The organism is Blautia sp. AM29-29 (genome assembly GCF_003480555.1).
Lineage (GTDB): Bacteria > Bacillota > Clostridia > Lachnospirales > Lachnospiraceae > Fusicatenibacter > Fusicatenibacter saccharivorans.
This window is the reverse complement of sequence record NZ_QUJD01000021.1, coordinates 1-57,671: the sequence shown is the minus strand read 5'-3', so window position 1 is coordinate 57,671 and position 57,671 is coordinate 1. Positions and strand designations below refer to the sequence as shown.

General features: G+C 46.5%; 52 protein-coding genes and 1 pseudogene (1 of these 53 running past the window's edge). 4 read left to right on the top strand and 49 right to left on the bottom strand.

The window, feature by feature from the left end; all coding sequences use genetic code 11:
- The 6 genes in view from DW769_RS14075 to DW769_RS14050 are tightly spaced (at most 15 nt apart) and all read right to left on the bottom strand, a layout consistent with a single transcriptional unit that may run on beyond the window.
- Nucleotides 1–775, bottom strand: partial view of a glycosyltransferase gene (locus tag DW769_RS14075; protein ID WP_118750526.1) — the 5' portion only. 197 nt of this gene lie to the left of the window's left edge; 775 of the gene's 972 nt are visible here — the first part of the coding sequence; the start codon lies at nucleotides 773–775; its stop codon lies off the left edge, out of view.
- The gene (locus DW769_RS14070) at nucleotides 769–1,857 is read right to left on the bottom strand and encodes a glycosyltransferase family 4 protein (protein ID WP_118750525.1); all 1,089 of its coding nucleotides are present in this window, start codon (nucleotides 1,855–1,857) and stop codon (nucleotides 769–771) included. The genes DW769_RS14075 and DW769_RS14070 overlap by 7 nt, the downstream gene beginning before the upstream one ends.
- Complete coding sequence (locus DW769_RS14065; protein ID WP_118750524.1) at nucleotides 1,854–2,975, bottom strand: glycosyltransferase; 1,122 nt, start codon at nucleotides 2,973–2,975, stop codon at nucleotides 1,854–1,856. The genes DW769_RS14070 and DW769_RS14065 overlap by 4 nt, the downstream gene beginning before the upstream one ends.
- Before the next feature lie 15 nt (nucleotides 2,976–2,990).
- Complete coding sequence (locus tag DW769_RS14060; RefSeq protein WP_118750523.1) at nucleotides 2,991–4,112, bottom strand: glycosyltransferase family 4 protein; 1,122 nt, start codon at nucleotides 4,110–4,112, stop codon at nucleotides 2,991–2,993.
- A 1-nt stretch (nucleotide 4,113) separates the two neighbouring features.
- A complete protein-coding gene (locus tag DW769_RS14055) occupies nucleotides 4,114–4,953 on the bottom strand; it encodes a glycosyltransferase family 2 protein (RefSeq protein WP_243105460.1) in 840 nt (279 codons plus the stop codon).
- A complete protein-coding gene (locus DW769_RS14050; RefSeq protein ID WP_199688485.1) occupies nucleotides 4,938–6,044 on the bottom strand; it encodes an EpsG family protein in 1,107 nt (368 codons plus the stop codon). The genes DW769_RS14055 and DW769_RS14050 overlap by 16 nt, the downstream gene beginning before the upstream one ends.
- 483 nt (nucleotides 6,045–6,527) lie before the next feature.
- Between DW769_RS14050 and DW769_RS14045 the strand changes: the two genes are divergently transcribed.
- On the top strand, nucleotides 6,528–7,736 hold the full coding sequence (locus DW769_RS14045) for an IS110 family transposase (protein ID WP_118750520.1): 1,209 nt from the start codon (nucleotides 6,528–6,530) through the stop codon (nucleotides 7,734–7,736).
- Between the two features lie 259 nt (nucleotides 7,737–7,995).
- Here the strand turns inward: DW769_RS14045 and DW769_RS14040 are convergent, their stop codons facing one another.
- From DW769_RS14040 to DW769_RS14010, 7 genes and pseudogenes are all read right to left on the bottom strand, one after another.
- On the bottom strand, nucleotides 7,996–8,646 hold the full coding sequence (locus DW769_RS14040; protein WP_243037989.1) for a sugar transferase: 651 nt from the start codon (nucleotides 8,644–8,646) through the stop codon (nucleotides 7,996–7,998).
- A gap of 12 nt (nucleotides 8,647–8,658) precedes the next feature.
- The gene (locus tag DW769_RS14035; RefSeq protein WP_117509390.1) at nucleotides 8,659–10,140 is read right to left on the bottom strand and encodes a polysaccharide biosynthesis tyrosine autokinase; all 1,482 of its coding nucleotides are present in this window, start codon (nucleotides 10,138–10,140) and stop codon (nucleotides 8,659–8,661) included.
- 15 nt (nucleotides 10,141–10,155) lie between these two features.
- Nucleotides 10,156–11,559 (bottom strand): polysaccharide biosynthesis tyrosine autokinase, encoded by a 1,404-nt coding sequence (locus DW769_RS14030; RefSeq protein WP_055266465.1) that lies wholly within the window; start codon nucleotides 11,557–11,559, stop codon nucleotides 10,156–10,158.
- Nucleotides 11,560–11,570: 11 nt separating this feature from the next.
- Nucleotides 11,571–12,446: a hypothetical protein gene (locus tag DW769_RS14025; protein ID WP_055266467.1), complete on the bottom strand. Its 876-nt coding sequence runs from the start codon at nucleotides 12,444–12,446 to the stop codon at nucleotides 11,571–11,573.
- 45 nt (nucleotides 12,447–12,491) lie between these two features.
- Entirely contained in the window at nucleotides 12,492–13,280 is a 789-nt protein-coding gene (locus DW769_RS14020; protein WP_118750519.1) for a tyrosine-protein phosphatase, read from the bottom strand.
- Nucleotides 13,277–14,356, bottom strand: a pseudogene (locus DW769_RS14015) (UDP-N-acetylglucosamine 4,6-dehydratase family protein); the annotation flags it as partial. The gene DW769_RS14020 and the pseudogene DW769_RS14015, both read right to left, overlap by 4 nt.
- Nucleotides 14,357–14,418: 62 nt before the next feature.
- Complete coding sequence (locus tag DW769_RS14010) at nucleotides 14,419–14,871, bottom strand: hypothetical protein (protein WP_022461015.1); 453 nt, start codon at nucleotides 14,869–14,871, stop codon at nucleotides 14,419–14,421.
- A 428-nt stretch (nucleotides 14,872–15,299) separates the two neighbouring features.
- Between DW769_RS14010 and DW769_RS14005 the strand changes: the two genes are divergently transcribed.
- Complete coding sequence (locus DW769_RS14005) at nucleotides 15,300–15,707, top strand: LytTR family DNA-binding domain-containing protein (RefSeq protein WP_158554971.1); 408 nt, start codon at nucleotides 15,300–15,302, stop codon at nucleotides 15,705–15,707.
- A 103-nt stretch (nucleotides 15,708–15,810) separates the two neighbouring features.
- Here DW769_RS14005 and DW769_RS14000 read toward each other — a convergent pair whose 3' ends face one another.
- The 4 genes from DW769_RS14000 to DW769_RS13985 all read right to left on the bottom strand — a co-directional run bounded on the left by DW769_RS14000 (nucleotide 15,811) and on the right by DW769_RS13985 (nucleotide 18,956).
- Entirely contained in the window at nucleotides 15,811–16,473 is a 663-nt protein-coding gene (locus DW769_RS14000) for a YkgJ family cysteine cluster protein (protein ID WP_117509393.1), read from the bottom strand.
- Between the two features lie 156 nt (nucleotides 16,474–16,629).
- Nucleotides 16,630–17,316, bottom strand: a complete 687-nt coding sequence (gene tsaA, locus DW769_RS13995) for a tRNA (N6-threonylcarbamoyladenosine(37)-N6)-methyltransferase TrmO (RefSeq protein ID WP_117509440.1) — start codon at nucleotides 17,314–17,316, stop codon at nucleotides 16,630–16,632.
- Between the two features lie 178 nt (nucleotides 17,317–17,494).
- Nucleotides 17,495–17,914, bottom strand: coding sequence for a hypothetical protein (locus DW769_RS13990; RefSeq protein ID WP_117509394.1), 420 nt, complete (start codon nucleotides 17,912–17,914; stop codon nucleotides 17,495–17,497).
- A gap of 307 nt (nucleotides 17,915–18,221) precedes the next feature.
- Complete coding sequence (locus DW769_RS13985) at nucleotides 18,222–18,956, bottom strand: DedA family protein (RefSeq protein WP_319638341.1); 735 nt, start codon at nucleotides 18,954–18,956, stop codon at nucleotides 18,222–18,224.
- A gap of 574 nt (nucleotides 18,957–19,530) precedes the next feature.
- Between DW769_RS13985 and DW769_RS13975 the strand changes: the two genes are divergently transcribed.
- Nucleotides 19,531–20,991: a DUF1846 domain-containing protein gene (locus DW769_RS13975; protein WP_118750538.1), complete on the top strand. Its 1,461-nt coding sequence runs from the start codon at nucleotides 19,531–19,533 to the stop codon at nucleotides 20,989–20,991.
- Between the two features lie 85 nt (nucleotides 20,992–21,076).
- On the opposite strand, the gene DW769_RS13970 is transcribed toward DW769_RS13975, so the two are convergent.
- A complete protein-coding gene (locus tag DW769_RS13970) occupies nucleotides 21,077–21,508 on the bottom strand; it encodes a cytidine deaminase (protein WP_118750518.1) in 432 nt (143 codons plus the stop codon).
- 41 nt (nucleotides 21,509–21,549) lie between these two features.
- Nucleotides 21,550–22,326, bottom strand: coding sequence for a uridine phosphorylase (udp, locus tag DW769_RS13965; RefSeq protein WP_055220432.1), 777 nt, complete (start codon nucleotides 22,324–22,326; stop codon nucleotides 21,550–21,552).
- Between the two features lie 206 nt (nucleotides 22,327–22,532).
- Here udp and DW769_RS13960 point away from each other — a divergent pair, with 206 nt between their 5' ends.
- Complete coding sequence (locus DW769_RS13960; protein WP_118697855.1) at nucleotides 22,533–23,420, top strand: DegV family protein; 888 nt, start codon at nucleotides 22,533–22,535, stop codon at nucleotides 23,418–23,420.
- Between the two features lie 233 nt (nucleotides 23,421–23,653).
- Here DW769_RS13960 and DW769_RS13955 read toward each other — a convergent pair whose 3' ends face one another.
- The 30 genes from DW769_RS13955 to DW769_RS13810 all read right to left on the bottom strand — a co-directional run bounded on the left by DW769_RS13955 (nucleotide 23,654) and on the right by DW769_RS13810 (nucleotide 57,358).
- Nucleotides 23,654–24,226: a VanZ family protein gene (locus tag DW769_RS13955; RefSeq protein ID WP_118600910.1), complete on the bottom strand. Its 573-nt coding sequence runs from the start codon at nucleotides 24,224–24,226 to the stop codon at nucleotides 23,654–23,656.
- 5 nt (nucleotides 24,227–24,231) lie between these two features.
- Nucleotides 24,232–24,486: a helix-turn-helix domain-containing protein gene (locus DW769_RS13950; RefSeq protein ID WP_242991123.1), complete on the bottom strand. Its 255-nt coding sequence runs from the start codon at nucleotides 24,484–24,486 to the stop codon at nucleotides 24,232–24,234.
- On the bottom strand, nucleotides 24,486–25,685 hold the full coding sequence (locus DW769_RS13945) for an ATP-binding protein (protein WP_117760621.1): 1,200 nt from the start codon (nucleotides 25,683–25,685) through the stop codon (nucleotides 24,486–24,488). The genes DW769_RS13950 and DW769_RS13945 overlap by 1 nt, the downstream gene beginning before the upstream one ends.
- 127 nt (nucleotides 25,686–25,812) lie before the next feature.
- Nucleotides 25,813–27,249 (bottom strand): lipopolysaccharide biosynthesis protein, encoded by a 1,437-nt coding sequence (locus tag DW769_RS13940; RefSeq protein ID WP_158554972.1) that lies wholly within the window; start codon nucleotides 27,247–27,249, stop codon nucleotides 25,813–25,815.
- Between the two features lie 128 nt (nucleotides 27,250–27,377).
- The gene (locus tag DW769_RS13935) at nucleotides 27,378–27,725 is read right to left on the bottom strand and encodes a hypothetical protein (RefSeq protein ID WP_055227906.1); all 348 of its coding nucleotides are present in this window, start codon (nucleotides 27,723–27,725) and stop codon (nucleotides 27,378–27,380) included.
- Nucleotides 27,697–29,265 carry a BCCT family transporter gene (locus tag DW769_RS13930; protein ID WP_055266487.1) on the bottom strand — a complete coding sequence of 523 codons (1,569 nt, stop codon included), beginning with the start codon at nucleotides 29,263–29,265 and terminating at the stop codon, nucleotides 27,697–27,699. Before DW769_RS13930 ends, DW769_RS13935 begins: the two co-directional genes overlap by 29 nt.
- The gene (locus tag DW769_RS13925) at nucleotides 29,255–29,986 is read right to left on the bottom strand and encodes an NTP transferase domain-containing protein (RefSeq protein WP_117760619.1); all 732 of its coding nucleotides are present in this window, start codon (nucleotides 29,984–29,986) and stop codon (nucleotides 29,255–29,257) included. Before DW769_RS13925 ends, DW769_RS13930 begins: the two co-directional genes overlap by 11 nt.
- On the bottom strand, nucleotides 29,974–31,752 hold the full coding sequence (locus tag DW769_RS13920) for a phosphotransferase (RefSeq protein ID WP_117760618.1): 1,779 nt from the start codon (nucleotides 31,750–31,752) through the stop codon (nucleotides 29,974–29,976). Before DW769_RS13920 ends, DW769_RS13925 begins: the two co-directional genes overlap by 13 nt.
- Nucleotides 31,753–32,161: 409 nt before the next feature.
- Entirely contained in the window at nucleotides 32,162–33,604 is a 1,443-nt protein-coding gene (locus DW769_RS13915) for a sugar transferase (RefSeq protein ID WP_117509402.1), read from the bottom strand.
- A gap of 264 nt (nucleotides 33,605–33,868) precedes the next feature.
- Entirely contained in the window at nucleotides 33,869–34,612 is a 744-nt protein-coding gene (gene recO / locus DW769_RS13910; protein WP_117509403.1) for a DNA repair protein RecO, read from the bottom strand.
- A gap of 25 nt (nucleotides 34,613–34,637) precedes the next feature.
- On the bottom strand, nucleotides 34,638–35,555 hold the full coding sequence (gene era, locus DW769_RS13905; RefSeq protein WP_117509404.1) for a GTPase Era: 918 nt from the start codon (nucleotides 35,553–35,555) through the stop codon (nucleotides 34,638–34,640).
- A 19-nt stretch (nucleotides 35,556–35,574) separates the two neighbouring features.
- A complete protein-coding gene (locus DW769_RS13900) occupies nucleotides 35,575–38,490 on the bottom strand; it encodes an insulinase family protein (RefSeq protein ID WP_118750517.1) in 2,916 nt (971 codons plus the stop codon).
- Nucleotides 38,491–38,598: 108 nt separating this feature from the next.
- The gene (locus DW769_RS13895) at nucleotides 38,599–39,564 is read right to left on the bottom strand and encodes an SseB family protein (protein WP_158554973.1); all 966 of its coding nucleotides are present in this window, start codon (nucleotides 39,562–39,564) and stop codon (nucleotides 38,599–38,601) included.
- A gap of 226 nt (nucleotides 39,565–39,790) precedes the next feature.
- Nucleotides 39,791–41,098 carry a putative ABC transporter permease gene (locus DW769_RS13890; RefSeq protein WP_118600914.1) on the bottom strand — a complete coding sequence of 436 codons (1,308 nt, stop codon included), beginning with the start codon at nucleotides 41,096–41,098 and terminating at the stop codon, nucleotides 39,791–39,793.
- Between the two features lie 30 nt (nucleotides 41,099–41,128).
- Nucleotides 41,129–42,106, bottom strand: coding sequence for a hypothetical protein (locus tag DW769_RS13885; RefSeq protein WP_055227896.1), 978 nt, complete (start codon nucleotides 42,104–42,106; stop codon nucleotides 41,129–41,131).
- An 8-nt stretch (nucleotides 42,107–42,114) separates the two neighbouring features.
- Entirely contained in the window at nucleotides 42,115–42,555 is a 441-nt protein-coding gene (locus tag DW769_RS13880; RefSeq protein ID WP_055227895.1) for a DUF4869 domain-containing protein, read from the bottom strand.
- Nucleotides 42,556–42,793: 238 nt separating this feature from the next.
- Nucleotides 42,794–46,345, bottom strand: a complete 3,552-nt coding sequence (nifJ, locus tag DW769_RS13875; RefSeq protein WP_118750516.1) for a pyruvate:ferredoxin (flavodoxin) oxidoreductase — start codon at nucleotides 46,343–46,345, stop codon at nucleotides 42,794–42,796.
- A 304-nt stretch (nucleotides 46,346–46,649) separates the two neighbouring features.
- Complete coding sequence (locus DW769_RS13870; RefSeq protein WP_055227893.1) at nucleotides 46,650–48,464, bottom strand: ABC-F family ATP-binding cassette domain-containing protein; 1,815 nt, start codon at nucleotides 48,462–48,464, stop codon at nucleotides 46,650–46,652.
- The gene (locus DW769_RS13865) at nucleotides 48,461–48,898 is read right to left on the bottom strand and encodes a GatB/YqeY domain-containing protein (RefSeq protein WP_022461739.1); all 438 of its coding nucleotides are present in this window, start codon (nucleotides 48,896–48,898) and stop codon (nucleotides 48,461–48,463) included. The genes DW769_RS13870 and DW769_RS13865 overlap by 4 nt, the downstream gene beginning before the upstream one ends.
- 89 nt (nucleotides 48,899–48,987) lie before the next feature.
- Nucleotides 48,988–50,139 (bottom strand): DUF362 domain-containing protein, encoded by a 1,152-nt coding sequence (locus tag DW769_RS13860; protein WP_022461740.1) that lies wholly within the window; start codon nucleotides 50,137–50,139, stop codon nucleotides 48,988–48,990.
- A gap of 95 nt (nucleotides 50,140–50,234) precedes the next feature.
- Nucleotides 50,235–50,591: a 50S ribosomal protein L20 gene (rplT, locus tag DW769_RS13855; RefSeq protein WP_022461741.1), complete on the bottom strand. Its 357-nt coding sequence runs from the start codon at nucleotides 50,589–50,591 to the stop codon at nucleotides 50,235–50,237.
- A 49-nt stretch (nucleotides 50,592–50,640) separates the two neighbouring features.
- Entirely contained in the window at nucleotides 50,641–50,838 is a 198-nt protein-coding gene (gene rpmI, locus DW769_RS13850; RefSeq protein ID WP_022461742.1) for a 50S ribosomal protein L35, read from the bottom strand.
- Between the two features lie 35 nt (nucleotides 50,839–50,873).
- Nucleotides 50,874–51,368 (bottom strand): translation initiation factor IF-3, encoded by a 495-nt coding sequence (gene infC, locus DW769_RS13845; RefSeq protein ID WP_022461743.1) that lies wholly within the window; start codon nucleotides 51,366–51,368, stop codon nucleotides 50,874–50,876.
- Nucleotides 51,369–51,676: 308 nt separating this feature from the next.
- On the bottom strand, nucleotides 51,677–52,000 hold the full coding sequence (locus tag DW769_RS13840; RefSeq protein WP_022461744.1) for a DUF1540 domain-containing protein: 324 nt from the start codon (nucleotides 51,998–52,000) through the stop codon (nucleotides 51,677–51,679).
- An 85-nt stretch (nucleotides 52,001–52,085) separates the two neighbouring features.
- Nucleotides 52,086–54,023, bottom strand: coding sequence for a threonine--tRNA ligase (gene thrS, locus DW769_RS13835; RefSeq protein ID WP_022461745.1), 1,938 nt, complete (start codon nucleotides 54,021–54,023; stop codon nucleotides 52,086–52,088).
- A gap of 396 nt (nucleotides 54,024–54,419) precedes the next feature.
- Nucleotides 54,420–54,833 carry a hypothetical protein gene (locus DW769_RS13830; RefSeq protein WP_242856702.1) on the bottom strand — a complete coding sequence of 138 codons (414 nt, stop codon included), beginning with the start codon at nucleotides 54,831–54,833 and terminating at the stop codon, nucleotides 54,420–54,422.
- A 48-nt stretch (nucleotides 54,834–54,881) separates the two neighbouring features.
- Nucleotides 54,882–55,217, bottom strand: a complete 336-nt coding sequence (locus DW769_RS13825) for a helix-turn-helix domain-containing protein (protein WP_070103224.1) — start codon at nucleotides 55,215–55,217, stop codon at nucleotides 54,882–54,884.
- A 1-nt stretch (nucleotide 55,218) separates the two neighbouring features.
- Nucleotides 55,219–55,836, bottom strand: a complete 618-nt coding sequence (locus DW769_RS13820; protein ID WP_055227890.1) for a GGDEF domain-containing protein — start codon at nucleotides 55,834–55,836, stop codon at nucleotides 55,219–55,221.
- A complete protein-coding gene (locus DW769_RS13815; RefSeq protein WP_055228005.1) occupies nucleotides 55,790–56,443 on the bottom strand; it encodes an HD domain-containing protein in 654 nt (217 codons plus the stop codon). Before DW769_RS13815 ends, DW769_RS13820 begins: the two co-directional genes overlap by 47 nt.
- Nucleotides 56,444–56,590: 147 nt before the next feature.
- Nucleotides 56,591–57,358 (bottom strand): nucleoside phosphorylase, encoded by a 768-nt coding sequence (locus tag DW769_RS13810; protein WP_055227889.1) that lies wholly within the window; start codon nucleotides 57,356–57,358, stop codon nucleotides 56,591–56,593.
- Between the last annotated feature and the right edge of the window lie 313 nt (nucleotides 57,359–57,671).

The window sequence follows — 57,671 nt, the reverse complement described above, 5'->3', positions numbered from 1 at the left end:
TACATCTGTATTCATTGGTTATTATCGAATAATATCGGCTAATAGCATTTTCATAATATGATTTTCCTCTGCTCACCACACACATTTTCTCGGCAACTACGCTACAATCATGTGCCTTCTTCATATCTGCTGTCGTAAAACATGCCGATCCTTCTCTTTCATAATAGGAATAAAAAGGGGCATCATAGAATAATATGTTTCTAGCTTTTTGAAATGCACAAAAAGTAAACAATATATCTTCATTAATTTTCAAATCTGTTTCAAAACTAATGCCTTCTAAACATGATTTAGAGAAAATTTTATTCCAAGTACCACCAGTAAAATATCGTCCTTCTATCAAGCATTTAATGGCTTCATCCGAAGATTGTTTCATTAATTTATATGTTCCAGAAATATTAGTCTCCGTACCATCAAGATGCTTTTTTTTATATCCACAATGAACAATATCAACATCTTGTTCTTTGAAATAGTTCATAAGGACCTCATACATATCTTCATGAATTTCATCATCACTATCAACAAAAGTAACATACTCCCCTGTTGCTAATTGAAGACCTCTATTTCGAGCTATTGATACTCCAGAATTATCTTGATGAAAAACTTTAATTCTCGAGTCATTACAGGATAAAGAATCCAATAATTCACCTGACCCATCTCGAGACCCATCATCAATACAAATAATTTCTAGATCCTGATAATTCTGTTTGCAAATACTCGTAATACACTTTTCTAAATACTTTATACTGTTATAAACTGGAACTATAACACTTAACATTTCGTATCACCTAAATTATATATTCTCATAATTTTATGAGCCCATGCATGAATTGTATAGTCTGAATTAATTATCGCTTTGGTTTGGTTGTAATCTTTTTCAACAAATTGCTTTCCATCTAAAAACGTCTTCATCAAATTATATAATTCTTCAACATTTTCATTTTCAAAAAAGGTCACCGTAGGCAACATATGAGCCCACTCAAGACCAGCTATATCACTACTTATTACTGGCATACCCATATATGAAGCTTCACAAACAGCATAAGAAAAAGTTTCTTTACGACTTGCTTGAATAAATATATTGGCAGATTTATACAATTCACCAATTTCCTTTGTTGGATAACCTTTGACTAAAAAAGGATATTCCTTATTATCGAGATATTGTTCCAAAATCGGCCAAGTGCTTTCATTACCATTAAGAAGAAGAGAAAACTCATACCCATCGGCATATAATCGTTTACAGGCTTCTATAATGATATCATCTCCCTTTCTATAGAAATCCCACCCAAGTGTCAAAAATTGATATCTGGGATTTGTTGAAAAAGAAGTTTTTTCTAATCTACTTGTATCTATACCATTTAGGACCACTTTTGATTGTTCTTCTGGAAATCCAATTTCTATTACTTCTTTTCTATAGAAATCTGATACTGAAAGTAATATTGCACGTTTTCCAACAACACCATATTGAACTTTCCACAATAACCCTCTCATTCCATCAAACACATTAATTGGGTCATGCAAGTGCCAATATATAGCAGTTTTTTTCTTTGCCATCACAGTAGCTGGAATATCATATAGCTCAAAATGTGTATGAACAATATCAACCTCATTCTCTTTATAAATCTGATTGAATAACAGATAGGTCCTTGGTAATATTCTTGCTTTAGCTTCTGGCAAATAGTACACTTTTGTACGTTCTTCGATTCTTTTGCACCAACCTTTATCCTTTGCTTTATCGCAGAAAGCATATATTGTTCTATACCCTTTTTTTTCAAGTTCTTCTTCCAAAATTTCTAATGAAGCAATAAAATTTCCTCCATATTCGGCTCCATAAGCACAAACCTGTAGAATTGTCCTCATTTTTTATCTCCTAAAACTAAAGATTCAAAGAAATCTTCCACTTCATGGACAGTATTATCTAAACTAAATACCTTTCCTCTTATCTGTGACATTGACTTGTAATGCTGAAGTAAATCTCTATTATCCATCAATTTGACAATGCCACGATATAAGTCATCTTCGGAATTTTCTGTAATTAATCCGTATTCACTATCTCCAAGCATTTCCTTCATTCCAGAGACGCGAACTGTACAAACTGGAGTTCCCACAATTAGGGCCTCAGTTGTAGATGTCGAAAAACCTTCCGAATAGCTTGAACAAACAAAGACATCCGCTCTAGCGACGTATTTATAAGGATTAGTATTATATCCCAACATGTATACATGTTCAGCTAAGTTTTCATTACTTATAAATGCTCTCATTTTCTCTTCTAACGGACCAATTCCTAATATTATAAGTTTGAAATTTCTTCCCTCATTTTTTAATCGTTTAGCTATGTTTAATAATCTGTCATAACCCTTTATTTCTTTTAGGCTTCCAACAGCAATCATAGTGAAATTTGAATTAATATCTATCTCAATTGCTTCATTTGCCTTTTCTTTAATTTGTTCTGTTTCATTAGTATTAAATAAAATCCTCGATTCATTGCTAACATCTATTAATTTGCAGAATGAATCCCTTAACTGTTCAGCAACAAAAATATGTTTATCAAAATTCAGATAACATTTTTTTGCTTCTCCAAAATTTCGAAACGAAGCTGCTAAAATACTAATAGATGACTGATCGCTATGGATCCAAGATACTAGTTTTGTATTATTGTCTTTGCATCCACTAATAATCCTTGCCGAAGGTCCTTCTAAATAAGATACTTCTATATCATATTTTTCTTTCACACAAATGTCATGTAACTGCCCCGGTGACAACAATTTCATAAAATGACTATTACCTGGTATAGCCTTTTTAAAAATCGAGCGATAACCAACATCTTCATTTAAAAATTGCTCATTTACTCCACCAGAAAACAAAGATACAACCGTCACAGAGAACTTAGTTTTATCAATATTGTTGACTAAGTTTACAAGTACCTTCTCGGCTCCGCCTTGGCCTAAATCGTGAATCAAAAAAAGTACTTTGATCATTATATTTAAAGCCCCCTATATGTTTCTCTGGTAAATAGACCATAATTCTTGCAAAACATTTTCTGTTTCATACTTATCAATTGTCTCCTGCGCATAGTGAACAATACGTTTCTTAGTTTCAGAGTCCTCATAAAGTTCAATAATTCTATCAGTGAACAAGTCTACATTCCCCTGGTTCACTAAAAATCCATTTTTCCCATTATCGATAAGCTCTCTATGTCCTCTATTGTCATAAGCTATAACAGGAAGTCCACACGCCATCGCCTCAATTAAATTCAGCCCCAATCCTTCTGATTTACTAGAGGCAACATATATATCAGCCATCGACAACAGTTCAGGAATATCATTACGCCATCCTAAAAATTTCACGTTATTACGTATACCTTTGTCGCATGCCAATTGTTGCAAAGCTCCATTTTGATGATCAGGTCCTACCAGCACTAACACTATATTAGGATATTTATCTTTTAAACGTGAAACCGATTCCAACAACACTTCTTGATTTTTATTCTCTATCAATTCCGCTACGTACATTAAAACAAATGCATCAGAATTAATACCAATAGCAGCCCTTTGTGATAAAGGACTATAATTTGAAGGAAGATTTCGAAATCTGTTTAAATCAACACCTATACCATGAATTTTTTCTACATTTCCGGCTACCTTTAATGTTTTTTTAACCATCCTATAATCATCATCATTAATTGTAATCAGACAGTCAGTTAATGGCGCAAGTATTTTCTCCATCGGATAACCAATTATCCACCGACTAATAGGGGCTCCATTAAAATAATGTAACCCATGATTTGTATAAAAAACTCTTGTGCCTTTTTTTCTAGCTTTAATAGAAGCCAGACGTGCTATTATACTTCCTGTAATAGTATTGCAATGAATTACATCATACTGATTACTATCAATTATCTTTTCAAGCTTTATTATGCTTTTCAGCACACCACCTGAAAATGGATTTCGATTGCAAGGAAGATCAAATTGATTGGATGCCTCAGGAACTGGAACATCTAGTCTACAAGCCACATCGACAACCCATCCTTTTTTTCTCATAAATGAAATAAAAGGAATATGAAATTTTCTTATATGTTCTTTTGAGACATTTGCGACGATCAGCACTTTATGCATTTTACTTATTCTCCATCTTTAAATTCCACTTATGTAAAAAATCATATAAATGATTTGGTAATAATCCCACAATAACCGGTCTTAACACATGTATATAAGAATATAATGGCAAGTGAAATTCTTTAACAATCAAGTATTTTACATAAGCTTCGTTAATGCGATATTTAAATTTCCTACGACTGTAAGCATTTCTATCATCTCGCATTTCATATAAAACTTCATGTATGTTCTTCCCCTTAAATTCTTTAAGATACATCTTAAACCACAAATGATAATCTTCTACTCTTAATAAATAAGGCGACTCCGAATAACCATTTACAGCATCAAATGCTTCTTTACGAACCAAACATGGTGCATGACAAAATGGAGATCCACTTACAAAATCCATCTTTGTAGGATAATCAGGGTGACATATTCGTCCCCATGTTCCAGTTTCATCAAAATATGCCATATCAGTACTAACGATTGAAATATCAGGCTCACTTTCTAGAACAGCCACTTCTTGTTCAAGACGTTTTGGTGAACAGCGATCATCCCCATCCATTCGCGCTATATATTTACAATTCGCTTCTTTTAAACATTTATTAAGAGTATAATTCAGACCTCTGTTATGTGCATTCTTCAATAACACTATTTGATCCGGATATTTGTCACGAAGCATAGAAGCAACTTCATAAGTTCTATCAGTTGATCCATCATCACACATTATTAATGTCCAATCTTTATACGACTGATTAATAAGTGACATAACAGCTTCTTGTAAGGTATCTTGACAATTATAGATTCCCATTATTATATTAATCGTTTTCTTAATATGTTGGTTTATCATAACAATCCCCATGTAAAGTGCATCTGATAGTAAAAGAATGCTGTGTAGCAAAGAACAACTATTACTTTTACCATATGTGCAGATTTTTCAGTAAAAAATGCATTGATTTCCCAAGGCAATAAAATACCATTTGAATATAAGCTACAATAAATAGGTAAACGTCCTATGAAAATTCCTGAGGTTCCCATTGATAAAAGAGCCAAAGCAGAACTTACAATACTAGCATTTACGCAGATGTTAACTACTTTATCGTTAGCAAATTTTATATATTTTCGTCCTAGTAGCGCAAGAATTGTAGGCATGGCATACACAAGAACACGTATTGGATTAGTACCATCATCTTGATCTAATGTCCAATCGGTTACAACATTGGTATATTGTGTATCTGAAAGCATTGTGTCCAACAAGTTTGTAAACTGATTAACAAAAGCTAATGCAACAATAACTGCAATAACACAAAGCAGTGTTTTTTTATTTCCAGCTTCACCTTGAATGATAAAAATAATTGGTATCATTAACAAAGCCGATCCGTGAATCGTCGACGCTAGCAAAATAACTAAAATTGCAGGAATATACTTTTTTTCAAAAATCCATTTTGATGCAGCAAATATCAACATTACTGCGGTAAACTGTCTTGCACCATTATGACACCATGACATATAATCTGTACTAGCAACAAAAATAAACATTGCCAACCAATAGTCTGATGAATACTCTCTATAAGTAAGTGCCAAACTAACCAATTGCACTATTGCAATTACCAAAAAGAAGAAGACTGATGTCTCTGAATAAATTGATTTTAGGAAAATAGCTAATGCCGAGAAGCCTCGGTCTTTAGTGTGAGTAACCAAATACCCTGGTATAGCACTTACTTTATCAGGAATTGAATAAAACATTTCTCGATAAGCTCCAGTATCTCCCCATGCACTAGTACGGTATGTTGCCCATACAATCAAAGGAACCACTGCTATAAGAGCCATAAATTTCCCCCATTGTGCATACCTAATCCCTTGCCGCTCTACTACATTCTTGGGCATAATAAAGCTTACAATTCCTATTAATAATATCCAAATATACATAAACCAATAATTTTGAATAGTCACAATTATCTCCTTATCATTACCTTTTTTATTACTTTTCATTTTAGATTATACCATTTCTTGAGTTTCATGCAATTATTTTTCTCATTATTTTCTATGCTTTTTCCTTTGACAAACACTGTTATATTCTTACCTTTTTTCCTCCATCACATTTTTCATTGACTAATTTCCTATCCTGTCCAAACTTCTAAAAAAGAACACTCCTGATCTACTACAATATATTTATGGTTAATATCCCTTACAGCCAGTAAGGAATTATCCATCTTGTTGCTTAAGCTGTATAATGATGGAACAATCGGTATGTCGTCTTCCTTTCTTGGACTTCGCGTCCGTATTATAGACTGATAACCAGCTCCTCATTCGCAGCGTTCGTTTTATGCAGGTTGAATCGCCATAGGTGCATTCGTGTCACACCACAGTAGATAGAATAGGCAATGAGTAAAACTGGTACTTATCCATTACAATAATTTTTAGGAGTGACAATTTATGAACGCAGTAGGTATCGATGTTTCAAAAGGGAAAAGCATGGTTGCTATTATGCGATCTTTCGGTGAAATAGTTTCTGCACCTTTTGAAATCAAACACACAGCCAGTGATATTCATTCACTTGTAGAACTCATCAACTCTGTTGAAGGTGAGTCTCGAATCGTGATGGAACACACAGGACGTTACTATGAAGTCCTCGCCCATCAGCTTTCAAAGGCAAATCTTTTCGTCAGTGCCATTAATCCAAAACTTATCAAGGACTTTGATAATGATTCTCTTCGTAAAGTGAAATCTGATAAAGCGGATGCTGTTAAAATTGCCCGATATGCTCTTGACAAATGGCAAAATCTTAAACAGTATAGTGTTATGGATGAACTACGCAATCAGCTTAAAACCATGAACCGTCAGTTTGGTTTTTACATGAAACATAAGACGGCTATGAAGAATAATCTTATCGGCATCCTTGATCAAACCTATCCTGGTGTTAATACCTACTTTGACAGTCCTGCACGCAGTGACGGCAGCCAGAAATGGATTGATTTTGCATCTACATACTGGCATGTGGACTGTGTCCGTAAAATGTCCCTAAATGCTTTTATTAGCCATTATCAAAGCTGGTGCAAACGTAAGAAGTACAACTTCAGCCAATCCAAAGCTGAAGAAATCTATGGAAAAGCCAAGGAACTTGTTCCTGTACTTCCTAAGGATGGTATTACAAAACTTATTATCAAGCAGGCTGTAGACCAGCTTAACAGTGCTTCTACAACCATTGAATCACTACGCACACTTATGAACGAAACTGCTTCCCAGCTTCCCGAATACCCTGTCGTTATGGCTATGAAAGGTGTAGGAACCTCACTTGGCCCTCAGTTGATGGCTGAGATTGGTGATGTTTCCCGTTTTACTCACAAAGGGGCTATTACTGCTTTTGCCGGTGTAGATCCCGGTGTTAATGAATCGGGAAGTTATGAACAAAAAAGTGTTCCAACTTCCAAACGAGGCTCATCTGATCTTAGAAAGACTTTATTTCAGGTAATGGATGTCTTAATAAAAACACACCCACAGGATGATCCTGTGTATCAGTTCATAGATAAGAAGCGGGCACAAGGCAAGCCTTACTATGTCTATATGACTGCAGGTGCCAACAAGTTTCTAAGAATCTATTACGGACGAGTGAAAGAATATCTTTCATCTCTTCCAGAATCCTAATCATCATTATAATTTTCAGACCAGCACTGGTGTGGTGGTCTGATTTTGATACCTAATTTTCAACCTGTATAAAATTTTCAATGTTCTTCAATTTAGCCTTGACTTTTTATTTGCAGGCTATAATTGCAATTCCCATACCTGTTATTTCCATATATCACAATAAGATGAATCAGACTGTTATCTTCCACACCTCACACTAAAACGGGGCAGCATGCTTTCATCCCCAAAAACATCCTGCCCCGTCTTTTCCTATTTTCTTCTATTTTCCAACCTTCACAGCCTCTTTTGCACCCTTCATCTGCTGTTTTTCCAGTCTTCCTTCGTGAATTCCATCCTGCCGCAGTACGGCTCCTGCTGTTCTCCAGAGACATTCCAGATCCATTTTGAGCTGGATATGGTGCACATAATATCCATCCAGTTCAGCTTTTTGCCGGATCGGCAGCTCATCGCGTCCATGGATCTGTGCCCATCCGGTAAGACCCGGACGGACGCTGTTTGCGCCGTACTGCTCACGCTCCGTAAGGAGGTCATACTGATTCCAGAGTGCCGGACGCGGGCCAACCAGCGCCATATCGCCCTTCAGGATATTAAAGAGCTGTGGCAGCTCATCGAGGGATGTTTTCCGGAGAAACCGTCCGACTCTTGTGATGAAAAGATCGGGATTATTCAGCATATGGGTCGGCATATCATGTGGGGTATCGATACGCATCGTGCGGAATTTATATATGTAAAAATACGTGCCGTTCTTTCCTGCCCGCTTCTGCCGGAAGAAAATCGGTCCCGGCGAATCGAGATGGATCGCTATGCCAAGCAAAATCAGCAACCACGACAGTGCTGCCGTTCCAACCAGTGCAAGCAGCCGGTCCAGCAGATTTTTCAGATACATTTGATAAATTCCAGATTCCCTCATGTTTTCTTCCCCCTATTCTTTCACCGACTGGTTACTTTTCCGGCCTTCTTTTTCTTTTCCATAGCCGTACTTTCCGTAACCATAACCATATTTTCCGTAGCCATAACCGCCATAGGTGCTGTATCCGTAGCCTGTCGCACCCTCCGGCACGCCGTTCAGTACATAGCCGCAGACCGGAATTTGCGAATCCTCGAAGAATTCCAGTGCCCGCTGTACTTCACGGTCCTTGGTAGTTCCCTGGTGTACGACAAGAACTGCAGAATCTGCGATTCCGCCCAAAAGGGATGCATCCGACAGTACTCCGCACGGCGGCGTATCAATAATCAGAAGATCCGCATCCTCTTTCAATTCTTCGATCAGCGTTTTCATCCGCGCGGAACGCAGCAGGCCGGCCGGATTTTGTGTACTTCCGACACCCGGCAGAATTTTCAGCGACAGATCCCGATAATCGGTAAGTGCCTCATCCAGGCTGATCTGTCCTTTCAGCACTCCTATGATTCCACGTCCCTTCCGCTCGGAAAGTCCGATACACTTCAATACCGACGGATTTCGCAGATCTCCGTCCAGCAGCACTACGCGGTACTTCTTCTTTGCGAATGCTTCTGCGAGATTCACGGCAACGGTTGTCTTTCCCTCTCCCGGCACAGAGCTTGTCACAAGCAAAACAGGACAGTCGGCTTTTCCAAGCCCGTCCTCTGTTCTTGTCCGGATGAGCTGCATTGCTTCTTTGAAGGAATCCGGCACTTTGGGGTTACAGATCGTGATGGTCTGTTCTTTTACGTTGCTTCGTTTCTTGATTTTCGCCTCCGGCAGATTTCCAAGGAACGCTGCGTTCGTCAGCTTTTTCACGTCATCTGCCTGGCGAATTGTTTTTCTTGTTCTCACATAGATGAAGACCAAAAGCAGTGCAACGGCAAGTCCCGCCGCTGCTCCGATCATTCCGGCATGTACCGCATCCTGGCTGTTGATCGGGGATACCGGTACGCCGCTGTCGTCTACCACCGTCAGCGTTGTCGCACCGATTATGTACTCTGCTACCTCCGGATAATTGGTAATGACGGACTGAAGTACGCGATATGCCGTATCCGGTGAAGAATCTTTTACGCGAATTGTGAACAGGTTGGTGTTTTCCATCACGCTCGCCTCAATTTGGGATGTCACTGCTCCCACCTGAAGATCCCGTGCTACAACATCCTTTAATACACCGCTTGTTACGATATAAGGAAAGGTTTTTCCAAGCTGCTGCGCCGTCACATTGTCATAATAGGAATAGCCGACCGCGCGGTTTGATCCGACCACAAATGAGGTGTATGCCTCATACATGGGCTGATACCGCAGCTTTGCCGTCAGAAAGGAGCCGCCTCCCATGAGGATCACAAGAATCAGCACGCCCAAAAAGAATTTTCGGAATGCCTGGAAATATTCTGCCAGAAAGGCGATCAGATCGATTTTCTCCGGTTCCGCCGAATAGGTTTCATACGTTTCTCTGCTCATGCTCTTTGCTCCCTCTTATCGTTCTGCCCTGCTGTAGGTGCCGTATCCATATCCATAACCGTAGCTGTTGCCGATCCGCTCACCGAATCCCGGGTAAACATTTCCAAATACACAGCCGATCACTTTTTCCTCTTTCTGGTTCAATGCATCAATCGCATCGTTGATATCCCTCGTCAGTACGCCGTCCTGCCGCACGGAAAGAACTGCCGCATCGGCATACTCTGCAAGCTCTTCTGCATCCGCCGTCATTCCCATCGGCGGCGTATCCAGAATAATGTAGTCCATATTGGTCCGGCATGTCTCCAGAATCCGGTGGAAAATCTCACCGCCGATTGCAAGCGACGGCTCTTCCAGACGATTACGGCAGATTCCGGTATATACGTTGGTATCCTTGTGTTTCTCAAAAACGCCGGATGCCGACTCTTTTCCGAGGACAACCTTTCCGAAATCCTTTCCGTCTTTTTCCGGAATCTCAAAGATTTTATGTAACGCCGGCTGTCGGAAATCGCAGTCCAAAAGCAGTACACGGTTCTGCTCTTCTGCAAGGGCAAGCGCCAGATTTGCCGCAAGGGTCGATTTTCCTTCATTTTCCGCCACACTGGTCACCAGCAGCACTTTTCCGCCTTTTCGGTCCAGACGCCCCCGCACACGCGATGCAATACGCTTTAAGGATTCCACATACAGAAAGCTCCGCGCCGGATTGGTAATCAGCATGGAGCTGTTTTTCTTCTTCTTTTCGTGATACACAACGCCCAGCAGGTCCGCATCGATTTTGCGGGTGAATTCTGCCTCATTTTTGACGGTATCCCGCAGAAAGGAAAAGAGTCCGATGAGTGCCGCCATAGCAAGGGCTGCCGCAAGAAATGCGGTCGCGGCATACTTTTTGGTCGGAATCTGGTTCGATGGCACACCGGAAACCTGCGGCTGCTGCAGTGTCTCCAACACTACATTCGGAATAATATAGTCGGAAATGCTCGTATAATTGTTCAGTACCGACTTTAAGATCCGAAATGCCATTTCCGGCGAATCTGCGGTCACAGACAGCTCCATCAGATTGGATTCCGGCACAATGGAAGCATTCATTTTTGCCGGAAACGAGGACAGGCTGAGCTCCTCCATCACTTTTTTCTTCAAAATCGTATTTTCCAGAATTGCTTCAAATTTCTGTGCCATCTCATATGTGGCCGACAGGCTCGATGCCGCATTGGCATCCACCCCGCGTCCCATAACGGCAAATGTGGTTTTTACCGTATACCGGTCTTTGTGTACGGTCGCCATCACAGTATAGGTTATCATTGCCGCCGAACAGGCAATCAGAAGGATGACCCACCAGTTTTTTGCAATGTCGCACAGGATACTTCGGAGATCCCAGTCTGTTTTGCTGCTCTGCCCGTTTCCTGTTCTGTCGTATTCTCCCATCTGGATCCCCCCTATTCGTTTACACAGACGATCAGGCGGACGGAGCTTGTCTGCCCATCCTCCGCTGTCGCAGTGTATGTCACTTCATAAACACCCGCACTGCCGGTATCGACCGGATTGTCAATGGAAAACTGATTTTCTCCCAGAAGCTCTTCTTCATACGAAGCTGCATGAAGCGCACCGTCTTCTCTCTTTTCATACAGCATCTGATCCACACTCACGCTTTCCAGATATGCCTGCGGATCAAATGGCTGCTGCAGATCCAGATGAATCAGGTAATCGCTCAGGGTAATCTGCGGCCTTCCGTTCTCCTCTGCCGGATCGTAGAGTTCTACTGTCACCGGAAGACTTGTCACATCTCCGGCGCGGTTTGCAACCGAATATGTCACGTGGTACAGTCCCGGTGTACTGCTGATCTCATCCTCGTAAGAAATCCGGATGCGGTCGGTAATCGTTCCGTCCAGGCAGTCCTCCGCGGAAAGTCCCTCTGTCAGATCATCTGCATTCAGGCTGAACCGCAGCGGGCGATCCAGGGAAAAGACCGGTGAGGTGTAATCGTTATACACCAGTTCCCGCTCCGCATGCGTAACGTGATTATCGGAATCAAAGGCGACGATACTGATTTTCCGCCGCCCTTTTTCCACAAAATTCGAAATATGTTCCACAGCAAGAGAACTCGTCACATCGCCGTCTTTTTTATCGTAAGCAGTTACTCCGGCCAGAAGTTCTGACTCCTCTGCATGGATGCTGGCAGAAATCTCACTGTTGTCCATCGTAATTTCCGGCCCTTTTCCGTCTTTTCCCGTCTGCTGCCGCACCAGACACCCGCCAAAGGCAAGTGTGGAAGCCAGAAACAGAATGAGAACTGCCGCTCTCGTTTTGTGCATATCAAAGATGCTCCTTTCGTTTCTGTAACGCCATTCTTCCTGTTTTTAGAGGAACCAGCGTCTTTTCCGTTTTCGTTCCGGGGACGGTTCATAGAAAATCTGACGGTCCTCCAGGATTCTTCTCGGATTCACTTTCACTAAAAGCTGTGCATACGCTTCTCCATACCGCTCCTCCAGAAACTGCCGGACTGGCCGCATGTCCGTGGTCCGGTAATCGGCTCCGTGGGCATCGCTTGCCACACAGCCCGCAAGGCGGTTTTCCAGTAGAAACCTTGCTGTCCGCTCAGCCTCTTCTCCAAATCTTCCAAACACGCTTCCTTTGTTGATCTGCAAAACCGCGCCCATTTCCCGGAATTCGTATAGAAGCTCCGGTGTATCCTGCACGCAGAAATACCGCTCCGGATGCGCCAGCACCGGGATTTTTCCCATCGCCGGAAATTCCAGCAGCCGCTTTCTGATTCCGTACGGCGCCATATCAAACGGCACCTCGATCAGATAATAGCGGCTCTCATGGAGCGGTATCAGCTTTCTCTCTCTGATTTTTTTCTCCAGCGGTCCGATGCTCATGATTTCCATGCCGCGCACCAGGCTGATGGGAATGTGTTCTCTGTTGATTTCCCTCTCCAGACGGTAAAATTGCTCTTCTAACTGTTCCGATTCGTAGTTGACGTATCCGTCCTCCACGCCTTCGATTCCCGTCTGGTTTGCATGCGGCGTCACCGCGAGGATACGCACCCCGCTTTGTGCCGCCATTTCTGCCATTTCAAGGGAGGTGGACAAATTCGGGGATCCGTCGTCCACTCCCGGCAGAATATGTACATGAAGGTCCGTCATCCCTGTTTTTCTCCTTCGTACTGGTATTCCGGTACCATTTTCTTTACCAGATAACAGATGTCCGGACATTCGTTTTCCGCTTCCTTCGCGAGTTCCTTTATCTGCTCCCGGAATACCTTCTCGTCAAATGCAATCTGTCTGCCGATAAAAATCCGGCTGTTTTCTGTGGTCTGCATGCCCTCTTCATTCATCAGAAGTTCCTCATACAGCTTTTCGCCGGGTCGCAGGCCAATGTATTTGATCTTGATTTCTTTTTCCGGCTCATATCCGGAAAGGCGGATCATATTTTTGGCCAGGTCTGCGATTCTGACCGGATCTCCCATATTCAGGACAAAGATCTGACCGTTTTTCGCATAGGCGCCTGCCTCAAGTACAAGGCTGACTGCCTCCGGAATCGTCATAAAATATCGAATGATATCCGGATGCGTAACCGTCACCGGACCGCCGTGTTCGATCTGACGGCGGAACAGCGGAATGACACTTCCGTTGCTTCCCAGTACATTTCCAAAGCGCACTGCCGCAAACTCTGTCGTGCTGTGTCTTCCGATCAGCTGAATCACCATCTCACAGAGCCGCTTGCTCGCTCCCATGATGTTGGTCGGGTTGACTGCCTTGTCTGTTGATATCAGGATAAACTTCTTTACCTGATAATGGCTTGCTGTGCGCGCCGTTTTTAAGGTTCCAATAACATTGTTTTTAATCGCTTCATTCGGGCTGTCCTCCATCAGCGGCACATGCTTGTGGGCTGCTGCGTGAAAGACGATGTCCGGCCAGTACTTCGAAAAAATTGATTCCAGCCTCCGCTCATCCCGCACAGAACCAATCAGTACTGTCAAATTGAGATCTGGGAACTCCCATTCCAGAGATTTCTGAATCTGGTACGCATTGTTTTCGTAGATGTCAAAAATGATCAGATGCCCGACGTCGTGTCCGGCCAGCTGGCGGCAGATCTCACTTCCGATCGAACCGCCTCCGCCTGTTACCAGGATTGTTTTTCCCTTCACATAGCCCAGGATTGCATCGAGATCCACCCGGATGGGATCTCTTGGCAACAAATCCTCAATTTTTATTTTCTTTCTGATCTTTTTTTCTTCCTTCATAGCTCCCACTCTCATTCTGTTGCGTTTTTCTCCCGTATTCAGTTATCCTGTTCCTGCAGACAATCTTCCAGTAAATACAGCATTTCAAGTGCTGAACGAAAACCTGCTTTCTGTTTTCCGCAGATCAGAAATCCCTGCAGACTACAGTGCTGTCGGAACTGAATCTGAATACTGACCATACGCTCGGTTCCGGCTGGAAGCGTTGTATCCTGATTGTTCTTCATTTCATCTGTAAATTCCCACTCTTCTTTTTCCCCTTCTGAAAGGCTCCGCATACAGCTTCCTGCATCCGGCATGCCGAGCAGGTCATAAATGCGGTTCATCCGAAGCAGCATTTCTCCGTATCCCTCAAACGGAATGTCATAATGAAGCAGCGGCAGCCGGATCACTCCTTTGGAATGGCTTCCCTTCACTTCCTGAAAGCATAAAAATAATGCTGCATCTGCTGTTGTATGTACTTTTTCTCTGATTGTTTCTACTTCTCTGTTCATATTTCTCTCCATATGATATTTATTCTTTTATGGTAATGTTATATGTAATAATTATTTTTGGAATATTATACCAAATCAATCTCGCATCGTCAATCTTCTCTGCCTCCTTTTCTTTCGATTTTCTTTTGATTTTCCTGTTTTTTTCTTCTGCTTTTTCTGTCTATCGTTCCTTTTTTTACTTTTTTCGCCCCTTTCTGCCATACGGTGTCACTTTCTGTCGAACGATTTTAACAGAAGTCCGTCAATTCGGCTTGAATGAGATTCTGTCACTGTGTTAAACTACACTTTGTATTTTTATGATGTTTGCTGTAATGCTCTCCTCCTGCTTTTATTTTGTACCCTATCATGTTTCTTTGCGCTGGACAACCGCTTCGACTTGAACGGCTGCACTTCGACGCAAACGGTATACTTTCCCGGAGGTGTTTTTCTTGTATTCCAAATTAATATTCCCACTCGATCCGAACGATTCTGTTCTGCTCGAAATTCCAGTCATTATCTCACAGGGTGTTTCCCAAAAATACCGGCTGGCGCTCGACGACCTGATTTACGTTGAAGCCTGCCAGCACCGACTGATTCTCCACACCATTCAGGGAGATTTTACAACCCGCTGCACATTTGCCGACCTGACGGTCTGCCTTACACCAAGTGATCGTTTTTTCCACGGCGGAAAAGGTCTGCTGATCAACTTTGCCCACGTTTCCCTTGTACAGGTAACTGGCGAAGTTCTGCTGAAAAATGGGCAGATCATTTTCTGCAGCCGCCGGCGGAGGCGTGAGACCCGGGAAGCCTTCCTGGTCTACGCCGGAGCAGGAAAGTTTTCCTACGAAACGATATAAAAAAACAGGAGGGCTGCCGCACGAAGAAAAATTTCCACAAAATATAGATTTTGTAGTGTTTTCGCTTCGTGCGACAGCCTCTCCTGTTAATATATGTTTTTGCTTAATGCTTGTCTGCTGCAAGCTCCATTCGAGCTGCAAACTGTGTATAAAAATCTGTATTTCCGTCATACGGAAGCAGATAAAACAGCTTCAGAATGTTCATGCTGATCTGCTGCCGGAATGCATCGTCCTCGCTTTCGCGCGCCGCATTCTGTTTTTCCTTCAGATAATAATGCCATTTTGTCGTAAAGGCTTCGTATTTCCCAAGCTCCGGCGTATCGAGCCAGCGGCGGACCTTGACCTTTGTCTTGTTCTCCTTCGGACATTCGTTCACCTGAAGGAAATAAGAAAATGTTCCATCCTCATACAGCCGACCCAGCGGAAACATCCGACAGAAGCCCGGGCGTGCATCGTGGATGCTGCAGCGGCCTTCTTCATTTAAAAAGCTGCACCGGTCTGACTGCTCTGTCATCTTCAGATGTGGCAGAATAACACCGTCCACGACACGAAGCGCCACGTTCCCAGCCAGCAAAATCTCTTCCATCGTCTTTCCCAGCTTTTTCTCCAGGCGGTAGACATCCATCGGGTCGAGTACAATCGAATCTCCCATCCCATGACAGCAGGCGGAGCATCCGCGGCAGTCGTCGCAGCCCACTTTTACAAGATCATTAGCTCCGTATCGTTTTCCATCTGAAATTTTATCTATCTCTACATTTCGTTCCATTTTTTCTTCCTATCTTTTCTCTTAATCCTTGCTTTTGGTCTCTTCTCTCGATCTTTGCTTTTAATCCTTGCTTTTGATCTTTGCTTTTGATCTTCGCTTTTGATCTTTGCTTTCGATCCTTGCTTTCGGTCTTTTCTCCCGATCTTTATTTCTTCCTCACATTTCTACTCCCACAACATGCAGTACCTCGTCCTTTACCTGGAATTTGATTTCCATTCCCGCAAAGGAAAGTCCGTAGACGCGTTCTTCGCTGTTCTGATACGATGGACGCGGATCCTGCTCCAGCACTTTTTTCAGCGCCGCACGGTGGTCTGCCGGAACCTTTTCCAGCAGCTCGTCCGGAATCTCAACCGGAATAAAGTATTCTTTCGTCTTTTCCGTAAAGCTGCCAAGTGCCTCCACGTGACTGTCTACATGCGGCAGATACGGTTTGATATCCAGAATCGGTGTGCCGTCCATCAGATCTGCTCCCGTAAGGTGCAATACCGGACCAAGCGACGGATGCTGCTCCACATATTCCAGCTTTACCGAAGAAAGACCGATCGGATTCGGACGGAACGGCGAACGCGTAGCAAATACGCCGACACGCTTATTTCCGCCAAGCCGCGGCGGCCGCACCATCGGAGACCAGGTATCCCGCACGGCTTCCGAAAACTCCCAGATCAACCAGAGATGGGAATATTCTTCCAGCCCCCTCAGTGCATTTGCATCGCGGAACTCCGGTTCAAAAACGATCGTACTCTTTAGTTCTTCGATCAGTCCGCTCTGCCTCGGAATCCCGAATTTTTCCGGGAAATCCGTGTGGATTCGGGCGATCACCTTCATTGCAATTTCTTCTGCCACGTTTCTTACTCCTTTTCTTTCCTGCATCTTCTCTTCTATTTCGCATGGCTCTGAATCATTACCATATGTTTTATCTTAACATTTTGTTTTTGAAAAGTCCACCATGCGCATTCCCCTTCGCCGACTCCCCTGCGGATACTACACGTTACGGGTCACGCAGAGCCTGCCAGACGGTGACTTATACTCCAAGCTCCCGCATGCTTTTCAGCAGCTCCTCGATCTGTTCTGCTGTTTCCTTTACTTTCTCTTCCATCCCGATCAGTTCCCTGCGGTACATCTGTTTTTTCTCCGTCACATCCAGCGCATGTACCGTCTGGACCAGAAATGTTTCTGCCTTTGACTGAAGCTCTTCCGGCAGATGTGTCTCTTTCAGACGGTTTCGAAAGCTTTCCAGATCCTTTCCTGCCGCTCTTAAATACTGATTCATATGAAGCCCCGTGTGGCGCATCCTTGCACGCCCCTCGCTTCGCACCCTGGCATACGTTTTCTGGCTTTTTGCTGCATACAGTGTCATCTGTACATACATCAGGCTGGTCAGTGCCTTTTCTCCTGTCATTGCAGTTTCGTACAATTCTTTTTTTACTCTTTGGCTGCTCATACATTCCTCTCTCTCCGCCACGCTTCTTTCGCTGGCAACGGATGGCAGTTCATGTTTGGTATTCAGGAGTCGAAGGATAAAAAAAGACTCCTATCATGACATCTGCCACAATAAAAGTCTTGCGTTCTCATTTGATACGGATGTTTCTCAACATCGGCTGACGGTTTCAAACCCGCACGGGATGTTTTTATTTCAGATCCCGCGGCGTTTCGCTACTCCCTTTTATTTGTTGAGATGAATCTTAGCACACTTATTGCTAAATTGCAAGCATATTTTTTGCATATCATGCATGATTTCATGCATCCTATTATTTTTGACGGTGTTTCTTCCTATATAAATGGAATGCCGGAAAGCATACGGTTCCCACCATTAAAATAAGGAAAACCACATCCGCATATAGCTTCACATATTCTGCCGCCTGCTCCCATGCAGCGCCGACCGCTGCACCGATGCCAACCAGAAGAAGATTCCAGACCGTACTCCCGACTATGGTATATAGCAGAAATCCCGGCATCTTCATCCCCGCCATGCCGGCCGGAACCGAGATGAGACTTCGGATGATCGGAATGCATCGGCCGAGCAGCACAGCCCGCTGCCCCTTTTTCTGAAACCAGGCAATGGTCTTCCAGGCATCCTCTGCCCGAAACCCCAGAAGCTTCATCGGCCGGCTCTCGAGCAGCTCGGCAAGCCCTTCCGGGCTGACGAGGGTTCCGGCTCCGTACAGCACCAGCGCGCCAAGCAGTGAGCCCGCCGTAGATGCCAGCACAACCCCCGCCGGGTGCAGCCGAGTACACGTTGTCAGAAAACCGCCAAAGGTCAGAATCACCTCGGAGGGAATCGGTGGAAATACATTTTCCACCGCAATCAGAATCAGAATACCAAGATAGCCAAAACGGTTGACCATATCCAGAATCACGCTCTGCAAATTTTTCTCTTCCTTTTCATTTCCGGCATAGAAACCTCTTCCCCGCAGCTGCCAGATAGCCGGTTTTCCGGTCTTATCGGTTTTCCTGCCGGAAATGCTCTTTTTCTTCTCCTGCATTTTATGCGCCTTTTCCACGGTGCATGAATCCTTTTTGACTACTTCTTTACAATTCCGTCAGATTTTCTTCCTTTTGTTTTCATGTTCTCTTCAGAAAAGCTTTATCCCGTGTACACATTCTGGTCACAATTTTCCCGTATACTAATCTTATCAACAACAAAGGAAGTAAAAAACAACCTCCATTGTTTCTCTATAAATAAACCGGAGACGGCAAAGCATTTCTGGAAGCACGTCTCCAACGCCAACCTTTCTAATAGATAGATTTCTTTTTCATACCGCCGGGGCTTCAACCAAGTCCCGGCCTCTCTCCTTTTGGGGAGATTTTTTTTGTAACGATTCAGATCCATGCGAAATTCCGGAAAAATCGCGAATCATGCTTGCGCGAAGGAGTGCTTTTTCTGAATCGCTTCTATTCCTGCCGCATTTTTTTCTTGCACGTGACTTTTCTCTATAGTAAAATAAAATCAGTTGTTTGTAACTCTTCAGAACCCAATGGGGAAAACTTTGCATCATCCCTGCAGGAATGATCCGTTTCTTTCAAACAAATACCATGGAAAAAAGGGAGAAAAATACCATGAAAATTGGATTTGACAATGAAAAATACCTGAAAATGCAGTCCGAGCACATCCGCGACCGCATCAACCAGTTTGACAACAAGCTGTATCTGGAATTCGGTGGAAAGCTGTTCGACGATTTCCACGCATCCCGCGTTCTTCCGGGCTTTGCACCGGACGCAAAACTGCGCATGCTGATGCAGCTTTCCGATCAGGCCGAGATTGTTATGGCAATTTCCGCATCCGATATTGAGAAAAACAAAATCCGCGGTGACCTCGGCATCACCTACGACAGTGATGTACTCCGTCTGATCGACGAGTTCCGCGGACGCGGCCTCTACGTCGGAAGCGTAGTAATTACCCAGTATTCCGGCCAGCACAGCGCAGATGCCTTTAAAAAGAGACTGCAAAAGCTCGGCATCCCGGTTTACATTCACTACACAATTCCGGGCTACCCGCACAATGTACCGCTGATCGTAAGCGATGAGGGATATGGAAAGAACGAATACATCGAAACGACACGCCCGCTCGTTGTCGTTACCGCACCGGGACCGGGAAGCGGAAAGATGGCAACCTGTCTTTCCCAGCTTTACCACGAGCACAAACGCGGTGTAAACGCCGGCTATGCCAAATATGAAACCTTCCCGATCTGGAATCTGCCGCTGAAGCACCCGGTCAACCTGGCCTATGAGGCTGCTACCGCCGATCTGAACGATGTCAACATGATCGACCCGTTCCACCTCGAGGCATACGGCGTGACAACCGTCAACTACAACCGTGATGTCGAGATTTTCCCGGTTCTGCGTGCGATCTTCCAGCAGATCTTCGGCGAGAGCCCGTACAAATCCCCGACTGACATGGGCGTCAACATGGCCGGAAACTGTATTATCGATGATGAGGCATGCCGCGAGGCTTCCCGTCAGGAGATCATCCGCCGCTACTACACTGCTGTGGACGGTATCGCAGACGGCTCCCGCTCCGAGACTGAGGCTTACAAAATCGAGCTTCTGATGAAACAGGAAAACATCGTTGCCGCAGACCGTACCACCGTTTCCCCGGCTCTTGTTCGTGCCGAGGCGACCGGCGCACCGGCCGCTGCCATGGAACTTCCGGACGGACGCGTCATCACCGGAAAGACCGGCGATCTGCTCGGATCGAGCGCGGCGCTTCTGCTGAATGCATTAAAAGAGCTCTCCGGCATCGACCATGACGTACATGTTCTCTCACCGGAATCCATCGCTCCGATCCAGACCCTGAAAACCAAATACCTCGGAAGCAAGAACCCGCGTCTTCATACCGACGAGGTTCTGATTGCGCTGTCTGCTACTGCTGCACAGAGCGAGGATGCACAGAAAGCACTCTCCTGCCTGCCGCAGTTAAAGGGCTGCCAGGTGCACTCCAGCGTTATGCTCTCCGATGTGGACCGCAAAATGTTCCAGCGTCTGGGATGCGATCTGACCTGTGAGCCGAAATTTCAGTAAATAATTTTTATATCTTGGACATAAAAATCCAGGGCATACGGTACTTTCCGTACCTGCCCTGGATTTTTTCTTTTCCGGCTTCTGTTTATAAATTTTCTTTTCCGAATCCCATTGGCAGCAGTTCCTCGAGTGTCATTTCTTTCCAGGAACCGTCGCCCTTGCAGAGGAGAACGAGAAATTCGTTCGGATCGACAAATTCCCGCAGGACCTGGCGGCAGACACCGCACGGTGTGCAGAAATCCCCCGGCTCTGCCTCTCCCGGGCCGCCGCAGACGGCGATCGCGTCAAATTCCGTTATGCCCTCGGATACGGCTTTGAAGACCGCGGTGCGCTCCGCGCAGTTTGTCGGTGTATACGCCGCATTTTCAATGTTGCATCCGGTATAAATCGCTCCATTCTTTGCCAGAACCGCCGCGCCTACGCGGAACTTCGAATACGGCACATACGCAAATTTCCGCGCTGCCAGAGCCTGTTTTACCAGCTCCTGTTTTATTTCTGTACTGATTTCCTGTTTCATATCCAGCCTCCCCTTTCCAGTATCCCCTTATTTTTTCTTTCTTATTTCTGATCTTCCCGGATCAGAATCCGCAGTGCCTCGATGGCTACCTGAATCGCACCTTCCGTATCGTGCGTAATGTGGTTCTCCATGCCGCGTTTCACTCTCTCCTGATTTCCCATCACAAGAAAATCCGATCCGGCACGGACGCCGCGGGCACTTGCCACGATAAAAAGTGCCGCCGATTCCATCTCTGACGCTTTGCATCCAAGCTTCATCCATGCATCCCATTTTTTCAGCAGCTCATCGCCGACCGGCATCTGCTCCGGGTCGTGCTGGCCGTAGAAGGAATCCTTGCACTGTACCACGCCCGCATGCCATTTTTTCCCAAGATTCTTTGCCGCCTGCACCAGCGCATTCGTCACGGTAAGGTCTGCGACTGCCGGGAACTCGATCGGTGCGTATTCCTTTGACGTTCCCTCCGCACGGATCGCTCCCGTTGCCACCACGATATCGCCGCCCTCTACATCGAGTGCCATACCGCCGCATGTTCCGACGCGGATAAACGTATCGGCGCCGCACTGGATCAGCTCTTCCATCGCGATGGAAGCCGACGGACCGCCAATGCCGGTAGATGTAACGGAAACCTTTACACCGTCCAAAGTACCCGTATAAGTCACAAATTCCCGGCTGTCTGCAACGAGCACCGGATTCTCAAAGTAAGCTGCAATTTTTTTACACCGTTTGGGATCTCCCGGCAGAATCACGTACCGTCCCACATCGCCTTTTCGGATCTGCAGATGATACTGCAGCCCTTCTTCTCCTGAATAATTCTGCATATGCAAAAACCTCCTTTGTATTTTCGTATTCTCATAGTTCTATTTTACCACAGGCCGCACCGCAAATACAAGGCTTGACACCATTTCACCGCCCCTTTCATTACGGATATAATCACGTTCCGCAGTTGCCTTTTCCCATTCGGGATGCTACAATAGGCACAGAAACCAGAGTTCTTACTTTCATTTTTACAAGGAGGGATTATTTTATGAGTTCCTATGTCATCAGCTGCTGCTCTACAGCAGACCTTACCGAAGAACATTTCTCCAAACGGGAAATCTCATACATCTGTTTCCATTACAAATTAAATGACACCGAGTACGCGGACGATCTCGGCAAGTCCATGCCGTTCGATCAGTTTTATGCCGCCATGGCCGCCGGCGCTTCCACGAAAACATCCCAGGTGAATGCCGATGAATTTGAAGCCTATTTTGAAACATTCCTGCAGGACGGCAAAGACATTCTCCACGTCTGCCTCTCCTCCGGCATTTCCGGTGTCCTGAATTCTGCGATGATCGCCAAAGCCGACCTTGAAGAGCGCTACCCGGAACGGAAAATCCTCATCGTGGATTCCCTCGGCGCTTCCTCCGGCTATGGTCTTCTGATGGACCGCCTTGCCGACCTGCGCGATGAAGGAAAACCGCTGGAAGAGGTTTACGATTTTGCGATGAAAAACCGCCTCAAAGTCCATCACTGGTTCTTCTCCACGGACCTCACCTTCTACGTGCGCGGCGGCCGCATCTCCAAAGCCTCCGGCGCAATCGGCGGCTTTCTCGGCATCTGCCCGCTGCTCAACATGGACAACGAAGGACGGCTGATTCCGCGGTTCAAAATCCGTACGAAGAAAAAAGTCATCAAAAAAATCGTCGACCAGATGGAAGAAAACGCCGAGGGCGGCCTCTCCTACTCCGGCAAATGCTACATTTCCCAGTCCGCCTGCTACGACGATGCGCGGGCCGTTGCGGATCTTATCGAGGAACGCTTTCCCAATCTGAACGGAAAAGTCGAGATCAACAACATCGGAACCACCATCGGCAGCCACACAGGGCCGGGAACCGTGGCATTGTTTTTCTGGGGGAAAGAACGGGTGGATTAACTCTCCTGCACTTCCATCTATAGCAAGACCCGAAAATAATGCAAAAAAGGCAGTGCTGCAGAGCGCGAATTGCAAGGAACAGATTTGAAGGCGTACCGGGGTACGACGAAAATCTGTGACGCAGTAATTCACGCTCTGCGGTGCTGAATTTTTTGCATTATTTTCGGGTCTTGCTATAAAAACAGGGAAGAAAAAAGCTCTGTCCATTTGGGCAGAGCCTTCTTGTTTTCCTTCTATTCTTCTATCTTCCCTCTCCAACATTTCCGCACCAGTGCAAACACCAGATACCCGATAGCTGCTCCAAGCGTATTCGTCACAACATCATCTAACTGGCAGAAGCCGCGCTCTGTTAAAAGCTGCACAGTTTCCAACATCATGCTCGTGGCAAATGCCGCATACACACAGTACCACCATCTCCGAAGAAACGGCACCGCCGCCGGCAGTAATGCACCGAACGGCAGAAACAGCAGAATATTTTCCACAAAATACCGGTCCGGCAGACGCTGGTTTCCCCAGGTTTCAAACAGCTTCAAATCCACACCGGTTCTCGAACCCGGTTCTCTCGAAAGCAGTGTAATCGAAATCAGCATGGCAAAATAGACGGCTACCAGAAACCACGCCAGAAGCTGCCCGCCGTGCAGCGCACGGTACTGCTCCAGCCGTTTCCGTTTCTTCTGGATCTGCTGATTTTTCCACGCCGCCGCAACCGTCACAAAGCCGACACCGACTGCAACCGCATGCGGCAGATACCGGAATGTATCAAAAATATCCTGTTCAATCGTTGTCAGATAAAGAGGAATTGCCATTTACATCACCTTCCGTATTTTCGCGGCTGATCGGAAACACCCGCGAGATAATCGAGACTGCAGTCATACAGCTTTGCCAGCGTAATCAGACAGTCCAACGGAATCTCACGGATGCCTTTTTCATACCGGTTGTAGGTGTCCGGGTGACTGAAAATCTTCCGCGCCGCCTGTGTCATCGAGTAACCGCGTTCCAGACGGAGCTCTTTCAGCCGGATCAGCATTTTCTCCCGCCCCGGCGTTTCTTCTATTTTTCTGTGCATTACTTTCCTTCTTTTTCCTGCTCCGTTTCCGCCGCTGCTTTTTCTGCCTCCGGCACATACCCCGGATTGTCGTCGTATCCTTCCAGGAAATTGTGGCGGATGCCGTGCTGCTTGTAGCCGACCACGGTGTCAATGTTGACATTTTCGACACTGCGGAAAATATTGCTCTCCACGAACGGATTCACCTTTTTCAGGTTTTTGATCAGTTCCTTGATCTCCACGCGTTTCGAACGATTCTCCTCGTTATTGCAGGTCGTGCAGGTATCGGTAAACTTGCAGGCACACTGGATAAAATGCAGACCGTTATAATCTCTCCACGCCTTGATATCATCCTCGCGCACCAGATACAGCGGGCGGATCAGCTCCATGCCCTCGAAGTGGATGCTGTGAAGCTTCGGCATCATCGTCTGCACCTGCGCACCGTAGAGCATTCCCATGAGGATTGTCTCAATGACATCATCGTAATGATGGCCAAGTGCGATCTTGTTGCAGCCAAGCTGCTGTGCAAAATGGTACAGATGGCCGCGGCGCATTCTCGCGCAGAGGTAACACGGCGAATTTTCGACATGGTAAACCGAATCGAAAATATCGGTCTCGAAAATCGTGATCGGAATATGGAGGCTCTTTGCGTTATCCTCGATCACCTTGCGGTTCTCCGGGCTGTATCCCGGGTCCATGACAACGAATTTTACTTCGAAATCAAATTTATTGTGAAGCTTTAACTCCTGAAAGCATTTCGCCATCAACATCGAATCTTTTCCGCCGGAAATACAGACAGCGATTTTATCGCCCGGTTTTACCAGCTCGTATGTGTTGATCGCTTTCGTAAATTTGGACCAGATCGACTTTTTGAATTTTTTGCGGAGACTCTTCTCCACGTCTGCCGCCTTGTCCTGCTCCTCCGGCGCGCTCATCACATCCATCAGCCAGGCGATGTAACCGCCCTCCAGGCTCACAGCGTCCCAGCCCTTTTCCTGTAATTCTTCCGCCGCTGCGACACTGAACCGGCCGCGGCTGCAGCAGATAATCGTCTTTTTGCTCCGGTCAATCGCATCACTTGTCTCGATTTCTTCTGTCTTCATCACAAGCGCTCCCGGAATCGCGCCGTGGGAGATCTCTACCGCATCGCGGATATCGACGATCTGATAGCTTGACGGATCGAGCTCTTTTAGTTCTTTTATTGAAATACTGGTACTCATGTAATTTTTCCTTTTCTAATTAAAATGCCTTACTTTTCTTCATTCTTTCATTGTATCGTTTTTTCTGTGACTGTCAAGAAAAAACGGGGAGTCTCTGAACATTCGTTTCAAATCCTCCCCCACTTTTTTATTTTTTCCGGATATCCGCCATCGTCTTCAACAGAAGTTCTTTCTTCCAGAAGACCAGCCCTGCACTTGCGAGCAGAATCGCGTAACGCAGGATCCTGTACGGGAAAATCAGATTGCAGATGATGCTTGCTCCAATCAGAAAAACGGAGCACGCCAGAAGAAATCCTGGATTCATCAGATTTTCCTGGATTCCTTCGTTCACCAGAATCTGTTTGCTCACAATATAATGGCCGACCGAATACAGCATATAGCATGCCAGCGTCGTGTAACCGGCCGCAATATAGCCGAACAGGCGGATAAAAATAAAGTTCAGCACCACATTCGCTCCAGCCGCCGCCATGGATGCAGCCATCAGAAACTGTGTTTTTTCATAATAGAACTGCGGCATCGAGAGAATATTATAAATAAAGATAAAAAACACACTCGCTGCCACCGGCGGAATGACGTACACCGCCTCGCGGTACTTCGGCGATCCGAAAATCAGCACCATCTCCGGACTGATCAGCATCAGCGCCACGGCTATGCCGACCACTACAATACTAAGAAGCTGCAGCACCTTCCGCATCGAGCGGATGTCGCCCTTTTTGATCTTGCTGTACATCCACGGTGTCAATGCACTGTTCATACCGCTGATGAAAAGCTGCACCAGCATACCAATGCTGTACGCCAGCCCGTACAGCGCAACTTCCGTCTTTCCGACCATCTTGTCGATCATGATGCGGTCGCCCTGATTCAGGATAATACCGGACAGATAATGCGGCACAATCGGAATTCCGATCCGCAGTGCGTAGCCCCAGTATTCCTTCGAAAAGAACTCTTTTCCTTTGCAAAACTGGAACACAATAATCGGCACACAGATGCAGACCTGCACCCCGACGATACCTAAGATCCGCATCATGGCCGTACCGCCGTTGATACGGATCAGCACCAGGCTCGCGATCGGGTTCATCAGCGCCTGCAGAATCGTCACGCAGACCAGAATCCGGTACCGATACTCAAACCGCTGCCGCCCCGACCAGTAAGAAAGCGCCGGACTCAGCAGCGCTTCCAGAAACATCAGCAGAATCATGGATTTCGGCAGATTTAAAATCTTCTCCCAGAAACCCGATGTAAAACAATACAATGCAAAAACCGCACCCGTAATCACAAGCGTCAGTCCCTGCATTGCAGATGTATATTCATCCCGCTGCTTCTCGTACTTTGCCATCGCATTGTCATAAACACCATTAAATAAATACAGCGATGTCATAATCGTCAAAATCTGCAGCCAGGACAGATAAACCGTATAGGTTCCGTACTCCTCGGTGCTCATCAGACGCGTGAAAATCGGAACTGTGATGAACGAAATGCCCTTCTGTAAGAAACTGCAGATCGTAAACCAAAGCGCCGCCTTCGCCTGGACGGAGAGAGAACGGTATTTTGAGGTAATGTTCATGTAAAATAGAACTCCTTGCTGTTGGTTATTTGCGTGTTTTATGTTAACACAAAATGGGGGGGACTGCAAGAGGAACATCCATTAAAATCCCCCATGGTTGAACGCTTCCATTCAACCATGGGGGATTCTCACTGCTTTATGTGTTTCGATTCCCAAATGTCATAGGTATCCCTTCTTATTTTTAAATCTTTAATGGATACCCATTCATTTCCAGCCAGCATCGCTTCTTTCACACGATTCTCCAGAACCGTATACAATTCATACTCCGTTCCGCTGAACTCATCGCCTTCATCGGCCCCGTATGTATCAATCCCGGACTCATCCTGCTGTGGTTCCATGGGTTTAATATCGCCCGTCGGCAATGTAACATCCTCATTTTCGTCCGCAAACGCCTTTTGCGGCATCACAAAAATGGATGCCGCAAGCAGAAACAAAAATGCTGTCAGTTTAACGATTCTCTTTTTTCTCCTCTCCATGCGCTTTTCCTCCCTGCAATTCTTCTAAATACAGTTTTGCATCTTTTAAGAAGCTGACCGCAATCATCACGATCACAATGCCGATCGGAAATGCCGCTACGATACTGACAGACTGCAGACTGTTCATGGAACTCTCTGCAAAAAGAAGTGCAATCGGAAGCAGGATCAGCAGGATACACCACATCAGCTGAATTCCTTTTGCCGGCTCTTCGCCGTCTTCCAGTTTCCGGTAGCTGTAGCACGATGCCGTCAATGCGATCGAGTCGAACGATGTCGCATAAAATGCAACCATCGTAACTAATACAACAACCATAATCAGCGGTGCACACGGCATGGTTTTGATCATCGACACGATCAGATGATATAAATCCCCATTTTCATTATACTGCGAAATGAAATCAATTGCACCTGAAATCTGCTTTCCCATCGAATAATTTCCAAGAATAATAAAGCTGACAAGCGTGGAACCCACACCAAAACCGTATCCGCCGAGAATTGTCTGGCGCACGGTTCTTCCGCGGGAAATGCTGCCAATGAAGAACGGTGCTGCCACACACCATACCATCCAGTATGCCCAGTAATAAATGGTCCAGTTCTGTGGGAAGTTTGTCGTACGCATCGGGTCCGTATACGTCGATAAGCCGATAAAGTTCTGAATCATTTTTCCAAGAGAAGAAAATCCAGTTTCAATAATATACCGCGTCTCTCCCCCAAACAGCAGGACGAAGGCAAGAAGTCCGAAAAACAGATAAATGCACACCTTGGCCAGAATGCTGATTCCTTTGAATCCATGCAGAAGAGAATAGGTATAAACACAGCAGGTGATCAGAAGAATGATAATATTAATCACAGTTCTGCTGACTTCCATATGGAACAGCTCGCCGATGATTTCCGCCATCAGAGGAGTTGCCACACTAAAAGTGGTAGCAGTTCCGGCCAGCAGTGCAAAGACAGCCAGAAGGTCAATCAGACGGCCGCCAATTCCATCTGTCTGTTTTCCCAGAATCGGACGGCACGCCTCGCTGTATTTCTGACGGTTTCGTTTTCTTACATGAAGCATAAAGCCAAACGCAACAGCCAGTACCAGATAGAATCCCCACGGGATAAAGCTCCAGTGAAACAGTGGAAATACGCCTGCCCAGTCCTGAATGCTGCCAAGTTCTGCGATGTGAGGATCTGTTGCGTACAAAATCCACTCAGAGAACGAATAAAACAGAATATCTGCTGCCAGACCACAGGTAAACATCATGCATCCCCATGCAAAAAAGGAATATTTTGGCTTCTCATCCGGCTTTCCAAGCACAATATTTCCGTATTTGGAGCCTGCCAGAAACAGAGACAGAAAGAAAATGCCAAGTCCGATGACCAGGTAATACGTTCCAAAGGTGTCTCCAAACAGAAATCGAATCTGGCCAAGTACCTGATTCGACTGCTCCGGTGCAAAGAAAAATACGATACATAGAGCAACGATCAGCGCCAGAGGCACCAGCGTGATCATCCAGTCGATTTCTTTTTTCTTCTGTTGGTTCTTACTGTTCATTTTCTTCCCTTTCTGCGTAATCCGCATACGATGCATCGAGTGCAACAAGTTCGCTGAAATTGTCTACTTCTATGATATCCTCTGCCTTCATTGGCCGGATGCCAAGCTGATACTCTTTCGGGTAACAGAACATTGCCACATCGTCCCAGTAAATCTGACGGTTTTTCTTTACTTCAAACTCCTGCTCCAGATGGCCTTTTAACCGCTTTCCATCTTCTGCTGTCCATCGGGAAATGCTGTAGAGCTGCCAGCCGCCCTTTCCGCCGGTTCTGCTGCAGCCTGTCACAATGCCGTTTTCCACGGTCTGCAGCCACTCGTCGGTCTCATCATCCGTCCACACGCTGTTGTAACCGGATCGCTCAAACTCCGGTGCCAGAATTTCCGGATGATAGATGATCTGGTCACCGTCAAGAATAAACGCATTTTCCAGATGTTCCCGCGCCACATACAGCGATGCGATGTTGTTGCAGGTATCGTACCACGGATTGTCGATCAGCTTCAGACCCGGGTACTCCTCTTCCAGTGTCTGGAACTGTTCCTTGAGGTAACCGACTACCACGTAAATTTCTGTGATTCCGTTTTTGTGCAGTCCATTGATGACGGTATCAATCATCCGCACACCGTTTACCCGGACCAGCGGTTTTGGTGTTTTTAACGTTACCGGCTTCATCCGGTTTCCGAGGCCTGCCGCCATAATAATGGCGCGCTCTACTTTGTACATATTTCTTTTCCTTCCTCTCCCAGTTCCTGCTGGACAATTTTGTAATAATCTTTTGCGTAACGGTACTGCCGCAGGGAATATTCTCCGAATTCCACGCCTAATTTCCGTTTATATTCGCACCAGTTGCTCCAGAGCAGACCGCAGACTGCGATGTAGCAGTAGATTTTTATGCGTGTTCTGTCGTCACAGTTTCCTTCAAAATAAAGATCAATCAGATGGTCCACCTGCTCTTTTTTGTAAAGAGAATAGATACAGAACATCGCAATATCCACATGCGGATCCTGCATTCCGGCGTATTCCCAGTCGATCAGGCGGATCTCCTCTTTTCCGTTTTCTTCCACAAACAGAAAATTGTCCGGCACAGCATCAATGTGAGTGAGCACCCACTCTCCGGCATTTGCTTCGATGTAATCCTTTAACTGAAGCACATGCGCTTTCGTCTTTTCGTAATCTTTATATGCTGACGGAGTTCCTTCCCAGAGGCTTTCATAGTATTCCATCTGTCCGAACAGGTCGAAGGAATGGTCTACTCTTAATTTCTGCCCGTGAAACTCCCGCAGTTTCTTCATGCATTTCTGAAGATCTTCCTCATTTTCTGCATCGCAGACCCGCGCACCTTCGAGATATTCTGTGATTTTGTAGCCGTTCTCCGGGTTAATATAGGCAATCTCATCACAGATCCTGCGGCCGGCGATCGTCTGATATACAGCGGCTTCCTGCCTGCGGTTGATCAACTGATCGGTTCCCTCTCCCGGAATTCGCATAATGTATTTTTTATCTTTACAGGAGAATAAAAAGGATCGGTTTGTCATTCCTTTTTTCAGAACTGTAATGTTTGTCACTTCGTTCTGCTGTGCTCCAAGTGCTTCACAGATTACCTGAATCGCATCCGTCTGCAGCTGGCTGGAATCGCTGTCAATCTCACGCAGCTGCTCATAGGTATTGATTTCTACGGCATCGGCAGCATGTACAACACGGGCCGTCACAATCATTCTGTCTTTCCGGTATAAGGTTTCCTCCCAGAACGCTCCGTCGTATCGGGAATCTCTTCCCAGTTCTTCCAGACGCTCCCGCACGATCTCCGCTTCTGTTTCCAGCAGATAACAGATGCCGATCATCGCGTTTCCGCCTGCCTGTTCTTTCTGTACGACCAGCTCCTGCTTCCGGTTTACGCGGACGGTACTGTCATCATCCACCAGATCGCTGACCATGTACCAGGAATATAATTCGTTTCTGCTGTATGGATTCTTTTCACACCAGATATCACAGGGAATGATGTAGCTGTTTGATAAATGGGCTGCCGCCGTTTTCAGGGAATGCAGATTGTTTTTCGACACATAGTCCGGAGCGACGATCAATTCTACGCCGTATTCATCGATCAGATATTCATACTGCTCTTTCATAAATCCGACAACGACGTAAATCTCTGTAATGCCGACTTCATGAAGCTGACGGATTGTGCGCTCTATCAGCCGCTCTCCCTTGATTTCCAGAAGTCCTTTCGGTGTCTCTGTATTAATCGGAACCATCCGCATACCAAATCCGGCGGCAAGGATAATGGCGTTTTTCGGCGCTTTCTCTTTTGCCTCACGCAGTGTCTTTTCCGTCGGACGGATCTCTTCATCCAGGTAACCTTCTGAAATCAGTTCCTTGATCGAACGATTGACGATTCCAAGCGAATGGCCGGTCTGTGCGGCAAGGATACGCTGATTGATGAAGGGTTCTTTTATCAGGTTGTTCAATATATCTTGTTTTGAGTTGTTCATATACTTCCTTCTTTCATTTTTCATGAACTTTTGTTTTCGATTATACCATAACTTTATGACTTTTTCAATCCCCTGTGTGTTAGGATAGTTGTCAGTGAAAGATAATTACTTTTGTGGTAGTATATATGTGAACTTCCTATAAAATTAACTCTCATAAAATTCCTTTTAAAGTATGCTACAACTGGCTTAAAGCAAGAACATGTCGAAACGAGAGTTAATATTTCAGGAAGTTCACATAAAAAGGTCCAAATAATTAACATTATTTGGACCACCTGTCAAAGGAAGCCTTTTTCCTTTTCGCCGTCATCAGGACTTCTTTGCGCTTCCATTCATAAATTTTTCTTAAAATTTACCTTTATTTTACCACACTACTCCCAAAACTACAATATATCTCCATTTTTCATTTTTTTTACATAGAACCTTTCTGGCCTAATACAATCAGTACAGTTTTAAACAAAATCTTAATATCCAGCATAAAGGACCATTCTGAAATGTACTTCGTATCCAGTTTTACAACCTCTTCAAAATCTGTAATCTCGCTTCGTCCGCTTACCTGCCACATACCAGTCAGTCCCGGCTTGATTGCCAGTCTTGCTCTGTGATGGAGCTCATATTTCTCCCACTCATCCACTGTCGGCGGACGGGTTCCTACAAGGCTCATGTCGCCTTTTAACACATTGAAGAACTGCGGGAATTCATCCAGCGAGGTTTTGCGGATAAAGTTTCCGATTCCTTTGCCTGGTCCTTTTTCGCTTCCGATGACACGCGGGTCATTCTCCATTTTGAACATCAGACCATCGCTGACGCGGTTCTGTTTCATCAGTTCTTTTTTCCGCTCTTCCGCATCCATGTACATGCTACGGAACTTGTAAATTTTGAATTTTCTTCCGTTCTTTCCGACACGGTACTGTGAGAAGAAGATCGGGCCCGGAGACTTGATATAAATCGCAGGGGCAACGAACAGGAAGATGATTCCGGTCAGAATACATCCGGCAAGACCGCCGCAGATGTCCATGATTCGTTTCAGCACAAGCTGTCCTGCGCTTGCCATATTGATGCAGGTGGTGACCACGGTATAGTTGCCCATGCGCTCTACAGTCTGATTTTTTCCCTGCATTTCGTTCACGTCCGCAATTTTTACGTGGATCGTAATGCCCATCTCGGCGAATGCGTCGAATACTTTCTGCGGGATTTCTCTGCCTTCCGGCAGAACGATCAGCACTTCGTCGAACCACTCACGGCAGACATACTCAGCTGCATCTGCAAGGTTCGATACCACCGGTACGCCGTGGATTTTGTGTCCGGTTCTGTCCTGGTCTACGAGAACAACGCCAGTCGGACGAACGCCGATGTAATCGAAATCCAGCATGCTCTTTACAACGGACTGTGACTGTTTTTCGGTCGTGATGATCAGAAGCGAACGGCCGCTGTGTTCCCCGCTGCTGCGTTTCTTTACCACAGCCTTCCATCCGATGCGCATCAGATAGGAAAGCATTCCGTACAGAGCACCGGTCAGCATAATGGTTGCTCTGGAGAACTGATCTCCCTCCTGAATCAGGAACAGGTAGAATACACCAAGAACGATGATGTATACCATATTTTTTACAGTCATTCCGATTTCCACGAGGTATCCGCGCTTCATGACGTTTTTGAAGGAATCGTCAAAAAACATGATCATCAGCTGGATCAGAGCGAATACGATAGCCTCATTTCGGTAAATTGGGCTTCCATATGGCTTAAAACTGTGATGTCTTAAGAAATAACCCATGACGAAAGCCAGCTGAAGACAGATAATATCAAGAACCATAAAATCCAGATGCTTCAGCCATCCTGTGGATGATTTTTTGTACATACCTTTCTCCCCTGTCGTATTTTTTTCGCCGTACTCGTAACATTCTCTTGTTTCGCATAGTTTTTCTAGCTTTTATATTACCATTTTCACTAAAACCTTCTCATTTTTTCTGGTACTATGCATTTGCAATATCTTCTGTGACGAATACAGAACCATTTTTTTCTTTATTCCAAATATTCTATCCCATTTCTACTTATTTGTAAAGGTGTGGACACACTTTTGGACATAATTATTTCACATTTTTGCAAATTATTACATTTTATATTATTTCATCACATCCAGAATCTGTAATGTTTTCATCTTCTTTTCGACATAGCGATGGAGATATGCACGCAGCAATCGTTCCAGTTCGTCCAGGATCTCTTCATTTACGGTAAAACCATACAGCTTCGCGAGCGGTGCCGCAATGATATAGCGGCATGCCAGCACGGTGCCCGGCTGCAGCGGCCATGGATCTCTGATGGTTTTTCCACAGTTTGGGCAGTAGATGGCGCTGTCGCGCAGGGAGAAAACGGTCAGATTCTCTTTCGTGCCGCACTCCATGCAGGAGAACATCTGCGGTGCTTCTCCGCTGATTGTGATCGTCCGCAGTTCGAAGATGCACCGGATCAGGCGGAGGTCCTGTTTTCCGCTGCGGATGGCGTTCATCGTCACGTACAGAAGGTTCAGCATCTGGGTTTCATCGTTTCCTTCCTGGCCGAAATATTCGGCCAGTTCCAGAAAATAAAAGCCGTAATAAACGCCGGGCTGCATCTGCGCCAGGTCGAGGAAGTATTCTTTAATGTTTGCGCCGGAGAGGGTGTAGCTGTCACGGCCCTCGTAAACCTGAAACTCGCCGAAGACGAACGGATTGGAGACGGCCATCAGCGGGCTTTTCATGCGGCGGGCGCCGCGCGCGAAGGCGGTGATTTTGCCGAGCTCCCGGGTCAGGATCACGACGCGCTTGTCATACTCTCCGACCGGGGAGGCGGATAATACCATTCCGCTTACATTGATTGGTTCTCGCATGTTTCTTCCTTATTATAATGCAATATTATAAATCGAGTTTCTTTTTATCATATCCGAAGTTCTTCACGAGGAAATCGCTGTCGCGCCAGTCTTTTTTGACTTTGACCCAGAGCTTCAGGTTGACTTTCTGCTCCAGCATCTGCTCCAGCTCATACCGCGCGTTGCTTCCGATCTTCTTGAGCATCGCGCCCTGTTTTCCGATGATGATGCCCTTGTGGGAATCGCGCTCGCAGATGATGGTCGCATCAATATCAACGATTTTTCCGTTCGGGCGGTCTTTCATCTGGTCGATCACAACGGCGATGCCGTGCGGGATCTCTTCGTTTAAGGCGTACAGTGCTTTCTCGCGGATGATCTCAGCCACGATCTGGCGCATCGGCTGATCGGTGATGGTGTCCTCATCGTAGAACTGCGGGCCGTACGGCAGATATTTGAAGATGCTCGGAATGATGTCATCGGTGTTCTGATGGCGGAGTGCCGAGCACGGAATGATCTCGGCAAACTGGAACAGCTTGCGGTACGTATCGATGAATTCCAGGATTTTGTCTTTCTCCACGGTATCGGTCTTGTTGATAATGAGGAGGACCGGCGCATTGACTTTCTCCAGGATCTCTGCGATATGGCGCTCTCCTGCTCCGATGAAGTTGCTCGGCTCTACCAGCCAGAGAATCACATCGACTTCTTTTAACGTTTTCTCGGCTACATCGACCATGTACTCGCCGAGCTTATTTTTCGCCTTGTGGATACCCGGTGTGTCGAGGAACACGATCTGTCCCTCGTCACACGTATAAACGGTCTGGATGCGGTTGCGGGTGGTCTGCGGTTTCTTGGATGTAATCGCAATCTTCTGTCCGATCAGGTGGTTCATCAGCGTGGATTTTCCCACGTTCGGACGGCCGATCAGGGCTACAAAGCCGGATTTATAATTTGCATTGTTTTCCATTGCTGTCTCTTCTCCTCATTTATAAGTTCTCTACGTTCTTAAACAGTTCTTTCTCTTTCTGAATGGCTGCTTCGCTTCCGACAACGCAGATGTTGTTCTGTTTTAAGGCTGCATCTACAAGGTCTGCCAGTGCATGAATGTCATCCAGGGTTGCATCGAGGATCTGATCTCTCTCCTGCTGGAAGTCTGCTTCGGTGATGCCGTTGAACCATGCGCTCTCGGAGGTCTGGCCTTTTGCGGACGGGTTCATCGGGACGTCGAGTTCGCTGATCGTTCCGATGATGTATTTGGTCATCTGGCGCTCGTCTGCTTCGAAATTGCGCACGTAATCGCCGATACCGCGGTATACTTCAAGGGTTCTTCCGACGTTCGGGTCACGGTAGGAAGAAATGCACGCGTTTCCGCCTCTTCCGAAAGCTCCGCCGCAGCCGTAAGCGCCGCCTTTGACACGGATGTTGATCCACAGATAGTCATAGCTCAGCATGACACGCAGGATGCGCAGGGCTCCTGTGTAGTCGTAGCCTTCGCGCTCGAAGTTTCCACAGAGTGCCACGTACTGTACCTGGCCGGAGGTCTGGAAGGCTTCGTTTTTCTGTTCAAAGTCATACACAATGCTGCCCGGCTCCACTTCGTCGGTGTACAGATTCTCTTTGAATGCTGCGATTTTTTCTTCCAGCGGTGCGTAGCCTGTCTCGTCTGCGGTATAGGAGACGGTCAGATTCTCTTTGCGGAAGATGTATTTCATCAGGATCTGCAGATTTTTAATCAGTTCTGCTTTTTTCTCATCGAAGTTCTCGTCCAGATCTTTTAAGAGCTGGCAGAAGCCGATGCCTGCGATGCGGTCCTGGAAATTGCTCATCGGGGAGTAATAGGAAGCTGCACGCATCACAGCCGTTGCATTTCCGGCGGAAGACAGGCGGTTCTGCAGGCCGGATTTCATGCTGGAGATGATCTCGTGAAGACGTTTCTCGTCATCCAGGCGGGAGGTATTCAGGATTTCCTCGATCATTTTCATGACGAAATCCAGTTTGTCGTACAGGAATTTCGCGCGGATGCCGAACATTCTGCGGCAGTCGTCATCATTTTCCGGAATGCGGAATACCTGCAGTCCGCAGTTGATGCCGCCGGTCTGTGCATTGATCTCGTTGAACAGTTCGCCGTAGGTGTAGTGTTCGGTGTCCACATAGCCGAGAACGGATTTTAATACGCCCATGTACGGGATCAGATCGTTCGGCACATTTTTCGTATCAAACAGCAAGCTTAAGTAACCGATGCCGTTCGTGAATACGTTGTGATGAAGAACCGTCGTTCCATCGGCTTCATGCTCGTCATTGTAAAGTTTGATAGACTCACGTTTGATATCGCTTCGTTTCAGGAGCGGAATCGTCTCGAGTGCTTCCTCGCTCTCCTCTTCTTCCTGATATGCTGCCAGCTCTTTGGTGTCAGCAATGATTTTCTCGATCTCTTCTTTTGACAGGCTCTCTTTGTATTTCTGCAGTTTTTCTGCGGTCTTTGCATCATTTTCTGCGGCAAGACCGGTCTTTGGAATGAGGGTCACGATGGAGGCATGGGTGTTGTCCAGCAGATACGTCTGGATCAGGTTTTCGAAATAGCCTTCTTTTGCCAGTTTTTTCAGCTCATCGTAGATCGCAAGCTGCTGCAGGTAGGCGAACGGTTTGTTCTCATCGTACAGCCAGCTGTCGAAGACGTCGATGCCGTACATCAGGCCCTTCGGGAAGCTGGAGAAGTCCGCCTCACGGAAACGGAATTCGAAATAGTTGATGCCTGCCTCGATGGCTTTCTGATCCATGCCGTTTTTCACGATATCCTCGAGGGTGCCGCGGATGATGGACAGGAATTTTTCTTTCTCATTTTCATCGGCGTTCTTGGCTACGATGGAGAAGAATGGCTGCAGGATGCCGTCCTCGTAGGAGCCGTAAACATCTTTTCCGATGTGTGCGTCAAGGAGTGCCTGTTTGACCGGGGCTCCCGGTGCGTCAAGGAGTGCATACTCCAGAACAGAAAATGCCACGTTTAATTTTACATCCAGACCGCTGCCGATGACCATGTTGTAGGACAGGTACGCATTGTTTTCAAGCGGATCGCCGTCGAGTACCGGGTACTCGTGTACAATGTCGAGGGTCTCTGCAAATGGTTTCTGATACGGAATTTCGGATTTTACTTCTTTTGCATTAAAATGGGACAGGTATTTTTCATCCATCCATGCCAGTTTTTCTTCCATATCCATGTTTCCGTACAGGTAGATATAGCTGTTGGACGGATGGTAATAGGTCTGATGGAAATTCAGGAAGTTTTCGTAGGTCAGGTTCGGGATGCAGGACGGATCTCCGCCGGATTCTACGCCGTACGGAGTGTCCGGGAACAGGGTGTTGAAGGTTTCACGCTCCAGGACATCGTCTGCGGAGGAGAAGGCTCCTTTCATCTCGTTGTATACAACACCGTTGTAGGTCAGCGGGCCGTCTTCGCTTTCCAGATGATAGCTCCAGCCTTCCTGCCGGAAGATTTCGTCGTGTTTGTAAATGTTCGGGTAGAATACGGCGTCCATGTAGACATGCATCAGGTTCTGGAAGTCGGCATCGTTGGTGCTGGCTACCGGGTACATGGTTTTATCCGGGTAGGTCATAGCATTTAAGAAGGTGTTCAGGGATCCTTTGACGAGTTCTACGAAGGGATCCTTTAACGGGAATTCGCGGGAGCCGCAGAGGACGCTGTGCTCGAGGATGTGGGCTACGCCGGTGCTGTCGGCCGGCGGGGTACGGAAGGCAATGTTGAATACTTTGTTGTCATCCTCCGTCTCGAGAAGCAGCACGCGGGCTCCGCTTTTGTTGTGGCGAAGGAGGTAGCCATGTGCGTGGATATCATCAATCTGCTGTTCCTGCAGCAGGGTGTAGGCTTTGCAATGTTCTGCGTTCATGTTAAAAGTGTCCTTTCTTGTTGTTTTTCTCGGTTATTTCCGGTTTTATGCAGTCAAAAACGGACCGCAGTGCCCGTTTACTGGGATTTTCTGCGGCCCTGTCGGTTTTTATTCTTCGTGGTCTGTTTCTGCGTCGGTAGTTTCCGCCTCATCCACATGATCTTTTACTTCGTCATTTGCAGCATTGTTCTGCGCATTTCTCTGCGCCTGAGCTGCGGCAGCCTGTGCCATCATCGCCTCGAGATTCGGGCGGACGCTCTGCGCCTGGGCTCCCATGATTCTCTGGAGCTGTTCTCTGGTCAACAGAAGGTTGAAGCCGGACGGGTTGATGACGAAGCCTTTGGCCTGTTTCATCAGGTACGGCAGAAGGTGCTGGAACGGGATGGCTGCCAGCCGGAGTTTTGCCTGCGGATCCGGACGGAATTTCTGGAATTCACCGATATCGGAGAACAATGGCTGGAAGATTTCTTCGTTCTGGTTTTTGATGTACGGGATGCGCACATCCGGTCCCGGGTTGGCCGGATCGAATTCGCCCTGTACCTGGGAGATGTCGATGGCAAGGATGAATTTGCTTCGCATCAGGTTGACAAGCATTTCTTCTTCGAGTTCACGCAGGTGCTGCATGCGCTCGGCATCGTCTCTTCTCTGGTTTGGTTTGCGGAGCTCCTGCAGGAAATAGACTACAGTGAGCTGTACGCCAGGGTTGAGGACTGGAAGATGCTGTTTGTTCATTTTTTCCATGTCCGGTTTCGGGAAGATCTGCTCCAGCTCGATGCGGCGGGTCTGATCGCCTTCGTGGAAGATGACCATGTTGACACCTTCTGCGTAGAGGCCCATATAGAAGTTCGGCATCTGCTTGCGCAGTACTTTTACGGTAAGCAGCGGGGTATTCTTCTCTACATAGGATTTTGCAAATTCTTTAGCTGCTTCTTCTTCGGTAAACATATATACCTGATCGTCAAAGGTTTCCGGATCGCACTCTACGTATGGGAGTTTCGTGATCTGGGAAAATGTGACATAGATGATTTCCATGCTTTGAAATTTCTTCATTGTGAAGCTGTTGTCTACTGTCATTTGTGGTTGAGTCCTTTCTTCGCTCTTAGAGGATATGGTATCCCTAAAATATCTATGTGACATTATATCATACTTTTGGTGGGTTGCCAAAGGTTTTCTTTTGGGGTGACGGACCGCGCAGACCAAAGCTGTCGAAACGGGGCCTGACTTTGCATGACGGCGGGAGAGGGCTTTTTGTAGTCTGTAATTGGGGCGTGCAGACTACGGAAATGTTTTTTAACACATTCTAGTTAATCGCTTTGGCATTGGGGTAGATTTTTTCCATTCGGGCGTCCGGGAAATGGGCATCTATGGTCTGCTCGATGGCATTAGCTGCGGGCTTTTGGTGGGCGCGTTCGTCGTATCGGGCGAGAGCAAGGGTAGATACGAGCATGTTGGCCACCATGAACACGATCAGGATCCAAGTGATGATTTCTCCGAATTTCATCGGGATTTTTTCAATCCAGCGCGAAATGACAGGATAGAATTTTTTGAGCCAGACGACGGCGGCTATTCCCCAGAAGAAACAGTACAGGAGGTTGATACGGCCTCCGAGGTTGAAGGGAATGTCGCTGTAGTCCCAGAAGACTTTTCCGAATACGATTTCGGTGAACACACTGCAGATGTATTCGTAGGCTCCGCCGAGGAAGGTACCAAAGGCAAACAGGAATCCATCGGAGCGGTCGCGGTAGTTGTAGAGGAACCAGGTAGCGAGGGCGATGGCCAGGCCCCAGACGATGCTGAACGGGCCCCAGACAAGGCTGCTGCGGCTCATCCAGACACCGGCGGTGATGCGGCAGAATATGGTTTCTGTAATATCGCCCAAAAATGCGCCGATGATGAAGAGAAGAACGATTTTGTAAAAGCTGCATCCTTCGGCAAATACGCCGGTTTCTGTTTTCTCTTTTTTCTCCGGAACTGGCTGTACGGCCGGATAGGCACGTTCCACACGACGCTCCAGATAGCGGTAAACACGGACAGAAAGGCGTCTGGTGAAGGCGTCGATCTGATCGTTCATAGCGCTGATCCGCGGCATTTTTTTCGTGATGTGGTGCAGAACAGCATAGGAACCGACGGCATCTACTACCAATATACCAAAGAGAATCCAGGATGTGATATGCAGGAAACCGGCCGGAATTAAATGAAGAACTGTAAAGCAGAGGCGATTGCCGATTTTCATGGCAAGCAGTCCTAAAATTCCCCAGAGTACAGAATACTGGAGGCAGATATAGCCGTCCATGTTCCATTTTTTATTGGAATAGTCCCACCATTTGCCATGGCCAATGCGTTCCAGCGCGTGACCGGCCAGCCACTCGGCTGCGGTAGCGATAATCATACAGCCAAGGAACAAAAAGACGGGGCTTGACTGCAGTTCATACAGATAACGTGTCATAAAGACAGCTGTGATTCCATAGATGGCGCAGAGCGGACCATTTAAGAATCCTCTGTTTACCATATGTTTTTTCCGGATCGCGGCCACAGAAGTTTCCAGAAGCCATCCAAGGAAGGCGTAAAAGAAAAACAGGCCGAGATAGTCATAAATTGTATAGTTCATGTTCTTCTCTCTATTCTTTCATTATTTTTGCTATTTTAAGGATTTTATTTTCCACTGAATCCCTTGTATACTCTCCAGTATTTTGTTTTTATTTTTATCCTGCAAATAAGATGGATTTAATTTTGCTTTTTTATACTGCAAATATGTTCCTTCTGTTTTCTGAATCAGCAATTTTGTAAAATATTGTTCCCAGCTAAAAAACTCTGTGCTGTCGATATAATCTTCTGGATTTTCCAGAATTTTACGAACCTCTTTGTCCTGTAAAAGATCTGAATTTAAAATCAGCCATTCAAAAGACTCCGGTAAATATAAATGTACGTTCTGTTTTTCCTCTATTTTATTGCTGAGAAGATTCATTTCTGCTCCAATTGCAGCACCGTCCGCAATAATACAGGTTTCTTCTGTTCCTGCCTTGCCGATCATTTCCGGTATTTTTGTTTTTCCACCAGCGCTTTCACATGTAATATTCCTTTCTGCACATACATTTTCAAAAAATTGATACCCAGAATTGGAATCTTCCGTAATTATTTTTTGTACTCTAACAGGAAGCCGTGCTGTTTTGGGATAGATCTGATACATTTTCTGATATATTTTTCTGGTATCTCTGTATTTTCCGGAAACATGCAATCCATAAATCTCTTCTACACTATACGGCAAATTATATAAGTTTTCTCTCGTAATCAATACAAAATAGTTTTCTGAACCCCGTATGGCAGAAGCAAATTCTTCTGTTTTTATAAAATAATTCTCCTCGTCTATGAAAAAGATGCTTTCCCGGCTGTTTTCCAAAATAATTTTCCAATTAACACCTTCCAGCACTCTGCACGGTACTTCACAGGAAACGTTGATTCCGCTGGACTCCCCTAAATTTTCTGCCTGCCGGATCATATTTACCAGTGTTGTTTTTCCTGATGCACTATCCCCCTGGATGATTGTAATATTACGCTTTATCACAAATTCATAATGAACTCTGTTATTTTGAATAATAACTCTTTTCTTTCCCTTCATACATCCACCTATACATAAGCCTCGGCAACATCTACAAATTCGGACATATTCCGCACAATAGTCCCTGTATTTAAAATCAGGATTTCAAAAGGATCTTTGCCAAACCGCATCACATGACGCAGATTAATCGTCAGATCCTTTTGCTCTCCTAATTTTAAAATCCATTTTGCACAATTATCTCCACATACGGAGGCATTAAAGATCTTTCCGTCTGTATCGTATGCCATCAGCAGCAACGTTTTGATTCCTCCGGATAAATCTTTCGGTGGAATCGGACCAAGCACCGGGCTGTCAATCAGATGCGCACTGATTACCTCCGAGCGATCCACATCGCGGATCATTTCTTTTGCCAGTGGCGTGGTCAGCCATTCATCTTCATAACAATTATCAAAATAGGTTGGCGGATGATAGATTGCACCTTTCATTTCTCCAAGATATATTTTCAACATAATAAAATTCCTCTCGCTAACGCTCATTATATCGTGATACGCACATTATACCATATCTCAAAGCCTTCTTGCGCAAAAATGTATCGTTTGTCAACATTTTCCGGGATAAAAATGTTGACAAACGATACAAAACTATTGCCAAATGTCGCTAATTCATTTTTTCTCCCAAAAAGAAAGAAGCCATACTCTCTCAAGTATGACTTCTCTCCTTTTTCAAATTCTTTTTAAGGAAAAAGAATTACTCTTCTTCTGCGCCGTACAGTTTTACGAGTTTGTTCAGGTAAGTGTAACGGTCTTTTGCTTCCTGCTCGTTCTTGCCGAACAGTCTTTCTGCTTTCGCCGGGTTTGCACGTTTCAGAGAGTTGTAACGTACCTCGCCGTTCAGGAATTCCTGATAATCTCCTGACGGAGCCTTGGAATCCAGTGTGAATGCGCTCTTGCCTTCTGCAGCGAGTGCCGGGTTGAAGCGGAAGCAATGCCAGTATCCGGTCTGAACAGCGAGCTGCTCCTCGGTCTGTGCTTTGCTCATACCTTTCTTGATACCATGGTTGATACACGGAGCGTAAGCGATAATGAGGGACGGTCCCGGATATGCCTCTGCCTCTGCGATTGCTTTGACTGCCTGATTGTAATCAGCGCCCATAGCGATCTGTGCTACGTATACATAGCCATAGCTCATTGCGATGCTTGCCATATCTTTCTTCTTGGTTTCTTTACCGCCTGCTGCGAACTGTGCAACTGCACCGGTCGGAGTAGCTTTGGAGGACTGTCCGCCTGTGTTGGAGTAAACCTCGGTATCGAATACCATTACGTTGATATCTTTTCCGCTGGCAAGTACGTGGTCTACGCCGCCGAATCCGATATCGTAAGCCCATCCGTCACCACCGAAGATCCACTGGGATTTCTTAGCGAGGAAGTCTTTGTTCTTAACGATGTCTCTGCAAACGTCGCAGTCGGCATCTTTGATTGCTTCTACGAGTTTATCGGTTGCGGTTCCGTTGGTTGCGCCGCAGTCAAAGGTATCCAGATACTCTTTGCATGCTGCTTTTACTTCTTCCGGAGCTTTCTCAGAGTTCATAACAGCTTCAACTTTGGCTTTCAGGCCGCCGCGGATTGCTTTCTGAGCAAGAAGCATACCATAACCGAACTCTGCGTTGTCCTCGAACAGGGAGTTGGACCATGCCGGGCCCTGTCCTTTCTCGTTTACGGTGTAAGGAGTGGACGGTGAGGAGTTGCCCCAGATAGAAGAGCATCCTGTTGCGTTTGCGATGTACATTCTGTCACCAAACAGCTGGGTGATCAGTTTTGCGTAAGGAGTCTCGCCGCAGCCTGCGCATGCGCCGGAGAACTCAAGCAGCGGTTTCTTGAACTGGCTGCCCTTTACGGTATTTTCTTTGAATTTTGCTACAACGTCTGTCTTCTCTGGAAGAGCTGCTGCATAATCGAAGTATTTCTGCTCTGCTTCGTGTGCTGCAAGGCTTTCCATAGCCAGTGCTTTCACACCCTTCTTGCCCGGGCATACGTTTGCACAGGAACCACATCCGGTACAGTCAAGCTGGGAAATAGCCATTGTGAAGGTGTAGTCCGGCATACCGGTCATCGGCATGGTCTGGATGCCTTCCGGAGCTGCTGCTGCTTCTTCTGCGGTCATGGCAACCGGACGGATAACAGCGTGCGGGCAGACGAAGGAACATCTGTTACACTGGATACAGTTTTCCGGATTCCATACAGGTACGTTTACGGCGATACCACGTTTCTCGTATGCGGATGTGCCGGACGGAGTTGTTCCGTCTACGTAGTCTGCAAATGCGGATACAGGCAGGTTGTTTCCTTCCTGGGAAGTTACTTTTGCCTGGATGGTATTTACGAATTTAACAGCGTCAGCGCGGCCGCTCTCTGCATGAGTTGTGGTCAGACCTTCGTCTGCTGCATTTTTCCAGCTTTCCGGAACTGCAACTTCTTTGATCTGTTTTGCACCCTCATCGATTGCTGCCCAGTTCTTTGCTACGACATCATCACCTTTACGGCCATAGGTAGCTTTTGCTGCTGCTTTCATGAGTTCGATGGCTTTTTCTTCCGGAATGATCTTCGCAAGCTTGAAGAATGCAGACTGAAGAATGGTGTTGATACGGGTCGGTCCCATGCCGGTCTCGATACCGATCTTAACGCCGTCGATCACATAGAATTTGATGTTATGGTTTGCGATGAATGCTTTTACCTGACCTGGCAGATGCTCTTCCAGTCCTGCTTCATCCCATGGACAGTTCAGAAGGAAGGTTCCTCCGTCTACCAGCTCCTCTACCATGTGATATTTGTTCACATAGGAAGGATTATGACATGCAACAAAGTTTGCTTTGTGGATCAGGTAGGTGGATTTGATCGGTTTCTTTCCGAAACGCAGGTGAGACATCGTTACACCGCCGGACTTCTTGGAGTCATAATCGAAGTAAGCCTGAGCGTACATGTCTGTGTTGTCACCGATGATCTTGATGGAGTTCTTGTTTGCACCTACGGTACCGTCTGCGCCAAGTCCCCAGAATTTGCAGTTGATGGTTCCTTCCGGAGTTGTTACCAGAGGAGCGCCAACCGGCAGAGACAGATTGGTAACATCGTCTACGATACCAATGGTAAATCTCTGTTTCTCTGTATTTTCATATACAGCAACGATCTGAGCCGGTGTGGTGTCCTTGGAACCAAGTCCGTAACGACCTGTGAAGACCGGTGTGCTCTCGAATCTGCTGCCTTTTAATGCTGCTACTACGTCCAGGTACAGAGGCTCGCCAAGAGATCCCGGCTCTTTTGTTCTGTCCAGAACGGAAATCTGTTTTACAGTCTCCGGAATTGCATTGATGAGTGCTTCTGCGGAGAACGGACGGTACAGACGTACCTTTACAACGCCGACTTTCTTGCCTGCTGCTACGAGGTAATCGATGGTCTCCTCGATGGTATCGCAGACAGAACCCATAGCGATGATTACGTGCTCAGCGTCTGCTGCTCCATAATAGTTGAACAGTTTGTAATCGGTTCCGATTTTCTCGTTTACTTTGTCCATGTACTCCTGTACGATTGCCGGAAGAGCATCGTAGTACGGGTTACATGCTTCTCTTGCCTGGAAGAAGATATCCGGGTTCTGTGCGGATCCTCTCTGGCACGGATGGTTCGGGTTCAGGGCATGTTTACGGAATGCATCTACTGCATCCATATCTACCATGTCTTTCAGATCTTCGTAATCCCATGTCTCGATTTTCTGAATCTCGTGGGAGGTACGGAATCCGTCGAAGAAGTTGATAAATGGAACTTTGCCTTTCAGTGCTGCACAGTGTGCAACCGGTGTCAGGTCCATAACCTCCTGTACGCTGGATTCGCAGAGCATTGCGACTCCGGTCTGACGACAGGCGTAAACGTCTGAATGATCTCCGAAGATGGAAAGTGCGTGGCTTGCAAGGGCACGAGCGGATACGTTGAATACGCCCGGGAGCTGCTCGCCGGCAATTTTATAAAGGTTCGGGATCATCAGAAGAAGTCCCTGGGATGCGGTGTAGGTTGTGGTAAGAGCTCCGGCTGCCAGTGATCCGTGTACTGCACCTGCTGCTCCTGCCTCAGACTGCATCTCAGTTACCTGAACTTCCTGTCCGAAAATGTTCTTTCTTCCCTGGGTTGCCCACTCATCGGTATGCTCCGCCATAACGGATGAAGGGGTAATTGGGTAAATAGCTGCTACGTCGGTATACGCATAAGACGCATGTGCTGCAGCCTGGTTACCATCCATGGTTTTCATCTTTCTAGCCATTTGATTTTATCCTCCTTAAAAAATGATGACCAAAAATTACTTTGGCTTTTCTCAGGTTGGTGTTCTGCCGGGTTTCGGTTGCCTCCGCGCTTCGAAAAACCCGGATAAGGGCATGGCAATGCCACTATGTCCAGTATTTGAATTATAACACCGATTGGGCATTCTGTCCAGATTTTCTGTGGGTGTTCAGGGAAAAATACAAGTTTTTTACAACTTCTGGTAATTCCGCGTCGAATTTCTTGATAAAAAAAGAAGGAACGACCCGCATATTTTTTCTCTTCTGCGGACAGTTCCTTTGCTTCTTTTATTTCTGATTCTGCGCCTCAATCTGTTCTGCGAGGTCGGTTAGATAAACCCATCTCTCGGTTTTTTCTTCCAGAGCAGCTTCGGTCTTCTCTTTTTCCACCATCAGTTCGGCGAGCTTTGCAGAGTTGGTGGCGTTTTTGAGCATCTGATCGTCAAGCGATGCAATCTTTTCCTCGAGTACAGCGATATCGTCATCAATGGTCTCGTACTCGCGCTGTTCTTTGAACGTAAATTTCAGGCGGGTCGGACGGTTCTGCTTCCAGTCATTGTTCTTTGACTTTGCAGGTTCGTCCGCGGACGTTTTGGACGGCGCTGCTTTTGCCGTTTCTTCCGCACTTCCGCCGAAACGGCGTTCTTTTGCTTCGAGGTAATCGGTGTAGCCGCCCTCGTACTGCAGAAGATTTCCGTTTCCGTCGAATTCGAAGATGCGGTCCACGACGTTATCCAGGAAATAGCGGTCGTGGGAAACGGTGATGACGATGCCGACGAACGTGTTCAGGAAATCCTCAAGCACGGTCAGGGTCGGGATATCAACGTTGTTGGACGGCTCGTCGAGGATCAGAACATTGGCGCCGCTCACTAAGACGGATAAGAGATACAGTCTCCGTTTTTCGCCTCCGGAGAGTTTGGAAATCGGGGTGTACTGCATATCCGGTGTGAACAGGAAGCGTTCGAGCATCTGCGATGCGCTGATGCGGCCGTCACGGGTCTGGACATACTCAGCGATATCTTTCACGTAGTCGATCACGCGCTGATTCGTATCCATGTCCGGCTCTTCCTGTGCCAGATAGCCGATGCGGATCGTGTCGCCGATTTCGATGGTTCCCGCATCCGGCAGGACTTCTCCGGTGATCATCCGCAGCATTGTGGATTTTCCGCAGCCGTTCGGGCCAATGATGCCGACACTCTGGTTCCGCAGGAAGATGTATTCGAAATCTTTCATCAGCGTTTTATCGCCGAAGGCTTTGCTGACGTTATGGAATTCAATCGTTTTCTTTCCCATGCGGGTCTCGACAGCATCCATCTCCACGACAGCGTCTGCGGTCGGTGCCGTGCCATTTTTGAGTACTTCGAGACGTTCGAGTCTTGCGCGCTGTTTTGTGCTTCTTGCGCGGCAGCCGCGTTTCGCCCATTCGAGTTCCATGCGCAGGATGCTCTGGCGTTTCCGTTCAGAGGCGAGTTCCATCTCCTCGCGCTCAGCTTTCAGTTCCAGAAAACGGGAATAGTTGGAATCGTAGCTGTACATTTTTCCGTGGCTGATTTCGAGGATGCGGTTCGACACTTTATCCAGGAAATAACGGTCATGGGTGACCATAAAGACGGTTCCGCGGTAATTTTTCAGGTAATCCTCGAGCCAGGAGAGCATCGCATTGTCGAGATGGTTTGTCGGCTCGTCGAGGATCAGGACGTCAAAATCGGACGCAAGCACTTTTGCCAGGGCAACCTTGCGGCGCTGGCCGCCCGAGAGGGTGTCGATTTTTGCGTCGTATTCGGTGATACCGAGCTGTACAAGGTTGCTCTGCACCTGCCAGTCCTCCTCATCGCCGGAAAGGGCGTAGGACAGCACGGTGGCATCCTTTGGAAATTCCGGTGTCTGCGGAAGATAGGCCATTTTGAGGTTGTTCTGGCGGATAATCTGGCCGGAATCCGGGGTCTCATCTCCTGCTACTATGCGCAGCAGCGTGGATTTTCCGGTTCCGTTGATTCCGACGATGCCGACCTTGTCGCCCTCCTGCAGGCCGAAGGAAGCATCGTCAAAAATCAGTTTATCGCCGAACAGTTTGCTGATGTGTTCGATGTTGATGATATTCATTTGCACAGTTCTGCAACGGTCTGGTTGATGACTTTTCCGTCTGCTTTACCTTTCATATCTGCCATAACGGCCTTCATGATGGCACCTTTGCTCTTGGTTGCCAGAACGTCTGCGAATTTCTCCTTGATGTAGGCTTTGACTTCGTCTGCACTCATCTGTTTCGGTGCATACTCGCTGATGACGTCATAGCGGAACTGATACTCTGCTTTTAAGTCCTCACGGGATGCCGGGCAGGTATCGATCTGCTCTTTTACGGTCTTCAGCTCTTTTAAGATGACGCGGTCTACCAGCTCCGGTTTGATGTCATCGCGGCAGCCCTCGTCGATGGCTACTTTCTTTGCTGCGGAGATCAGGGAAGAGATGGCCTCTTTTCTCGCTTTGTCTTTGGCTTTCATTGCTGCTATCATATCACTTCTTAAAGTTTCTAATTCCATGGTGTTGTTCCTCCTGTACTAAATTTTGTCCGGTTTCAAGTATAACACTTCTCTTTTTGCTTTTCCAGTCACTTTGTAGGATAGCTCCCTTATTTTTCCCACGGCAGACGGTGTTTCTTTACCTGGATTGCCTGATGCGGGCACATTTCCTGACAGCAGAAACAGCGGATGCACTTTTTATAATCGTAGACCGGCGGATTTCTGCGGCCGTTATCAAAGCGGACGGCTTTCCCTTCCACCGGGCAGCTCTCGACGCAGACGCCGCATTTTTTACATTTTTCTTCTATGATATAGGGGCGGCTCTGGAAGACCCCGAGGATCTCGAGCAGGTCGAGGGCTCCTTTTTTGCGGGCTTTGCGGCGGTCGACGTTGAAGTTTGGATTTCCGTACTTTCTTTTCAGTTCTTTCTCGGATATGGTGCCATCCGCTGTCACGATTTCGATGCGGTCGTCGTGCCACGTTCCAAGGCCGAGCGTTTCCCCGTAGAGATTTGTCGGCACATACGACGGATCGAGGTTCACCAGATGGCAGAACACGGTATCCAGTGCAATCGGATCGGTGGACATAAGAAGAACTCCCATCGAAACCGGGTCGCCGGAAGTCGGACCATTGCCTTCCATTGCTACGATGCCGTCGCAGATATAGAGGCGCGGGGCGACTTTCTGGTTCAGCTCGATCAGCATGTGCGCGAAGCTCTCAGCGTTCGGATACTGCGTGTGGCCGAGTTTTTTGTAGACGCCGCTGATGCAGCCGTACTGGTTCTTGACAGCTCCGGTGATGCGTTCCAGCGCGTGGGTTTTCATTTTGCTGACGCTGATGAGGGCGTCGCAGTCGAGTGCATCTTTCGCAATCATCAGAAATTTACCATCGGCGGTTTCTACGCGCTCGCTCGTAAGGAAATCTTTCAGCGGAACGTTGTGTTTTTCCAGCACCTCTTTCAGCCCGGCTTCCTTTGCAATGCCCTCCGGGGTGCCAAGGCCGCAGGAATCGCCGCAGGAAATATTCTCATAGCCATTTTCCTGCAAAATCGTGATCAGGGCATCCATAACTTCCGGGTCGGTCACGACGGCGCGTTCTCGTTTTGCGGAGCGGACGAGGTTTGGTTTTAATAAGATATTCTCTTCTTTTCCGATCAGAGATTCCAGGCCGCCAATTGCTTCCAATCCCTTTTGCAGGCTTTCCTTTACGTGCGCCGGCTCATAGTCGGGACAGGCAACCACTGCCACTTTGCTTTTTTTCATATTCACCTCATGTTTTTCTATATTTCAAAAGAAGCTGCGATCCCCTTACCGGTTCTCACAGCTTCTTCGTATATTCACACAGAATATGTTTTTACTTATGCTACTTTGCTTTTTGCAAGCTCAGCCAGTGTTGCAAATCCTTCTGCATCGTTAACTGCCATGTCAGCCAGAACTTTACGGTTCAGCTCAACGCCTGCCAGTTTCAGACCATACATAAATTTGCTGTAGGACAGACCGTTCATTCTTGCTGCTGCGTTGATACGAGCGATCCACAGCTGACGGAACTGACGTTTTTTCTGTTTTCTTCCTGCGTAGGAGCTGGTCAGTGCGCGCATTACGGACTGTTTTGCTACTCTATACTGTTTGCTTCTGGCTCCTCTGTAACCTTTAGCCAGTTTTAATACTCTGTTATGTTTTTTCTTAGCGTTCATGCCGCCTTTAATTCTTGCCATTTCTTATTTTCCTCCTTGATCTGTTGGGCGTAACTCTACCTTGCAAAAATTACATGTAAGGTAAGATTTTCTTCATGTTCTTTACGTTTGTTGCATCAACAGTAGTCTGTTTTCTCAGGTTTCTTTTTCTCTTCTGAGATTTCTTGGTTAAGATATGGCTCTTGTAAGCTTTATTTCTTACTAATTTTCCTGTTCCTGTTGTTTTAAAACGCTTTGCAGCTGCTCTGCTTGTTTTTACCTTTGGCATTTTAATTTCCTCCTTGATATTGATTCAAATGTATTTTAACGTTTAGCCGTCAAAAACATGGTCATGCTTCTGCCTTCCACCTTCGGCGCTTTGTCAACCGTTGCAATATCGGACAGACTCTCTGCAAATTCATCGAGGATGTATTTGCTACTGTTCATATGTGCCATCTCACGGCCGCGGAAACGAAGTGTTACTTTTACTTTGTCTCCCTTTGTAATGAACTTGCGGGCTGCACCTACTTTGGTATTAAGATCATTGGTGTCAATGTTTGGAGAAAGGCGAACTTCCTTGATTTCAATTGTTTTCTGTTTTTTCTTTGCTTCTTTTTCCTTGCGGGCCAGTTCATATCTGTACTTTCCGTAGTCGATAATTTTGCAAACCGGCGGTTTCGCTGTCGGAGCAATTTTCACAAGATCCAGACCTGCTTCCTGTGCTTTCAGGTACGCATCTCTGGCAGACATAATTCCAAGCTGTTCTCCGTTCTGACCGATCAGACGAATTTCTCTGTCTCTGATCTGCTCATTAATCATTAATTCGCTAATTGTAGTGCACCTCCATCATTATAAAAGACTGTGTTCCCGCTTTTGCGGTGTAACGAAATCAAACTCGGCTCACCGGACCGGATTTGACTGATAACGCAAGAAAAGTGGATAGACAGACTATCCACTTAACATTGTACATAAATCTCTACACAAAGAGAACTTAAGATCAATATTGGACCGTAGTCGCGTGTTTGCGCTAGGGTGAGAGTGGATACTCTACTTTCTTTTTCTCAGACTATTGCAGTATAGCACTCTCCCATCCTGTTGTCAATACTGATTTTCGCATTTTTTCGTATTTATCTCCCGCAGCCACAGCGGAAGGAGCTGCACTCGGTTTCCTGGCAGCTGCATGCGCTGTCTCCGGCGATATGGATGTCTCCGGCTTCGCATTTACAGTTGTCGTTAAAGGTACAGTTCTGCGCCTTGCAGTCGACACCGATTTTCGTACAGCCGCAGCCGGTAGAGTTGAACATCGTGCCCTCACCGCGCTCCTTGAAGCTCTCGCAGCACGTTTCCATGGAGCTTTTGGCTTCGCTTCCGCCTACGCGGATATCTCCTTTGGAACAGAGCTCGTTCTGGTTGTAAACACAGGTCATAGCGGAACAACTTAATGCTGGCATAATAAATTACCTCCTGAAATTTAGTTTTCTGCGGTTTCGCCCGCATAGAAACCATTATTTCCAAGAGGTAATTTTTTATGCTTTATTATTTATTTTCTTTTGTTTCAACAGTAACCGGGCGGTTAACGCGGCCTGCGATTTCTTCTTTGATATCTGCGATAAACTGCTCCAGGCTTCTCTGGCCTTCATCACCTGCAAAACGGCTTCTGACAGATACAAGACCTGCCTCTTCCTCTTTTGCTCCGGCGATCAGCATGTATGGAATCTTCTGTCCCTGTGCCTCACGGATCTTATATCCAATCTTCTCGGAACGGGTATCCATCTCTGCGCGGATGCCTGCCTCGTGAAGGGCGTCCAGAACCTTCTTACCGTAATCTGCGTATTTGTCGGAGATTGGCAGAACCTTTACCTGTACCGGTGCAAGCCAGGTTGGGAATGCACCTGCAAAATGCTCGATCAGGATACCGATGAAACGCTCAACAGAACCGTAAACAACACGGTGGATCATAATCGGACGATGCTTCTCGCCGTCTGCTCCTGTGTATTCCAGCTCGAATCTCTGCGGCAGCTGGAAGTCAAGCTGGATGGTACCGCACTGCCACGTTCTTCCGATGGAGTCTTCCAGATGGAAGTCGATCTTCGGGCCATAGAATGCGCCGTCGCCTTCGTTGACTACATAGTCAAGGCCAAGATCATCGAGTGCGCCGCGGAGACCTTCGGTTGCTACCTCCCAGTCCTCATCGCTTCCCATGCTGTCTTCCGGACGGGTGGACAGCTCTACGTGATATTTGAATCCGAACAGTTTGTAAACCTGGTCAATCAGGTTTGCAACGCCTTTGATTTCGTCTTTGATCTGCTCCGGTGTCATGAAGATATGGGCATCGTCCTGGTTGAAGCAGCGTACACGCATCAGGCCGTGCAGCTGGCCGGATTTCTCATGACGATGTACCAGACCAACCTCTGCCAGACGCAGCGGCAGATCACGGTAGGAACGAGGCTCGGATTTGTAAACGAGAACGCCGCCCGGGCAGTTCATCGGTTTGATTGCATAATCTTCATCGTCGATGACGGTGGTATACATGTTTTCTTTGTAGTGATCCCAATGACCGGAGGTCTCCCACAGGCGACGGTTCAGGATGATCGGTGTGGAGATTTCTACGTATCCTGCTTTTCTGTGGATTTCACGCCAGTAATCCATCAGTGCATTTTTCAGATCCATTCCTTTTGGAAGGAAGAACGGGAATCCCGGGCCGTCCTCACTCATCATAAACAGGCCGAGCTCTTTTCCGAGTTTTCTGTGGTCACGCTTCTTTGCTTCCTCGATCATGTGGAGGTACTCTTCAAGCTCTGCTTTCTTTGTGAATGCAGTTCCGTAGATTCTCTGCAGCATCTTGTTTTTCTCGCTGCCTCTCCAGTATGCGCCTGCAAGGCTGGTCAGTTTGAAGGCTTTGACCGGCTTTGTGCTCATCAGATGAGGGCCTGCGCACAGGTCCGTGAATTCACCCTGGCGATAGAAGCTGATGACTGCGTCTTCCGGCAGATCTTCGATCAGTTCTACTTTATATGGCTCTTCTTTTTCTTTCATGAAAGCGATGGCTTCTGCTCTCGGCAGCTCAAAACGCTCCAGTTTCAGATCCTCTTTTACAATTTTCTTCATTTCTGCTTCGATTTTTTCAAGGTCTTCGCTGGTGAGTGGAGTATCTCTGTCTACATCGTAGTAGAATCCGTCTGCGATGGACGGTCCGATTGCAAGCTTGGTATCCGGGTACAGTCTCTTGATTGCCTGTGCCATGATATGGGATGTGGTGTGACGGAATGCTGCTTTTCCGCCTTCATCGTTGAAGGTCAGAATGGAAAGATTGCAGTCCTTGTCGATGACGGTACGAAGATCTTCTACTTCACCGTTTACTTCACCTGCACAGGCCATTCTTGCAAGGCCTTCGCTGATGTCTGCTGCGATCTCAATGATGGATTTCGGTTCGGAGTACTCTTTGGTACTTCCATCTTTCAGTGTGATGATCATTTGCTTTACCTCTTTCTTTGTATATTTTTCGCAAGCGTGTTTCAGAATTTTTATACTTTTTACAGCAACAAAAAAGTCCCTTCTGACACGCTTATGCTGTCAAAAGGGACGATGTATTTTCATTCACCGCGGTTCCACCCATTTTGTTTTTTCAAACCACTTCATTTGACGATAACGGAATCACCGGGCCGGATTGGGGCCGCTCAGAGCTGGTCTTCGATCACGTTCCTGTTAAAACCCTTGCACCACAAAACGGGGTTTCTCTCTGTCACATTCGCTGTGATTTACTCGTCTCTTCTACGCTTTGCTGTTTTCCTGTTCGGTGCTTTTGGCTCCCGATAGTTTTAGATTATATCACCCAATAACTGATTGTCAAGCCCTGCATTGGGTGAAAATTTATTTTTCCTGTGATTTTTTTGCTTCTGTCTGCATCAAAAATTTTTCTTTTGCTTTCTCCGGCATTTCAAGCAGTGCAAACTCGTAAAAAATCCCATAAATGTACGTAATTCCGCGGATATCTCCCAGTGCTTTCGGGCGGGCAACGACCGGCCTTTCGCTTTCCTGCTGCAATTCCAGCACTTTCTGATACGCCGTCCGCACAGAACTCCAGACAAGGCTTTTGCTTTTCTCCCGGCGGTCGATCCAGAGTTCTTTTGTATAAGTGCCGCTTCTGCCGTATTTCATATGGTAGGAATACGGCAGGCCGGAATAGGTATGAAATTCAAAATCCTGGAATGTGAGTAAGCACTCCCACAGAGCTTCTTCTGTCCGTTCCCGATGAAGCCGCTGCAGGGCCTGCACTCTTTGCATTTGTAAGTTTTCCTGTGTTTCTTTCATCTTTTCCTTTGTTTCCTGATCCTATCTTTCCTCCTGCAATGCCGCCAGATAACCTAAGATTCTTTCTTTTTGTCTGCCCGGCAGATTGCGGAAGCCTTCCAGAATTATTTTTTCTTCTTCGTTTGCGGCACTCAGTTCAGGATCCATCGGCTTTTGTTCTGTTCCACTCTCCCCTAAAAGTTCGTATGGCGTAACCTTCAGCACTTCGCAGATCTTCAGAATTTTGTCCGCCGATGGATTGGTTCCCTTTCGTTTCCAGTCGCTGATGGTGCTCTGGGAAATTCCGGTTTTTTCTGAAAACTCCTTCTGCGTTATGCTATTTCGAAGAATCAGTTCAAAAATTTTTTCACTAATCACGTTATCCTGTGTCCTTTCGTTTTTCTGTCCCTGTATCACAGAATTTCTTCGCCTCCCGTGCCGCCTCAAGTTCATGCTTCATACGGCACATAATCTGTGCAATTTTTTCATCCGGATTTTCCATATTCCGAACGAATGCAGCAAATTCATCTCCGCCCAGCCGGAATACAACATCCTCTTTTTCAAAACTGTTTTTCAGCACCTGTGCCAGCTGCTTTAACGTTTCGTCTCCCACCATATGACCCATGGTGTCATTCACAGACTTAAAATTATCCACATCCATCAGGAACATCGCATTCCCGTTTATTTCCTCTTCTTTTTGCCCGGCCAGTATTTTCTGTATATGCTCTTTTCCGCCGCCGACATTCCACAACCCGGTCAGCGCATCCGTCTGCGCCGCTCTTCTAAGTTCTCCCATACAGCATCTCGCAAAACAGTCCTGCAGGATCTCTTCGTCTTTTTTCTTGATCAGTCCGCGTGTCAGCAAAGCTTCTCCAAGAGACTGTTCCGTGTAAACCACGTTTTCTTTTTTTCCGTTAAAATTCTGAATGATAATCTTATGTTTTTCTGCTTCAAACTGAAACGTCAGCTCCATCGTTGATTTCAGAATCCGCTGCATCTCTTCCCTGCTCCGCTTCTACTTCCCGGTTGATCTCGTCCTCGCTGTCTGCCATGGCCTGAAGTGTCATGGTCAGCAGTTTTTCCAGCGGCCAGCCGAGCTGGTCAGCTCCGCGCTCGATAACTTCTCTGGAACATCCTGCTGCAAAGCCTTTGCTCTTATATTTTTTCTTCAGAGATTTCAGTTCCATATCCTTTGTGCTTTTGGAAGGCCGCATCAGTGCAGCCGCCCAGATCAGGCCGGTAAGTTCATCCGCAGCAAACAGCACTTTTTCCATTTCATGCACCGGTTCTACATCCAGCGTCACGCCGCACTCGATGGTAATGCCGTAGCCGTGCGAAACGACACCGTGAATGATGTCTTCCGATACGCCGTCCTCCCGTAAAAGCTCCGGTGCTTTCAGGCAGTGCTCTGCCGGATAAAGTTCAAAATCAATATCATGCAGCAGACCGACAATCCCCCAGTGTTCCTCTTCCGCTCCATAGCCAAGCTCTCTTGCATACCATTTCATAACTGCTTCTACGGTAAGCGCATGCTGAATATGAAAGGGATCCTTGTTGTATTTTTTCAGTAAGGCAAATGCCTCATCTCTTGTAATTTCGCTCATGCCTTTCTCCTTCCCATTTCCAATTTTATTCATCATATTCCTGTATTCCTATCATGTCAATAGGTTTATCACGTTTTTTCTAACACACCTGGCTATCTTTTTCTGTGGACTCGATCTGTCGTTGATTGGACCTTCATTCTAAATTCATTACAGCTTTTTCACCGCGTCCATACACAGCCTGAGTGCATACGCATAAGAATCTCCGCCCCAGTTCCGCTCATCATACCGTTCTACATCCGCAAGCGTATCTGCGGTGTAAAGAATCATTCCCCATGTCACATTTCGAAAAGCGGCGCAGGCAGCAAGCGCAGAACATTCCATTTCGACAACCGAGCAGCCCTCACTCTTGCGATATTCTACTTTTTCCTTTGTTTCCCGATAAAATCCATCCGTTGACCAGGTAACCACTTCCTGGTACTTCATATGATGTTCTAATACTGTTTCTTCTATTGCTTTTCTTGCCGTCTGACTGACTTCCATAAAACGCGAAGGTGCTGCATAATGGTAGGAAGTCCCTTCATCACGCAGGGCTTTGTACGGAACAAGAAACGTGCTTTCCGGAAATGGTACAAGCGCGCCGCAGGATCCTGTGGAAATAATTTTCTTTACTCCGTAGCCAATCAGCCAGTCAAGGAGCTGTACTGCAGGTGCCGCCCCTACCGGCGCCTGACACAGAACCATTTCTTCCCCTGCATCTTCTAAAACATAGACCGGATATTCTTTTGTTGCGCTGACAAATTCGGCCACTTTTTGCGCATGATGCTCCTGCGCGTACACATCAATATATCCTCCCACAAATGCAAATACACATTTGGGCGGCAATGAAATATTCTGATTTTCATGTGTCGGATTGATGACAGCCATCGGATTGTCATCAAATTCCAGAATGGGAATTTCGTTTTTTCTGATACTCATGTAAATGGTTCCTTTCTTTGTTTTTCTTTATTTTTCTCTGTGGCTTTGTCGCAAAATGATACCTTACCCATCTATGTAAATGCAGATGTCTGAAAGCAGATGGTTACGACAAAATCTGGATGGAAAATATCTTCACTCTATCAGATCAAGAAAACAATTTCAAGACTTATTCACTTTCTTTTACGTTCTTTTTGCCATAGTCTCCTTTTTCTGAAACAGCGAAGTAACAGCAATTTTTATATTCTAATATGATGATGTTGGGGTCAAAACCATAAATAACTTTGTCCTCTATTTCTATAGCACCTTGAAAAAT

Excerpts from the sequence above, each read along its gene's own strand:
- DW769_RS14070 (WP_118750525.1), bottom strand. The coding sequence starts at position 1,857 with ATGAGGACAATTCTACAGGTTTGTGCTTATGGAGCCGAATATGGAGGA.
- DW769_RS14065 (WP_118750524.1), bottom strand. The coding sequence starts at position 2,975 with ATGATCAAAGTACTTTTTTTGATTCACGATTTAGGCCAAGGCGGAGCC.
- DW769_RS14060 (WP_118750523.1), bottom strand. The coding sequence starts at position 4,112 with ATGCATAAAGTGCTGATCGTCGCAAATGTCTCAAAAGAACATATAAGA.
- DW769_RS14055 (WP_243105460.1), bottom strand. The coding sequence starts at position 4,953 with ATGGGGATTGTTATGATAAACCAACATATTAAGAAAACGATTAATATA.
- DW769_RS14045 (WP_118750520.1), top strand. The coding sequence starts at position 6,528 with ATGAACGCAGTAGGTATCGATGTTTCAAAAGGGAAAAGCATGGTTGCT.
- DW769_RS14040 (WP_243037989.1), bottom strand. The coding sequence starts at position 8,646 with ATGAGGGAATCTGGAATTTATCAAATGTATCTGAAAAATCTGCTGGAC.
- DW769_RS14035 (WP_117509390.1), bottom strand. The coding sequence starts at position 10,140 with ATGAGCAGAGAAACGTATGAAACCTATTCGGCGGAACCGGAGAAAATC.
- DW769_RS14030 (WP_055266465.1), bottom strand. The coding sequence starts at position 11,559 with ATGGGAGAATACGACAGAACAGGAAACGGGCAGAGCAGCAAAACAGAC.
- DW769_RS14025 (WP_055266467.1), bottom strand. The coding sequence starts at position 12,446 with ATGCACAAAACGAGAGCGGCAGTTCTCATTCTGTTTCTGGCTTCCACA.
- DW769_RS14020 (WP_118750519.1), bottom strand. The coding sequence starts at position 13,280 with ATGACGGACCTTCATGTACATATTCTGCCGGGAGTGGACGACGGATCC.
- DW769_RS14010 (WP_022461015.1), bottom strand. The coding sequence starts at position 14,871 with ATGAACAGAGAAGTAGAAACAATCAGAGAAAAAGTACATACAACAGCA.
- DW769_RS14000 (WP_117509393.1), bottom strand. The coding sequence starts at position 16,473 with ATGGAACGAAATGTAGAGATAGATAAAATTTCAGATGGAAAACGATAC.
- DW769_RS13990 (WP_117509394.1), bottom strand. The coding sequence starts at position 17,914 with ATGAGCAGCCAAAGAGTAAAAAAAGAATTGTACGAAACTGCAATGACA.
- DW769_RS13985 (WP_319638341.1), bottom strand. The coding sequence starts at position 18,956 with ATGCAGGAGAAGAAAAAGAGCATTTCCGGCAGGAAAACCGATAAGACC.
- DW769_RS13975 (WP_118750538.1), top strand. The coding sequence starts at position 19,531 with ATGAAAATTGGATTTGACAATGAAAAATACCTGAAAATGCAGTCCGAG.
- DW769_RS13970 (WP_118750518.1), bottom strand. The coding sequence starts at position 21,508 with ATGAAACAGGAAATCAGTACAGAAATAAAACAGGAGCTGGTAAAACAG.
- udp (WP_055220432.1), bottom strand. The coding sequence starts at position 22,326 with ATGCAGAATTATTCAGGAGAAGAAGGGCTGCAGTATCATCTGCAGATC.
- DW769_RS13960 (WP_118697855.1), top strand. The coding sequence starts at position 22,533 with ATGAGTTCCTATGTCATCAGCTGCTGCTCTACAGCAGACCTTACCGAA.
- DW769_RS13955 (WP_118600910.1), bottom strand. The coding sequence starts at position 24,226 with ATGGCAATTCCTCTTTATCTGACAACGATTGAACAGGATATTTTTGAT.
- DW769_RS13950 (WP_242991123.1), bottom strand. The coding sequence starts at position 24,486 with ATGCACAGAAAAATAGAAGAAACGCCGGGGCGGGAGAAAATGCTGATC.
- DW769_RS13945 (WP_117760621.1), bottom strand. The coding sequence starts at position 25,685 with ATGAGTACCAGTATTTCAATAAAAGAACTAAAAGAGCTCGATCCGTCA.
- DW769_RS13940 (WP_158554972.1), bottom strand. The coding sequence starts at position 27,249 with ATGAACATTACCTCAAAATACCGTTCTCTCTCCGTCCAGGCGAAGGCG.
- DW769_RS13935 (WP_055227906.1), bottom strand. The coding sequence starts at position 27,725 with ATGGAGAGGAGAAAAAAGAGAATCGTTAAACTGACAGCATTTTTGTTT.
- DW769_RS13930 (WP_055266487.1), bottom strand. The coding sequence starts at position 29,265 with ATGAACAGTAAGAACCAACAGAAGAAAAAAGAAATCGACTGGATGATC.
- DW769_RS13925 (WP_117760619.1), bottom strand. The coding sequence starts at position 29,986 with ATGTACAAAGTAGAGCGCGCCATTATTATGGCGGCAGGCCTCGGAAAC.
- DW769_RS13920 (WP_117760618.1), bottom strand. The coding sequence starts at position 31,752 with ATGAACAACTCAAAACAAGATATATTGAACAACCTGATAAAAGAACCC.
- DW769_RS13915 (WP_117509402.1), bottom strand. The coding sequence starts at position 33,604 with ATGTACAAAAAATCATCCACAGGATGGCTGAAGCATCTGGATTTTATG.
- recO (WP_117509403.1), bottom strand. The coding sequence starts at position 34,612 with ATGCGAGAACCAATCAATGTAAGCGGAATGGTATTATCCGCCTCCCCG.
- era (WP_117509404.1), bottom strand. The coding sequence starts at position 35,555 with ATGGAAAACAATGCAAATTATAAATCCGGCTTTGTAGCCCTGATCGGC.
- DW769_RS13900 (WP_118750517.1), bottom strand. The coding sequence starts at position 38,490 with ATGAACGCAGAACATTGCAAAGCCTACACCCTGCTGCAGGAACAGCAG.
- DW769_RS13895 (WP_158554973.1), bottom strand. The coding sequence starts at position 39,564 with ATGACAGTAGACAACAGCTTCACAATGAAGAAATTTCAAAGCATGGAA.
- DW769_RS13890 (WP_118600914.1), bottom strand. The coding sequence starts at position 41,098 with ATGAACTATACAATTTATGACTATCTCGGCCTGTTTTTCTTTTACGCC.
- DW769_RS13885 (WP_055227896.1), bottom strand. The coding sequence starts at position 42,106 with ATGAAGGGAAAGAAAAGAGTTATTATTCAAAATAACAGAGTTCATTAT.
- DW769_RS13880 (WP_055227895.1), bottom strand. The coding sequence starts at position 42,555 with ATGTTGAAAATATATCTTGGAGAAATGAAAGGTGCAATCTATCATCCG.
- nifJ (WP_118750516.1), bottom strand. The coding sequence starts at position 46,345 with ATGGCTAGAAAGATGAAAACCATGGATGGTAACCAGGCTGCAGCACAT.
- DW769_RS13870 (WP_055227893.1), bottom strand. The coding sequence starts at position 48,464 with ATGAATATCATCAACATCGAACACATCAGCAAACTGTTCGGCGATAAA.
- DW769_RS13865 (WP_022461739.1), bottom strand. The coding sequence starts at position 48,898 with ATGGAATTAGAAACTTTAAGAAGTGATATGATAGCAGCAATGAAAGCC.
- DW769_RS13860 (WP_022461740.1), bottom strand. The coding sequence starts at position 50,139 with ATGAAAAAAAGCAAAGTGGCAGTGGTTGCCTGTCCCGACTATGAGCCG.
- rplT (WP_022461741.1), bottom strand. The coding sequence starts at position 50,591 with ATGGCAAGAATTAAAGGCGGCATGAACGCTAAGAAAAAACATAACAGA.
- rpmI (WP_022461742.1), bottom strand. The coding sequence starts at position 50,838 with ATGCCAAAGGTAAAAACAAGCAGAGCAGCTGCAAAGCGTTTTAAAACA.
- infC (WP_022461743.1), bottom strand. The coding sequence starts at position 51,368 with ATGATTAATGAGCAGATCAGAGACAGAGAAATTCGTCTGATCGGTCAG.
- DW769_RS13840 (WP_022461744.1), bottom strand. The coding sequence starts at position 52,000 with ATGCCAGCATTAAGTTGTTCCGCTATGACCTGTGTTTACAACCAGAAC.
- thrS (WP_022461745.1), bottom strand. The coding sequence starts at position 54,023 with ATGATCATCACACTGAAAGATGGAAGTACCAAAGAGTACTCCGAACCG.
- DW769_RS13830 (WP_242856702.1), bottom strand. The coding sequence starts at position 54,833 with ATGCAAAGAGTGCAGGCCCTGCAGCGGCTTCATCGGGAACGGACAGAA.
- DW769_RS13820 (WP_055227890.1), bottom strand. The coding sequence starts at position 55,836 with ATGCAGCGGATTCTGAAATCAACGATGGAGCTGACGTTTCAGTTTGAA.
- DW769_RS13815 (WP_055228005.1), bottom strand. The coding sequence starts at position 56,443 with ATGAGCGAAATTACAAGAGATGAGGCATTTGCCTTACTGAAAAAATAC.
- DW769_RS13810 (WP_055227889.1), bottom strand. The coding sequence starts at position 57,358 with ATGAGTATCAGAAAAAACGAAATTCCCATTCTGGAATTTGATGACAAT.